This window comes from Myxococcales bacterium (assembly GCA_016720545.1).
Taxonomy (GTDB): domain Bacteria; phylum Myxococcota_A; class Polyangia; order Polyangiales; family Polyangiaceae; genus JAAFHV01.
Map to the genome: position 1 here is coordinate 57,672 of JADKKK010000008.1, position 57,671 is coordinate 115,342.

The window sequence follows — 57,671 nt, forward strand, 5'->3', positions numbered from 1 at the left end:
GCAGCGTCACGAGGCGCAGCTCGTTCAGAGGACGCTTCAGATGCGCGGCGGCGAGCTCGGCGACGTAGGCGTGCGATGTGCCGTGGAAGCCGAAGCGGCGGATGCCATGGCGCGCGGCGAGCTCCGGATCGATCGCGTAGGTGTGCGCACGCCGCGGCATCCGCGCGTGGAACGCGGTGTCGAACACTGCGACGTGCGGCAGCGCGGGGAGCGCGCGCCGCGCCGCCCGGATGCCTGCGAGGTTCGCGGGGTTGTGGAGCGGCGCGAGGGGCACGCACGCCTCGATCGTGCGCTCGACGGCGTCGTCGATGAGCGTGGCGCTCGTGAGGTCGAGGCCCCCGTGCACCACGCGGTGCGCGACGGCTGTGAGGGGTTTGTCCTTCGCGCGCTCGAGCGCCGCCGCCAGGACCGCGGCGACCGCCGACTCGTGCGTGGTGCCGCCCTCACCGACGCGCTCGATCTTCGCGTCGTGCAGGCTCTCCCCGGTGGAGGGGTCGAGGAGGCGCGCCTTGAGGGAGGAGGAGCCGGCGTTCAGGACCAGGATCGTCATGCCGATCTTGTACCCCGTCTCGCGGCCGAGTCGGCGCGCTTCGCGCACGCGAGGGCGCTCAGTCGATGGGGGAGTCGAGGGCCTCGAAGAGGGTGCCGAGCATGCGGTAGGTCATGCCCCAGAGCACCCGGTCGCGGGGGGCGAGGCGGAAGCAAGGCACCTCGTGCTCGCGGCCCTCCCACGTGAAGCGGAAGGTGCCCTTGCCGTGACCGCGCACGAACGCGTCGAGCGGCACCCAGAGCGTGTCGGCCACCTCGGCCGCGCTCGGCGTGAGCTCGGCGGCTTCGCGCAGCGCGAACACGAACGGCGTCACCACGAGGCTCGGCCTCGTGCGGCTCGTGCGAGGCGCGGGGACGTCGGGCAGCCGGGCGACGAGCTCCGCGCGCCCGAGCTCGAGCCCCAGCTCTTCGCGGGTCTCACGCACCACCGTCGCGAGCAAGGAGGCGTCGGTGGGGTCTCTGCGGCCGCCGGGGAACGCCACGTGCCCCGACCACGGATCGCGCGGGTGCTCGGCCCGCTCGATGAACAGCACCTCGGTCCCGGTCGGCTCCTGCCGAAGAATGGCCGCCACGGCGGCCCGCGGCGCGGGGTCCGCGGGGTCGACGTGATCGTGTCGCTCGAGGCGCGCGGCGAGCATCGCGACGATCGTCTCGAGGCTCTCCATCGTCAGCGCCGGGCCCCTGGTTCGTGCGCCTCGCGCTCGCGACCGGCCACGGCCGCGCGCTGCTCGAGGACCTCGAGGATGCCCATCCTCTTCATGATGCTCGACGCGAGCGAGGGCGCGAGCTCGCGGAACGCGAGGAGCGGCCGGATGGGGCCCGGCGTGACGAGCTCTTCGCTCGACCCGCGCAGCACCGCCACGAGTCCGGCGGCGACCTGCTCGGGCGACACCTCACGCAGCATCGCGGGCGCCCGCACGCCGGTGCTGGCCCACATGCCCGAACCCGAGATGAAGCTCGGGCACACCACGCCCGCGTGCACGCCCGTACCCTCGAGCTCCATCGTGAGCGATGACGTGAAGCCGTTCAGCCCGAACTTGGTGGCCGCGTAAATGGAGTTGTAGGGCGTGGCCGACTTCCCCGACATCGAGGAGATCATCGCGATCGCCCCGCGACCTCGCGCGAGCATGCCCGGCAGCACCCGGCGGGTCAGCTCGATGGGGGCGACGAGGTTCGTCTCGATCTGGCCGCGCACGTCGTCGTCGGTCTGGTCCGTGACCCGCACGGTGACCTCGACGCCGGCGTTGTTGACGAGCGCGTCGACCTCGCCGGCGCGCTCGAGCAGGCGCGCGCGGTCGGTCGCCGACTGCACGTCGCACGCCACCACGACGACCCGCGCGCCGAGCGCCTCGCACTCGGCCCGGACCCCCTCGAGCTTCGCCTCGTCGCGGGCGGAGAGCACGAGGTGCATCCCCTCGGTCGCGAGCCGCTTCGCCAGGGTGACGCCAATGCCACGGGACGCGCCGGTGATGAGCGCCGTTCGGCCCCTGAGATCGTCGAGCATGCCGCAGCGTACCCCAGCCTCGCCCGGGGCGCGCGCTCCCGAAGTGTTCGTGCCCGCCGGCGCCCGCGTAGTAGAACCCGCATCAAGCGATGGCCTCCTCGACCCCGCCCTCGGATCCGCCGCGTCCGCCGCGCTCGCCGCGCCGAGACACGCCCAGCCGGACACGCGCCGGGACGCGCGCGGGCGCCCCGAGCGTTGGGGACGAGGTGAAGCTGAAGAGAGCCCTCAAGGCGAACGAGGGCGCGTCACGGGGACGACGGAGACGAGGCCGGCGAGCGGGGCGGGCAACGCCTAAAGGGCCCGGCGAGGGCTACGGCGGCGCCGCGCGGCTCGATCGGGGCGTTCGTGTGGCGCTGGACCCGCCGCGCGCTCGTGGGCCTGGCCGCGCTGGCCGTCGCTGGGGTCGTGGCGATCTTCCTCGTGGTGCGCCACTACGAGCGCGACCTCCCGAGCGTGATCGATCTGCGGTCGAGCTACCGCCCTCCGCAGACGACCCGCGTCCTGGCGCGTGACGGCACGCTGCTCGCCGAGCTGTTCACCGAGCGGCGCACCGTCATCGCCTTCAAAGACGTGCCCGTCCACATGCGGCTCGCCGTGCTAGCCGCCGAGGACGCCGGCTTCTACCAGCACAAGGGCGTGAACTGGCTCGGCATCGCCCGCGCGGTGATCGTGAACCTGCGATCGGGCCGGGTGCGCCAGGGCGGCTCCACCATCACCCAACAGGTCTGCAAGAACGTGCTGCTCGACGCCGAGCACAGCTACCGCCGCAAGGTCCGAGAGGCGATCCTCGCCGGCCGGCTCGAAGAGCAGCTCACCAAAGACGAGATCCTGGAGCTGTATTTAAATCATATCTATTTCGGGAACGGTCGCTTTGGCATCGAGGAGGCCGCGCGCGGCACGTTCGGCAAGCCCGCGCGAGACCTCACCATCGGCGAGGCCGCGCTGCTCGCCGGCACCATCGCCGGCCCCGAGCTCTTCTCGCCGCGCCGCGACCTGAAGCGGGCGCTCGGCCGCAAGAAGTTCGTGCTCGACCAGATGCGCGACAAGCACTTCATCGACGAGGCCCAGCACGAGCGCGCCATGGCCGAGCCCGTGCGCCTCACCCCGCTCGTCGAGCCGCAGAGCGAGCTCGCCCCCGAGGTGGTCGCGATCGCGCGCAGGACGCTGCTCGAGCTCGAGCCCGAGCGCGCGCAGCGCGGCGGCTTCACGGTGACCACCACCCTCGACCCGAAGCTCCAGGCGGCCGCGCGCAAGGCAGTGCGGGAGAACCTGCTCGCGTACGACAAGCGCCATGGGCTGACGGGAGGCCTCAAGCCGCCGGCGGCGCCCGTCATCGACAAGAAGACCAAGAAGCCTGTCGTCAACCGCAAAGAGCCCGCGGCGTACACCGGCACGCCGAGCTTCGAGTCTCACCGCGTGTACACGGGGGTCGTGAGCGGCACCGACGACGCGGCGGGGCTGGTGGAGGTGCAAGTGGGCACCGTGAGTGGGTTCTTCAAGCTCGGCGAGTACGAGCGCTACAACCCCCAGCACGCCTCGCCCAGCGCGTTCGCCCCCGTCGGCGCGAAGGTGCGCGTGAGCCTCCTCGCGCCTGCGCCGGCGCCCTCGGCCGACGACGAGAAGGCGGCCGCCAAGAGCCGCGTGCCGCTCCGGCTCGAGCTCGGCCCGGAGGCCTCGATGGTCGCGCTCGACGTGCGCTCGCGCGACGTGCTCGCGCTCGTGGGCAGCTACGAGGGTCAGGCAGGCGCGCTCGATCGGGCGACGCAGTCACGGAGGCAGCCGGGCTCCACGTTCAAGCCGCTCGTCTACTCCTACGCGCTCCACTCGCGCCGCTTCACGGCCGCGTCGCTCATCGACGTGAACCCGCAGGCATTTGGCGGGTTCGGACCCTACAAGCCCACGAACTACGAGGGGTGGACAGGCAAGGACCCGCTCCGCCTGCGGGAGGCGCTGGCGGGGTCGGTGAACATCGTCGCCGTGCGCGTGCTCGAGAGCGTGGGGCCGGCGAACGTGGTCGACTGGGCCAAGGCGTTCGGCATTCGCTCGACGATGAAGCCCGATCTCTCCCTCGCGCTCGGCAGCTACGAGCTGGAGGCGATCGAGCTCGTGGGCGCCTACACGACGCTCGCGGCGGGCGGCGTGTACGAGGAGCCCCGCGTGGTCACGAAGATCGTGGGCCCCGATGGCAAGGAGCTCGAGCTCCGGCCACGCCCGCCGGCGCGCCGCGTGCTCGAGCCGGACGTGGCGTACCTGACCACGCACCTCATGACGAGCGTGATCGACCACGGCACCGCGCAGCGCGCCAAGGTGCTGGGCCGCCCGCTGGCGGGCAAGACGGGCACGACCAACGACTCGAAGGACACCTGGTTCGCGGGGTTCTCCACCGACATCGCGGCGGTCACGTGGGTGGGCTACGATGACGGCAAGCCGCTCGGGGGCGCAGAGGCCGGCGGCACGACGGCGCTCCCCGCGTGGATCGCGTTCATGAAGGCCGCCCACGAGGGGCGCCCGAAGAGCGAGTTCCCACGGCCCGGCGGGCTCGTCGACGTGAAGATAGACAAACACACGGGAAAGCTCGCGAATCCTGGAGACGAAGACGCCATGACCGAGCTGTTCCTCGCGGGCACCGAGCCCACGGAGGTCGCCGAGGCCGCGGACGGCGGGGCCGACGCGAGCGCGCCCACGCCCGCGCCTTCGGCGCTCGCGTCAGCCCCGCTCGGCGCGCCCGAGGTGCCCGCGTTCCCCGGCCTGCCTTCCGCGCCGCCAGCGCTGCCAGCGCTGCCAGCGCTGCCAGGGCTCCCGGCGCCCGCGAAGGTCGAGTGAGGCCGCTCGCGCCGAGGCTCGCGGCGCTGGCGGCGCTCGCCCTCGTCGGGCTCGCGCCCCTGCGGTCGCCCGCGGATCCCCGCCCGCTCGCGCCGCAGCCGACGGCCCCGAAGCCCTCGGCGGCGCCGACGGCCCCAAGCGCGGCGCCCGCGGCCAGCGCGAAGGCGCCCGTGTCCGCGCTCGTCGCGGTCGCCGACGCGCTCGCCGCGCAGCTCGCGCGCTCCGGCGGGCTGCCTACGTCGGGCGCGCTCGTCGTGGCGCAGGCGCCAAAGAGCGACGCGACCCTGGTGCGCCCCGAAGAGCTCGGGCTCCGTGTCGCGCAGGTGATCGCGGGGCGCCTGAGCGCTCGCGCCCACGACAAGACCGCCTCCCTCGCGACGGCGCGTGGCATCGCGGGGCGCGCGACTGGCCTCGTGTTCGCTCAGATCGAGCTGGAACGGGGCGCCCTCCGTGTGACGGCGGACCTGTACCCTGCGGTCACCAACCGCTGGGAAAGACTTAGAAATCCGCTTCCAGGTCCGCGCGCCCACGGCTTCGCCACGACGCCCATCGACGCCGAGGTCCGCGTGTTCCTGCCGCCCATCTTGCTCGAGCGCGCCAAGACCTCACGCTCGCCACACGCGGAGGGCGAGCTCCTGGCGGTCACGTGCGGCGATCTCGACGGCGACGGGAGCCTCGAGCTCGTGCTGCTCTCACGCGCACGCGCGGCGGTCGGGCGAATGGGCCCTTCGGGCTTCGTCGCGGAGAAGACCGTCCTGCTCAGCGACCTGACCGCTCGCGCGGCGGTGCCGTTTCGTGAGCCGCTCGGCGCAGCCTTCCTCGCCGGTCCGGCGGGGCACGCGGGCGCGCTCGTGCTCGGCACGACCGATCGCGGGGGCGTCGCGCTCACCGCCGATCTCGCTTCGCACCACCGCCTCGCGGGCCTGCCGGTGGGCGCAGGCGGCCTTTGCGCGACGCTCGCGCCCGACCACGGGAGCTTCGACGGCCTCGCCCCTTGTGCTGGACTTGCCCTGGGCGCAGACGCGCGCGGCGGCGCTCCCCCGGAGAGCACCACGTCGGCGCTGCCGGCGCGCTTCGACGCGATCAGCGCGCTGCGCTACGCCGACGCCGCGGGCCACCCGCACGACGCGGTCGCGGCGCGCGAGCCGGGCGGGCGACTTCGCGTGCGAGTCGACGGCGCGGAGGTGCTCACCCAAGAGGGCGCCGGCGCGCAGGTCCTCCTCGCGGACCTCGACCTCGACGGCGTCCCCGAGCTCGTCACCACCGCGGACACGGGCGACGACCGCATCGTGGTCTCGAGCCTCGGGGCCGGAGCGCGCGCGCGGCTCCGGCTGGAGGCCAAGGAGGGCGTCCGCGCGCTGGGCGTCTGCCCCGCCGAGCTCGGCGGCGCGCCGGCGTTGGTCGCGGCGGTCGGCGAGGAGGTGTGGCTTGTCCGCTAGGTCGCGGGGGAGCGCGGGTGGGGCGCGCCACTCACCGCTCCTCTCCCGACGCGCGTTGCTCGTCGGGCTCGGCCTCGGCGTCGGATTCGACCCGGGTGCGGAACGGAGCGCTGCAGCGCGCGGTCGCGTGGCGCAGGGCGGGCGCGCCTCGCTGCGGGTGCCGTGGCCGCTCGCCTCGCTCGACCCTCACGACGGCGCGAGCTTCGCGGCCGCGCTCTTCGCCGACGCCGTCTTCGACACGCTCTATGCCCGCGACGCCCGGGGCGCCTTCGGGCCGAGCCTCGCGGAGGCCGAGCCCGCGGTGGTGGGCGACGAGGCGCGGGTCGTGATCCGGGGCGGCCTCCGCTCGGCGCGGGGGCGCACCCTGGGCGCCCGCGAGTGCGCCGCCTCGATCGCGCGGGCGCGCGCAGGCCACTCCCGCGGCTGGCTGTCCAGCGTGCCTGCTCCGAGGGTCTCGGGCGACACCCTCCGCTTCGTGTTCGCCCCAGGCGCGCCGCTGCTGCGCGACCCCGCGGCCCTCGTGCGCGTCCTCGCCTCACCGCTCGTCGCGATCGTGCCGCCCGGGTTCTCCCCCGACTCGCCCGACGGCACCGGCCCGTTCCGCGCCACCCTGCGGGGCGACGGGCTCACCCTCACCCGGAACCCGAGCGCGGCGCGCGGCCCGGCCTTCCTCGACGAGCTCGTGGTGCGGCGCGCGGCCGACCTGAAAGACTCGCTGCGCGCCTTCGAGAGCGGCGCCGACGAGCTCGGCTGGCTCGGCATGGGGCTCTACGACTCGCGGCCCGGCGCGCGCCCGTTCGACCTCGGCCCCATCGCGTACGCCGCGCTCTTCGTGGGGCGCGACGCGGGCTCGTGGGACGCGCCCGGCCTCCCGCAGCGCATCTGCGACTCCATCCCGCCCTCGCGCCTGGCGCCGTTCGCGCTGGGGCCCGCGTGGCCGGTCGAGCCGAGCGACGGCTGGGGTGGGCCGAGCGGGCCGCTGCTCGTCCGCGACGACTCTCCCTATCTCCTCGAGCTCGCGACCACGGTCGCGGGCGTGCTCTCGCGCCCGGGCCACGAGCTCACAGTGCGGGGCGTCTCGGCCGAGGAGCTCGCGCAGCGTCGGACCTCGCGCCTCTTTACGCTCGCGCTCGACCTCGTGCGACCCGCGGGCCATGGCGCGTTCGGGGCGCTCGTCGGGCTCACGCAGGCGGTCGATCCCACGCGGACCGCCGCGCTCGTCACCCACCCGCCCCGCCTCGCCGACCTGCCCGCCCGGACGCTCACGCGCACCCTCCGCTGCGGCGTGCTGGGCGAGATCCGCGCCCAGGGCGGCCGCGTCCCCGACCTCTCTCCCGCCGCGGGCACGCTAGGCGTCGACTGGGGCGAGACCTCGCGCGCGCGCCGATAAAAGCGTGCTCGGAAACGCAGCTAACTACGCCCTCACCCGGCTTGCTTCGGCCCACCACCAGTGCGCCGCTCACGGTCCCGGGGGGGGCCTGTCCCACGCCGGCGCCGCAGTTCTGGAAGTGTACGCGCGCGAAGGTCTGACACGTCTGGGCTCCATCTCGAGCGTTCGGGCAGGTGATATCCGCCCAGAAGCCGTTCGGCGAGAGGCCAGTGAACCGATGGCCGTCGTGGTAGGTAGCCGTGCAGTCGTCCTGCGCGTATCGCACGTAGGGCCCTTCCGAAGAGACGACCATCGCCACGGTCTGCGCCTGCCGCGAGCGAACGAAGTGCCCCTCGATCGACAAGCTTCCCCTGCGACCGGAGCGCGTCTGGGCCTCCACGTAATACCCATCGCCTTCAGGCACTACACGGCAATGGACGCTCACGTCGTCACCGGAGCTCGCGAAGTATGGCGGTTCCTCCGCGGTCCCAAACTTCCCCAGGTAGCCGACCTGCGCAAACCGGCACGCGGGTGACCCGTTCGTCCCTTGAGAGATCGAGGCCTCTACGATGGCCTCTTGCTCCTGCGTTGTGATGAATTCGTAGCTCATGCACGCGCTCGGGGTTCCAAGCATCCACGCGTACGTCCCCACGCGGGCCGCGCGGCCCCACGAGGTGGTGCGAGGGCTTGGACGCCTGCTTGCCGGACTCGAAGTGGGGAGAGGAGACATGGTGAGCAAATGGCAAATGGCGTACCAAGGGCTCCCCAGCAACGCCTCGCGTTGGGCTGTGAATGTGTGCACACCTCTGTACAAGCACGCGCACGCCCACTCGCTCGCACGCGTCGTGGAGGCGGGCCGGGCGAGACTCCGCGCCCGCGTGCGCCAGGGCAGACGCATCCCCGACCGCTCGCTCGCCGGGGGCACGCTGTGGGTCGATCGGCGCGGGACCTCACGGGCACGCCGATAGACGATACCGACGGCGTGGGCGCCCGTTTTCAGGAGCGCGCGCGCACGAGCCTGCACGCCTTGGCCCGCGTGTGCAGGACGTTGCGCTCGCCCCGCGCAACTCCGCGCCGTTCTTCGCGCTGCGGACGATATCCCCGCGGCCGAGTCGAAAGTGCAGCGCTGGCATTGGCTGTGCAAAGCGCAGCGGCATGACCCATCAAGTCGCCACGACCGACCGCTCACTGACCGCTGCCGCCGCCCTCCGACGGCCGGTCTTCCTCGCGCTCCTCGGCGCCCTCGTCGCGCTTGGGGCTCCCGCGTCGGGCTGCAGCGGGGCCGAGTCGATGGCCGACGACGAGAGCTCCGCGCTCATCGCGTTCCTGTCGGGCAAGGGTCCCGAAGTGCTCGAGGGTGACCTCCCGGCGCGCTATGGGGAGCTGCTCGCGCGTCACGCGGTCCGCGCGAGCGGCTATGCGCGCGCCGGCGTCTCGGCGCCAGGCGCGGACGGCTGGAGCCCGATCGTCGTCGAGGGCGCCGGCGGCCCGCAGCCCGTGGACGTCGCGCCGTGGCTCTCCGCGGGTGACATCGACGCGACGGGGCACTTCACGCCGTGCACGAAGCCCTGCCCGACCATCGGTCGGTTGGTTACCCCGCCGAGCGAGGCCGAGCTCGCGAGCGTCGATGAGCGTGTCGCGCGCGCAGCCGGCGCCGTGACGAGGCTCGTCGGTCGCCATGTCGAGATCACGTGGGCACCCGCCTCCGAGCGCGCGATCCTGCTCACCGCGGACGGGCGGGCAGAGGTGAATCCGAGACTTCTCCAGCTCGTGATCCCCGCCGCTCCGACGCCCGCCACGCCCACCTCGGTGCGCGCGCCCGCGCCCGCGGAGGAGCGCCGCGATCCCACGGTCGCCACCGCACGGGACGAGATCCCGGAAGCTCCACCCCCTGCCAGCTTCGTCAAGAGCGAGCCGAGTGGCCCCCAAGAATGGGGGGACGGCATGGGGAACTGGAGGTCCCCGTGCGACGACAAGGACCCCTGCAAGTGCAGCTACAGCCCGCGAGGCCCAAGCGACGACGGGCCGGCTGGGCTTTGGTGCACCGTCGCGGTGCTCGCCCTGGTCGTCGCGCGAAGCCGAACCTCGGCCCGTCAGCACGGCTCGCGCAAGGCGTCATGACGGCCGGGCTCACGCAGCTGATCGCGGTCGTGGGGCGCTCCCCCGTGCCGGTGTGGCCGTTCCTCCAGTGCGCGGCGATGGTGGGGGCAGGCGCGTGGTTCTGGCGCCGCTCGCGCGCCCCGGAGCTCCGCCGCCTGCGCGCTCCGCTCGTCGCGGGGTTCGTCGGCGCGGGGGTCGGCGCGCGTGTGCTCACGACCGCGCTCGAGTTGCCATCGCGCGTCCACGCCGGTCACGGCCTCCACGCGCTGACCGAGGGTGGTCAGATGGCCTACGGCGCGCTCCTTGGCCTCGTCCTCGTGTATCTGCTCGTAGCGCGACGGCGAGGCTTCACGACCGGCGCCTCGCTCGACGTGCTCGCGCCGACGGTCGGCATCCTGGTCGGCCTCGCGCGGCTCGGCTGCCTCTTCGGCGGGTGCGACTTCGGCCGCGTCACCTCGAGGTTCGCGGGCGTGCGGTATCCCGCAGGGAGCCCGGCGTTCCAGCAGCACCTCGCCGCGAGCCTCGTGCTCGCCAGCGATCGGACCTCGCTCGCCGTCCACCCGACGCAGCTCTACGAGGCCCTCCTCGGCGCGCTGATGGCGGGGGCAGCGCTCATGGCGGAACGTCGCGCGCGCCGAGACGGGGGCGGCTTTGCCGCGGCCTCGGCGACCTACGCCGCCGGCAGATTCGGGATCGAGCTGCTGCGCGGCGATGACTCGCGCGGCTTCTTGTGGAGCCTGTCGACCTCGCAGTGGCTGAGCGTGGGGGTACTGGCCGCGGTCGTCGCGTGGGCGCTCTGCGAGACGCAAAGCGGCGTGATCGCACGCAGTTGAAGCGGCGAAGTCCACGTCAACCTGGCCCGCCGTGCTGCGATCGAGCCACAAATTCATAGGCCGGCGCGCGCGGAGAATACTAAAGAGTCGGCTCACCACCATGTCGGGAGCGGTTCACGGTCACGGTCCCAGTTCCTCCAAGGATCTCGCGAAGATATCCCTCGCGGCCCTCGGGGTCGTCTACGGCGACATCGGCACCTCGCCGCTCTACACGATGCAGGAGTGCTTCGCCCACAGCGTGAAGCCCACCGCCGACAACGTGCTCGGCGTGCTGTCGCTCATCTACTACGCGATCTTGCTCGTGGTGGTCGTGAAGTACCTCACGTTCATCATGCTCGCCGACAACAAGGGCGAGGGCGGCATCTTGGCCCTGCTCTCGCTGCTCGGCCGCAAACCCACCGCCTCTGTGCTCGTGCTCTTCGGTCTCTTCGGCGCGGCGCTCCTCTACGGCGACGGGGTCATCACGCCGGCGATCTCGGTGCTCTCGGCCATCGAGGGCTTGGACGACGACAGCCACCGCTTGAAGGCGTTCATCGTCCCGCTGACCGTCCTCGTGCTCGTGGGCCTCTTCTTCATGCAGCGCCGCGGCACGGCCGGCATCGGCGCCGTGTTCGGCCCCACGATGCTCGTCTGGTTCACGATGATAGGCGTGCTTGGCGCGCCGTGGATCGCGCGCCACCCCGAGGTGCTGCGCGCGCTGAACCCGGTCTACGCGGCGCGCTTCTTCGCCACCAACAAGTTCCACGGGTTCATGGTGCTCGGCTCGGTGGTGCTGTGCATCACGGGCGGCGAGGCCCTCTACGCCGACATGGGCCACTTCGGCCGCAAGCCCATCGTGTACGCCTGGTACGGCGTGGTGCTCCCGGCGCTGCTCCTCAGCTACACCGGGCAGGCCGCGTTCCTGCTCGAGCGCGGCACCATCGACGAGTCCCACAGCGTGTTCTACCGCCTCGTGGTCGACCCCGAGAGCCCGTTCTTCAAGCTCGCGGGCCCCGCGGCGCGCTACCCCGTGGTCGTCGTGGCGACCGTGGCGACCGTCGTCGCGTCGCAGGCCCTCATCTCGGGCGCGTACTCGCTCACGCGGCAGGCCGTGCAGCTCGGGTTCTCGCCGCGCGTCACCATCGTGCACACCTCCGGAGAAGCAGAAGGTCAGATCTATATCCCTGAGGTCAACTGGGCGCTCATGGTCGCCTGCATCGGACTCGTGCTGGCGTTCCGGGCCTCCACCGCGCTCGCCGCGGCGTACGGCATCGCGGTGACGGGGACCATGGGCATCACCTCGGTGCTCTTTTACGTGGTGTCGAAGGAGAAGCTCGGCATGGCGCCGTGGAAGGCCGCTGGGCTGCTCGCGCTGTTCCTCTCCGTCGACCTCGCGTTCTTCGGCGCCAACCTCCTCAAGTTCACCGACGGTGGCTGGCTGCCCATCGCGTGCGCCATCGCGATCTTCACGCTCATGACCACGTGGAAGAAGGGGCGCGCGGCGCTCGCCGCGTCGATGTTCGAGGCCACGCTCCCGCTCTCGGCGTTCCTCGCCGACCTCGAGGAGCTGAAGCCCCACCGCGTGCGCGGCACGGCGGTGTTCATGACCTCGAACCTCGACGGCGCGCCGCCGGTGCTGCTTCACCACTTCAAGCACAACAAGGTGCTCCACGAGCGCATCGTCCTCCTCGCGGTGAGCACGACCGACGCGCCCGAGGTGCCGGCGAGCGAGCGCTGCGAGGTGAGCGAGGCGGGCGGCGGGTTCTTCCGCGTGAAGCTACGCTTCGGCTTCATGCAGACCCCCAACGTCCCGGCGGCGCTCGCCGCGGCGCAGGCGAGCGGCCAGCTCACAGTGGACCTCGGCGACGTGAGCTATTTCCTTGGCCGCGAGACGCTCCTCGTCACCGGCAAGTCGACCATGCCGCGGTGGCGCAAGCGCGTGTTCGCGATCATGTCGCGCAACGCCCTGCCGGCGACCATGTTCTTCGGTATCCCCGCGAACCGCGTCGTCGAGCTCGGCACGCAGGTCGAGCTGTAAATCAGCACGGTCATGGTCTTCCTTAGCCGACCCCGGACTGAGTCCGGGGGAGAACCTTGCCGAACCTTGCTCCGCGGGTCCGAGGGCCTCCCCCGGAAGCGCGGGGCGGTCGCGCGCGTTGTAGAGTCACCGCGTGCGCCTCGCCCCTCGCCTCGTCCTCGCCTTTGGCTTCGTCGCCGTCCTCTCGACGACGGGCCTCGGCGTGCTCGTGCGCGAAGACCGCGTGAACGCCGAGACCACGCGCTTCGACGCGGAGGTGCAGCGCGCGTGCGACAGCGTGCGCGCGGAGGTGGTGCGTCAAGCCGAGCGTGATCGCCGGCTCGTGGGCGGCGCGTGCCAATCGGGCGAGCTCGTCGATCGCGCGCTCGTGGCCCTCGAGCACGGTGACTTCGCGGAGCGGCGCCTCGCGTTCTCTTCGCTCGTGCCGGCCGAGCGGGTGGCGTTCGACTTCGACGAGCTCTTGCTCGCGGTCGACGACGGCGATCTCGTGGGGGCCGATCCGAAGTCGCTCCTGTCGCAGTCGCGGCGCGACGTCGCCGCGGCGATGGGCAAGGGCCCCGCGAGCTACTCGTTCCGACGCGGCGATCACGCGCTCTCGCTCGTGTCGCGCTGCGCGAAGGCCGGGCGCGGCCACGTCGCCGGGCTCGTGGGCGCCCGTCACCTCGAGCCGCTCCTCGCGCGGCAAGGCGCCGCGCTCGGCGTCACAGTCGCGGTCGGCCGCGCGGTCCCCGCGGCCGACGTGACGGTAGCCTCGTGCGGCCTCGCCGACGAGCGCGGCGCCGAGATCCCGCTCACCGTGTCGAAGCCGCGCGCGGAGCTCACCCTCGCCCTCGCGAGCATCGATCAGCGCATCTTGCTCGCCGCCGCCGTCTCGCTCGGCGTCGCGCTCGTGTTCGCCGTGCTCCTCGCGAGGAGCCTCGGTCGCCCGCTGGCGGAGCTCGCCCGGGAGGCCAGCCGCGTGAAGACCGACGAGGCCCGCCCGCTCACCGTGCGCGGCTCCGGCGAGGTGCGCGATCTGGTCGTCGCGTTCGACAAGATGATCGAAGACCTCGCGGTCACGCGGCGAAGGCTCGCGGCGACCACGCGCGTGGCGGCGTGGCGCGAGGTCGCGCGGCGCGTCGCGCACGAGGTCAAGAACCCGCTCGCGCCCATCCGCGCCGCCGTCGAGACGCTGCGGCGCCTCCGCGCGCGCGACGATCCGGCCTTCGACGAGTACTTCGACGAGGCGACGCGCACCGTGCTCTCCGAGGTGCACCGCATCTCCACCATCGTGACCGAGTTCACCCGCTTCGCGCGGCTCCCGCAGCCCCGCCCCGAGGACCTCGATCCCGTGGAGGTGGCGCGGAAGGTCGTCTCGTCGCACGAGCCGCTCGCGGAGAGCACCGTCCTCGAGCTCGTCGAGCCCGTCGCGCCGAAGGCCGCGGCGAGCCCGCGCCGCCCGCGCACGCTCCGCGCCGATCGCGACCAGCTCGTGCAGGTGCTCACGAACCTCGTGCAGAACGCCCTCGACGCCGTGCGCGGCCGCCCGGACGCGCGAGTCACGCTCTCGGTGGTGTGGGAGCCCGACGGGCGCTGCTCCCTGACGGTCGAGGACAACGGGCCCGGCCTCGCGAAGGAGATCGCGCCTCGCCTCTTCGAGCCCTACGCGACCACCAAAGCGCAAGGGACCGGCCTCGGGCTCGCCATCGCCCAGCGCATCGCCATCGAACACGACGGCGAGCTCGCCTACATCGGCCGCAGCGCCGCGGGCGGGGCGGCGTTTCGGCTCTCGCTCGTGCCCGAGGGCCCGCCGCCTGAGCCTCGCGGACCGGCGAGCGGGTGATCGTGGTCTGTCGTCTGCACGCCGCGATGGCGCATGGGGTGGAGCGCCATCGAGGGCCAAACAACCAAGCTCCCCGAGCACGCTCAGCCTTCGGGCGACCTCCGCGGAGCCATCGTCCCTGCCACCAAACCCCGCCCCGGATCACCGGAGACGGGTGCACGCGCCACCCATACGCGACAGCGTTCGTACGCCGGGACCGTCGCTCGGTCCCATTCAATCGCGATAACCTGCGCGTTCACCTCGCCATTCGCGGCGGCGCCTGCGCCTGAGCGCGCGCGCCGTGCGATGTGCGCCGCCGCCGAACGCTCGTATTTATGAACAATATTCAATATATCACACGCGCCACGGGAAGCTCGCGGGCGTCGACGCCGGTCGCGCTTCGCTACGTTTTGCGTTTGTTTTCGGGAGAAGGGCCTTGTCTTCTCTCTCCTCAACCTGTAGTGAAGCTGCATGGCGAAGCCCGGCCCCGCGAAGCCCCAGAACAAGCGTGGCAGCCCGGAAGCGGTGGAGAAGCGGCGGGTGGCCCGGCTCTTCAACGACGTGCTCGGAGGCGTCTCCGGTTCGCCCCAGCGCGACGGCCGCACCGAGAAGCGAAGGCAGCGCCTGCTGAAAGAGCTGGAGGAGGGCCTGGCCCGCGGCAAGCGGGAGCTCAAGCCGATCGACGTGCTCTTGCGGGTGAACGAGCTCTTGCAGCTGGGTGAGCCCGTCGCCCAACTCCGCAAGGTGGTGAAGGTGCGGCCCATCGAGCCGTCGCTCGACGCCGACGCCCTCGCCGACGTCGTCGGTCGCCTCCACGATGCGTACGGCTTCCTCCCCGAGGCGTACCGCTTCGTCGGCATCAGCGACGAGCTCCTCGCGCGGGCAGGCGTCGGCGGCCAGGGCAAGCGCAAGGTGAAGTCCACGCGCTGAGCGGCCGTCCTTGACCGCGACCGGGCACCCCGCCTACCAAGGTCAGCGTGCCGCCTCGTCTCTCTCCCGCTCGCCTCGCTCGCCGCGTCGCCGCGCTCGCCCTCGGCCTGTGCGTCGTGGCGCCAAGCGCAGGGGCGACGGGCGTCGAAGACGCGGAGCGCGCGCGAACGGCGGCCATCGTCGTGCGCGTAGGCCGACACTCGCTGACCGTCGGCGAGCTCGAGGCGCGGCTCGCGCTGGTGCCCCGCTTCCAGCTCACCGAGTTCGGGAAGACCCCGGCGGAGATTCGCCAAGGGTTCCTCGACCGCGTCGTCTTGCCCGAGCTGCTCCTCGCCGAGGGCGCCGAGGCCGAGGGCATCGCGAAGAAGCTCCCGTGGTCGCACCAGGTCGCGCGCGCCCGCAGCACCGCGACCCTGCGCGCCATCCGGGCCACCGTGCCCTCGGCCTCGCAGATCACCGCCGACGAGGTGGCCGCGTACTACCAGGCGAACCGCAGCTTCTACGACTCGCCCGAGCGCGTGCACGTGTTCCGCATCCTCGTGGCTACGCAGGCCGATGCGGAGGCCCTGCTCGTCACCCTCAAGAAGGACCTCACGCTCAAGGCCTTCACCGACCTCGCGCGCGACAAGAGCCTCGACAAGGCCACGAACCTGCGCGCCGGAAACCTGGGGTTCCTCGGGCCCGACGGCTCGTCGAACGAGGCCGGGCTGAAGGCCGAGCCGGCGCTCGTCGCCGCCGCGGCGACCGTGAAGGACGGCGAGCTCGTGCCGAGGCCCGTCGCCGAGGGGCCGAGCTTCGCGGTGGTGTGGCGAAGAGGCACGGTCGCGGCCACGAAGCGCACGCTCGAGGAGGCGACCCCTCAAATCCGCGACACCCTCGCGCGGCGCAAGCTCGACACCGCGACCTCGAGCGCGCTCGAGGCGCTCACGAAGGCGCACGTCACCGAGCGCAACGACGCGCCGCTGTCGCTCTTCAACGTGCACATCGACGACGGCCCGCTCGGCACGCAGGCCGGCGCAAGAGACGGCGGCCCGAAGCGCTGACCGTCAGGCGCGCCGGGTTCGTCGATCGGCGCCAAAGTGCTCCACCACCCACGGGTGGTCGTGGTGGTCCAGCAGACCAGGCTCGGGGATGAATCCGGGATCGAGGAGAGCGCGGAGCTCGGCGAGCGACGCGAAGTCGCGCTGGCTCACGACCGGCACGCCCGCGCCGAGGAGCATCGCGGTCGCCACGCCCACGCCCTTCTGGAAGCGCCGGTTCGCGTCGAGCCGGCACCCTAGCGAGATCACCTGGCTGCCGCAGGCCGCGCTCATGTCGGTGAGGAGCGCGAGCTCGACGCTGTGGAGGCGCGCGTGGGCGACCATGGCGCGCGCTCCGACGAGCATGGGCTCCGTGAGGTCGGTCCCATGCTCGTCTTTCACTCGCGCGTTGCCCTCGAGCACGGCGAAGCCGTCTCCCCCGTGCAGATCGGGCATCGTGCGCGGCGTGCCCATCCCGTGATCCTCCGGACAGAACGGGAAGGCCTTCACGGTGGAGAGCGACAGCAAGTGCTCGCAAGTGTTACCCATTCCGTAGTCGGTGCCGTCGACGCCGCACCCCAGGCCGGCCAGGCAGCCGCTCACGAGCACGCGGAGCGGGTCCGCCTCGCTGGGACGGCGAAGCGTGGCGAGAGCCTGGCGGTGATGGGCGATTCGCATGCGCCGATGCTGGGCGTCTCGAAGCACCAAGTCAACCGACGCGGGGAAACTGCCCCATCGGCGCCGGCCGGCCCTCACGCGTGGAGGGCGACCTCGAGCACCTCGGCGAGGCGCACCCGGCCGGGGCCGCGCCCCACGACGTGGGCGGCCGCGCGGAGGGCGCCTTGCGCGAAGAGCTCGCGGCCCGTCGCGCGGTGCGTGAGCTCGAGGCGCTCGCCCGCACCGAAGAGGTGCACGGTGTGGTCGCCGATCACGTCGCCGCCGCGCACCGCGTGCAGGCCCACCTCGCCGGGCGTCCGCTTGGCGGCGCGGCCCTCGCGACCGTGCACGAGCTTCGAGTCGGCGCCAAGCTCGGCGCGCGCGCTCGAGGCCACCTCGGCGAGGCGCAGCGCGGTGCCGCTCGGCGCGTCGGCCTTGCGGTGGTGGTGCGTCTCCACGATCTCGACCTCGACCTCGGGCCCAAGCAGCGCGATCGCGCGGCGCACGAGCGCGGCCAGCACGGCGACGCCCACGCTCATGTTGGGCTCCCACAGCACGGGCACGTGCGCGGCGGCTTGGTCGAGCGCGCGCTCGCCTTCGCCGTCGAGCCCGGTCGTCCCGCTCACGAGGGCGGCCCCGCTCGACACGCAGATCGCGCACAAGGGCGGCAGCGCCGACGCGTGAGAGAAATCGACCACCACGCGCGCGCCGCTGGCCGCGATGGCCGAGAGCTCGGGCGCGATCACGACGCCGAGCTTGCCCACGCCCGCGAGCTCGCCCACGTCGGCGCCCGCGTGGTGACTCGCGACCGCGCACACGACGCGGAAGCCCGCCGCCTCGGCGCCACGCACCACCGCGAGGCCCATGCGACCGCTCGCGCCGACCACGGCGAGCGGCACGAGCGAGACGAGCGAGACGGGCGAGACGAGCGAGACGGGCGAGACGAGCGAGACGGGCTCGCTCATGAGGCGCGCGGGTCGGCGCCCGCCCTCGCCGTGAACGCGGCCACCGCCTCGAGCACGCGCGCCCGCGCGGCCTCGGAGATCGGCGCGAGGGGCGCACGCACCGCCTCAGCGAGGAGCCCCGCGCGCGCCATCGCGGCCTTCACGGGGCCTGGGTTCGCTTCGACGAACATCGCGTCGTGCACGGGCAGCAAGGCGAAATGCGCCGCGCGCGCCCCCGCCACGTCGCCCGCGCCGGCGAAGGCCTCGAGCGCGAGGCGCGTGGCCCGCGACACGTGCCCGGGCAAGAGGTTCGAGGTGACGCTGATGACACCCTGCGCGCCGAGCGCAGCCATCGGGAAGGTGAGGCCGTCGTCCCCGGAGAGCACGGTCAGGCGCCCCTCGCTCCGCCGCACGAGCTCCTGCGCGCGCAGCACGTTCCCGGTGGCCTCTTTGGTCGCGGTGACGTTCGGCGCCACTTCCATGATGCGGAGCAGCGTGTCGGCCGCGAGGTCGATCCCGGTGCGGCCGGGGATGTTGTAGACGACCACGGGGCAGGAGACGGCGCGCGCGACGGCCACGAAGTGTTGGAAGAGCCCCTCCTGCGTGGGCTTGCTGTAGTACGGCACCACCACCATCACCGCGTCGGCGCCGGCGCGCTCCGCGGCGACCGAGGCGTCGATGGTCTTCTTCGTCGAGAACGACCCCGTGCCCGCGACGACGCGCACTCCGCCCCGCGTCGGCTTGGCGGCGGCCACGCAGCGGGTCACGAGCTCGAGCTGCTCGGCCTCGGTGAGCGTGGGGCTCTCCCCCGTGGTGCCGCAGGGCACGAGGCCGCTCACGCCGCCAGCGACCTGCGCCTCGAGCACGCGCTCGAAGGCCGCGTGGTCCACGGCGTGGTCGCTCGTGAAGGGGGTGACGAGCGCCGTGAAGGTTCCGCGAAGGGTGACGTCGACCATGCCCCCTTTTTCTACGGCTCGCGCGTAGGCGCAAGCGGGAAGCGGAGCGCGAGGAGCGGCGCAATGGGGAAGCGTTGCGCGAGGAGCGGAGCCGATCGGGGCACACCGGGCGAGGCAAATGCGTCCTCCTTTCAAGCAGTTGCGAATCGTCATCCGCATGAAGACGGACGGGACGGGCTTCGAGGACGTGAACCTCCTGTCGACCAACGTGGGAGGGGTCGCGGCCACGACCGACGGCGGCGCGTACTGGTCCTACTCTCCCGCCACGACGACGCTATTCTACGGGACGACCACCGCGCCGGTGCCCACCTTTTACGACACGGCGGGCGGCAACCAGGGATCGCGACCTCCGACGGGACGAGCCTGTACTACTTCGCCTTCGAGCTCGTCGTCTCTGACCCCAAAGCCGATTCGGACGCCGTGGCCCGCCGAGCTCCTCTCGGTCGCGGGCTCGACCATCGCCGGCGGCAGCCAAACGGCGGCGGTCCGGGCGAACACGGACGGCGGCGGCTTCGAAGAGGTGAGCGGGCAGGCGGCTCGAATCGGCGGAGTCGCGGCGACGGCAGACGGCGTCTTCTGGACGCAGGCCGCGGAGACGACCACGTCGCTGGTCGGGTCTGTGCCGGCGGCTCAGACCGTGTACGACAGCGTGGTCGGGGCTGACGCGCACTTTTCGCACCCAACGCGGACCACGGCGCCCGATACACCGGGGCGCGAGGCCATCGCGCCCAGCTCGACGCTGCACACAACGCGGATCCGCGAGCGAAATGGGCAGGTCGGCGCGCGCCGGGTGGGCACCGGCCTCGCGGCGCACTAATCTCTGGCGCGCATGCCTTACCTCTCGAAAGCGACGCGGCTGCTGCTCGTCGACGACGACGTGGAGCTCTGCGCGCTCCTGGAGCTCCAGCTCTCCGCGAAGGGGCACCGCGACGTCGCGCTGGCGCACGACGTACGGAGCGCGGTGGATCTCCTCGGGCGCTCGACGATCGACGCCATTTTGCTCGATCTGCGCCTCGGCCGAGAGGACGGCTTCGACGTGCTCCGCGAGGCCCGGCAGCGCTGCCCGGAGGTCGCCGTGCTCGTGCTCACCGCCGACGGCTCGGTCGAGAGCGCGGTCTCGGCGATGCGAGCCGGCGCGTTCGGCTACCTGCTGAAGCCCCTCGCCGAGCACGAGCTCCTCCAGAACGTGGCGCACGCGGTCGAGGCCACCCGCCTCCGTCGCGAGGTGCGAGGGCTGCGACGCATCGTGGGCGACGACGCCGGACAGGGCACGATGGTCGGCGCGAGCCCGGCCATCCGCGAGGTGCGGGACGTGTTGGCGCGCCTCGCCCCCACCGACGCCACCGTGCTCATCCTCGGCGAGTCGGGCACCGGGAAGGAGCTCGCGGCGCGCACCCTCCACTCGCTCTCGCCGCGACAGGCCGGCCCGTTCGTGACCATCAACTGCGCCGCGCTCGCCCCCACCCTCCTCGAGAGCACCCTCTTCGGGCACCTGAAGGGCGCGTTCACCGGCGCGGGGGAGTCGCGCGAGGGCCTCTTCGCGGCGGCGCGCGGGGGCACGCTGTTCCTCGACGAGGTGGGCGAGGCGAGCCTGGAGGTGCAGGCGAAGCTCCTGCGCGTCCTCGAGACCCGCAAGTTCTGCCGCGTGGGCTCCACGCGCGAAGAGGAGACCGACGCGCGCATCGTCACGGCCACGAACCGCGACCTGCGCCTCGAGGTCTCCGAGAAGCGCTTCCGAGAAGATCTGTTCTATCGGCTCTTCGTGGTGCCCGTGTCGCTCCCTCCGCTGCGGGACCGCGCGGGCGACGTGCCGCTGCTCGCGGAGCTCTTCCTCGAACGCGCGGCGGCGCGTCACAAGCGCGCCGCGCCTGCACTTGGCCCCGAGGCCCTCGCCGCGCTGTCGGGGCACACGTGGCCGGGCAACGTGCGCGAGCTGGCGAACGCCATGGAGGCCGCCGTGCTCCTCGCGCGGGGCGGCGAGGTGGAGCTCGATCGCCTGCCGGGCATCGGCGTCGCGAGCGCGCCCTCGCGCGCCGTGGTCGACCTCGACGCGGCGCTCGCCGGCGCGTTCGAGCGCTTCGAGTCCGAGGCCGGCGACGAGCCGCCGCCGCTGAAAGACGCGCGCGATGCGCTCGAGCGCGCCTACCTGACCGCAGTGCTCCGCCGGGCGGCGGGGAACGTGAGCGTCGCGGCGCGCCTGGCCGGCCGGAACCGCACCGACTTCTACGATCTCCTCCGACGGCACGCGCTAAAGCCTGCAGAATACAAGCACTAGCTAGCAGCCTGTTGATAAACGGACCGAGCCCGCGCGTCGTCCGCGCGGCATCGGGCAAGGCGCGATCCGAGGAGCCCGCGGAGCCTGCTTTTGCAGGTGAGCAGGCACCGGAGGATCGCAACGCAGCCCGTGCCGATGCGGCGGCGCGCGGGCGACGGGAGTTTATCAACGGGCTGCTACTAGTCCCCTGGAAGCGTGATCCCTTCCAGAAGTCGCGCGGCTCGGCCTTTCGCCACAAGGGAGCGAGGGGGTGTCCCGTTTTCGGCGGCGGTGGGAGGATACTCATGTTCGAGGGTCGGCGTTCTCGCGCGGTCACACCCGAAACCACTGCCCCCTGAGCGCAAAGCGCCGCCTCCACCGCGCGGAACGACGACCGAGTTGAGGACGGGCCCGCCGCCGCCGAAAACGGGGCACCCCCTCGCTCCTCGGCATGACACCGAAGACCGGACTTCTGATACGAACCACGACTCCAGGGGACTAGCCCGCACGAGGCCGGCGCGGAGTCAGAACACCGAGCGGAGCTGGCTCGACGTCAGCGGCGCGAGCAGGTTGTCGCGGGTGGCCACGTCGGCGATGAAGGCGACGTCGTCGGCGTCTAGTTGGGCCTTGTCGAGCAGGTACGCGAGGTGGCGCAGCCGGTGCGTGTGCGCGCGGAGGCGGGCCTCGGCGTAGCCGATCGAGGTGGCGGTGCGCAGGATGAAGTTCCAGTCGCTCGACTGGAGCAGCAGGAGCTCGCGGATGAGCTGATCGAGCGCCTGCCCCCGTACGCCGTCCACCTCGCGGTGCTGCACGACCAGGTCCTTCACCCAGCGGGTCGCGTGGTGCACGTGGCGCCAGGTCCACGCCGCCTCGGGCCCCACCCACACCTCGCCGTACCCGCCCGCGCCCCACGATGAGGCGCACGGAGTGGCCTCGGCGCACGTGGGCTCGCGCGCCAAGTAGTGGCCGAGGGTGGTGGCCTCGAGCACGCCGGGGCAGGCGCGCTCTTCCTCGGCGAGCCTGCGGAACATCGCCTCGAGGAACCACGGCCCCTCGAACCACCAGTGCCCGAACAGCTCGGCGTCGTAGGGCGCCACGACCACAGGCGTCCCGGCCGTCGCGCCCGACTCGCACAGCCGCTCGACCTGCGCCCTGCGACCGCGCACGAAGTCGCCGGCGTGCTCCCACGCGCGCGCGCGGGCCTCGCCGGGCATGTAGGGCTCCTTGTGATCGGTGTCGCCCGTGATTCGGTAGTACTTGAGCCCGGTCATGACGCGGGCCCCGAACGGCCCCACCTCGCCGGCCAGCTCGGACTCGTCCAAGTCGAAGCCGATATCGCGATAGAAATCGCGGTAGTAGACGTCGCCGGGGTAGCCCTCGCTGCGCGACCACACCACCCGGCTCGACTCGGGATCGCGCCCGAAGAACGCCGTCCCACCGGGCGAGAGGATGGGCGCGTGCACACCGAACGGCGGGCGCGGCTCCGCGTTCTCGAGGCCGTGGCTGTCGAGGATCGTGTATTTTACACCCGCTTGCGAGAGCGCGTCGTCGAGGTCGGGATGGTACGCGCACTCGGCGAGCCAGGCGCCGGCGGGGCGGCGGCCGGTGAGCGCCTCGAACCCGCGCATGCCGAGCTCGAGCTGCGGGCGAATGCCCTCCGGCGCGGGCAGCATGCCGGGGAGATAGGCGTGGGTCGCCGAGCACGCGAGCAGCTCGAGGCCGCCGGAGTCCCAGTGGCTCACCAGCGCGTCGATGACCCGCCCGCCGTGCCGCTCCCACACGACGCGCGCGCCCGCGAGCTGCGCGCGATAGAACGCCACGATCGGCGCGAAGCGGGGGTCGTCCCCCACGCGTGTGGCCTCCTGCTCGGCCAGGTCCTCGAGGCGCTTCAGGTGGGCGCCGAAGCGCCCACGCAACAGCTCGTCGCCGAGCATCGCCGCCAGCGGCGGCGTGAGGCTCATCGTAAGCGCGTAAGGCACGCCCCCGTCGCGGAGGCGATCGAGCGCCTCGACGATGGGCAGGTAGCACTCCAAGAGCGCCTCGTAGAGCCAGCGCTCCTCGAGGTGGCGCTCGTGCTCCGGGTGGCGCACGAACGGCAGGTGCGCGTGGAGGACGAGCGCGAGGTAGCCCTTCGCCATGGGGAGAGTATGGACGAAAAGGCGCGCGGGGTGGTGACCTGCGTGCCTGCCACGCTCGCCACGTGCGCGCGACGTGCGCGACATGCGCGCGACATGCGCGCGACGAGCGAGATGAAGGGCCGAGGCACCCCGCAAGGCGCGAGCGCGAGCGGCGCCCTACTTGCCCTTGAACACGTCGCCCTGCGTGCCGCCGTGGCACGCGGGTTGGTTGCAGGCGCCGCTCGCGAGCGGCCCGCCCATGTCGGAGAAATTGCTCTGAGAGTCGCGCACCGACACCTTCGCGCCCGAAATGGAATCGCCGCTCTCGATGTAGAAGTAGCCCTCCTGCGTGGCGCGGGTGGTCACGACCTTGCCGCCGCCCACCGTGAGCTTCACGCCGACCTCCGCGTTCGGCTTGGTGACGCCAGCGATGAGAAAGATCGCGCCCGCCGCCGTCCCGCCCATGCGGTGGCAGCTCGTGCAGTCGGTGGTCTTGGCCATCGCGATGGTGGTGGGGCCGTTCGTGCCGTTCGGGTGCTTCGACGCGATGGTGGCCGTGTCGGGCGCGCCCGGCGCCGCGTACGGCTTGTCGAAGACCACGCTCGTGCCACCGCCGCCGTCGCGGCCCCCGTCGCCGCCGCCGCCGCCGCCGTCACCGGGCGGTGGAGTCGTGGCGGTGCCGGTGGGCAGCACGACCGGGCCCGCCGTGCGCCGGGGCACGATCTCGTAGGCCCCCGGATCCTGGCTGCTGCACGCCACGCTCGCCCCGGCGCCGAGCGCGACGGCGAGCGCGATGGGAAGGAACGCGGACAGTCGCGGGGCGGGCATGCGGGGCACCATGGCAGGGGGCTCTCGAGGACGGGTGAGCGAGGGGTGGCCCCGTCCACCAGGGAGGAGCACGCAGTATGACAAACTCCCGCGGGCTTTTCACCCCGCGCCCGCGCCGACCACTCCGCCCGGCCTCGCCTCACCGGCGGCCGCGCCCGCCCTCCCTTTGCTCTTTACAAGAGCCGCCCCGTACGTATACTCCCGCGTCCCGCATCTGGAAGTCGCTTCTTGATGCGGAAAACCCCGCCGCCGCGGTCGGAGAACGCCTCCGCATCGGTCGGCCCAAGAAGAGGGACACCCCATGTACGCGGTTATCAGAACGGGCGGAAAGCAATATCGGGTCTCGCAGGGCGACACGCTCCGCGTCGAGAAGCTCGCGGGCAGCGTGGGCGACGTCGTCACCCTCAGTGAGGTCCTGCTCGTCGGCGGCGACTCGATGAAGATCGGCCAGCCCATGGTGGCCGGCGCCTCGGTCGAGGCCAAGATCACCGGGCAGGGCCGCGGCGAGAAGATCATCGTCTTCAAGTTCCGCCGCCGGAAGAACTACCGCCGCAAGGCCGGCCACCGCCAGCCCATCACCACCCTCCAAATCACCAGCATCAAGGGCTGAGGAGAACGCCATGGCTCACAAAAAAGGCGCGGGCAGCACCAGGAACGGCCGCGATTCGAACTCCCAGCGCCGCGGCGTGAAGGTGTACGGCGGCGAGAAGGTCACCGCAGGTAGCATCCTCGTCCGCCAGGTCGGCTCCACGTTCGCCGCCGGCAAGAACGCCGGCCTCGGGAAAGACTTCACGATCTTCTCGCTCATCGACGGCGTCGTCAAATACGAGTGGCGCACGAAGACCCAGAAGAAGGTCTCCGTCTACCCCGCAGCGCCCTGATCAGGGACTGCAGCGGGGGTAGCCGGGGGATCGATCGCCGGGGGGATGGCGAGGGATGACAAGAGGAATGGCAGCGTCGGGGGACAGATGGCGACGCGCGACGGCCAAGGGCTACAAGCTCTTGGCCGTCGATCTTGACGGCACGCTGTTGAACCACAACGGCGAGCCTCACGAGCGCGACGTGCGCGCCATGCAGGCGCTCATGCGCAGCGGCGTGGCGGTGAGCATCATCACGGGTCGGCTGTACTCGGGCACCCGCACGAGCGCCGAGATCGTGGGCATCAAGGGGCCCGTCGCCTGCGCCGACGGGAGCCACGTGGTGCGCGTCTCGAACGACGAGACCCTCGTCCACCACGGCATCCGTGGCGCGAGCGCAAAGAAGCTCCGCGAGGCCGTCGTCCGCAACAACCTCGCCACCTTCCTGTTCGCGGGCGACGCCATCGTCTACGACCGGGACGGCGAGAGCTACCTGCCCTACCTCCGCACCTGGTCGGCCGACATGCAGCGCGCGACCCTCGTGTCGGAGCACGGGCTCTGGAAGGCGCAGGCCGGCCTCACCGCCGTCGTGGGGCTCGGGCCCGAGGCGGCGATCACCTCCGCGGTCGACGACATCCAGCGCGACTGCAAGCGGCGCGCGCAGGTGGCGGCGTTCCCGGTGAAGCGCGTGCCCGGCAACTGGGGGCTCATCGCGCGCGCCTCGGGCGGGACCAAGGGCACCGCCCTCGAGTGGCTCGCGGAGCACCACGGTTGCAGCTTGGCCGAGACCGTCTGCGTGGGCGACTGGCTGAACGACGTGCCCATGTTCAACGTGAGCGGCCGCGCGTTCGCGATGGGGCAGGCGCCCGAGGCGGTGAAGCAGGTGGCCACCGACGTGTGCGCCGAGACCAGCGAGGAAGGCGGCGGCATCGCCCGCGCCGTGCGCGAGTGCTTCGGAGTGCGCATCCACTGACCCGCGGTCACCCGCGCGCGCCCGCCCGCCGTCTCGATCGCCATCCTGATCGCGCGGGCGGGTTTCGTACTAAGAGAGAGCGCGTGCCACCGCCCTCGTCGCCCCCGTCGCTAGCTCGCAGCGCGCCGGCGCGTACGCTCGACTCGCTCGCGAACGGCGCCTCTGGGCGTGTCGTCGAGGTGCGCCTCGATCCGGGCGACGCGGCATGGCTCTCGGCCGTGGGCATCGGCGTCGGCGAGACGCTGACCGTGCTTCGACGCGCGCTGCTCGGCGGACCGCTCCACATCGCGACCGAAGCCGGCGGCGAGTTCGCGCTCGGCGCGCCGCTGGCCAAGGGAATCGTGGTCGCCGACGACCCATGACGGCCGACTGCCACCAGGACGCGGTCACCCGCGACGCGGCGCCGGCGCTTCACCGCGTGGCCCTGGTCGGGCGCCCGAACTCGGGCAAGAGCTCGCTCTACAACGTCCTCACCGGCGGGCACGCGAACGTCGGAAATTTCCCTGGGATCACCGTCGACGTGCTCGAAGCCAATGTCGCGCTGAGCGGCGGGGGCGAGGCGACGCTCTACGACTTGCCGGGGCTCTACTCCCTCGAGTCCGCGCACGATCCCGAAACCGACGAGGGGGTCGCGCGCGCGTTCATCGAGCGAGAGAGCGCGCGGCCCGGCTTCGCCCTCGTGCAGGTGCTCGACGGCTCGCAGCTCGCGCTCGGGCTCCGGCTCACCCGAGAGCTGGCGGCGGCGCAGTGGCCGCTCTATCTCGTCGTGACCCAGATCGACGTCCTCGAAGGCGACGGTCGACACCTCGACGAACGGCGCCTCGAGGACGAGCTCGGGGTGCCGGTGCTGGGCGTGAGCGCGAGGCGCGCCGACTGCCGCGAGCGCGTCCTCGCCTTGCTCGCGACCCGGGCGCCGGCCTCGCCGCGAGCGGACTTCGACCCCGCGGCCCTCGCGCTCGAGGTCGCGCCGGCCCGCGAGACGCAGGGTGCAGGGTTCACCCAGCGCGCCGACCGCACCCTCATGCACCCGGTGCTGGGGCCCCTCATTTTCCTCGCGATCATGAGCGCGCTCTTCTCGATCGTGTTCCTCGTGGCCGACCCTGCCAGCGCCGCGATGGACGCCGCGCTCGGGTTCGCGCGCACGCGGCTCGGGGCGCGCCTCGGGCAGAACCTCGTCTCGTCCTTCCTCGTCGACGGCGTGCTCAGTGGCGCCGGCACCGTGCTCGCGTTCATGCCGCAGATCGTGCTGCTCAGCGTCGCGCTCGATCTCCTCGAGGCGAGCGGCTACCTGTCGCGCGGCGCGTTCTTGGTCGACCGCGTGCTGCGTCTCCTCGGTCTCAGCGGCCGCGCCTTCCTGCCGCTCCTCATGGGGCACGCGTGCGCGGTGCCGGCCATCTCCTCCACGCGCATCGTCCGCGATCCGCGCGAGCGCCTCACCACGATCCTCGTGCTGCCGCTCATGACCTGTTCGGCGCGCATCCCCACGTACGCGCTGCTGATTTCGACGTTCTTCGCCGCGCGTGGGCCGGTGTTCCGCGCCGGCGTGTTCCTCGGGCTCTACGCGGCGGGCGTGCTCGCGGGCCTCCTCGCGTCGCAGGCCCTGCGCCGCACCGCCACGAAGGGGCGCTCGCTGCCGCTCGTGCTCGAGCTGCCCCGCTACCGCCTCCCGGAGTGGCGGGTGGTGCTCGGCAAGGCCCAGCGCGCCTCTCGACGTTTCCTCCGCGACGTCGGCACCACCATCGTGGTCGCGTCGACGGTGCTCTGGGTGCTGCTCAAGGTGCCGGCGCCCACCGTGCTCCAGCGACCCGACGCGACCACCGCGATCGAGCGCTCGGTCGCGGCCACCGTGGGGCACGCGCTCGAGCCCGTGACGCGCCCGGCGGGCTTCGACTGGCGCATCAACGTCGGCCTCATCGGCTCGTTCGGCGCGCGCGAGCTCATGGTGGGCACCCTCGGCGTCATCTTCGGCCTCGAGGACCTCGACGAGGACGATCCGTCGCCGCTCTCGGCCCAGCTTCGCGACGCGAAAAAGCCAGACGGGACGCCACGTTATGGCACGGCCAACGCCCTCGCGCTGCTCGCCTTCTTCGTCGTCGCGTGCCAGTGCGTGAGCACGGTGGCCGCGATCCGACGCGAGACGAAGACCCTGCGCTGGCCCGTGTTCGTGCTCGCCTACACCTACGCGGTCGCCTACGTGCTCGCGGTGATCGTGTTCCAAGCGGCGCGCGCGTTCACGTAGCCAAGGCGCCCGCGGCGCGCTCGGCCAGCGCGAGGGCGCGAAAGGCTGTAGCGTCTCTGGAGAGTGACACCCGCCAAGGGCCCCGGCCTCCGCCTCCAGATCGTGCTCTCGCTGGCCGGGGTGCTGCTCCTCTCCTACGTGCCGCTCTTCTTCGCGATCGCGAGCGTCACCAGCGCGACGCTGCTCGCCTCGCGCGAGCGCGCCGCCCACTCGATCGGCCGCGCCGTCGCCTCGCACGTGGCCCACGCGACCGAGACGGGCCAGCTCGCCGATCTCGACGCGGTGCTGACGGCCGACGTGGGCAGCGGCGGCGCCCGCGCGATCGCCGTGTTCGACCTCTCCGGCCAGCGCGTCGTGGAGGCCGGTGAGCTCGCCGAGCTCGCGCGGCTCGAGGCGCCGCCGCGCCCCTACCGCGAGTCCGCGCGGCCCGCCCACGGCGCGCGCGGGCGTGCCCTCGACGTCGTCCTCCCCGCCAAAGCCGCCGCGGTCGTCGTGCGCGTGGCCACCGACGAGGAGTCCGTGAACGCGGCGCCGCTCGTGAAGGTCGTTGCACTCTACATGCTCGTGTTCGCGATCGCGCTGCTCGCGTTCGCCTACTTCGTGCTCACGCGCGTGCTCGTGCGCCCGATCGAAGAGCTCTCGGGCGCCGCCGAGCGCGTGGCCCGAGGTGCGCGCGTGCTCGAGGTGCCGCGGCGTGGCGCTCGCGAGGTCATCGAGCTCGGCCGCGCGGTCGACGCGATGGCCTCGAAGCTGCTCGACGACGAGCAGGCGCTCCGCGCGAAGGTCGAAGAGCTCACGCGCATGACGACGACGCTCACGGAGGCGCGCGCGCAGCTCGCACGGAGCGAGCAGCTCGCCAGCGTCGGGCGGCTCTCCGCGGGGCTCGCGCACGAGATCGGCAACCCGCTCACCGCCGTGCTCGCGATGCTCGACCTCGTGGCCGACCCCGAGCTGCCCGTGGAGGAGCGCCAGGACTTCATCGCGCGCATGAAGCGCGAGACCGAGCGCATTCACGGCATCTTGCGGGATCTGCTCGACTTCGCGCGGCCCGAAGCGAGCGCCGCGGCCAGCGAGCGCGGGGCGAGCGCGCGGCTCGAGGACGTACTCGCGGATCTCGAGGCGCTCGCGCTCCCGCAGCGTCCGTTCCGGGACGCGGCGCTCGTCGTGCGCGTCGAGGAGGGCACGCCACGCGTAGGTATGTCCGCGTCACGCCTGCTGCAGGTGCTGCTGAACCTCGTGATGAACGCCGCCGACGCGGTGGCCTCGGCCGAGGGACCCCGCGAAATCCGGGTGCTCGCGCGGAGCGCGGGCGAGCGCGTCGAGGTGCGTGTAGAGGACACGGGCCCGGGCGTGCCGACGTCGCTGGCCTCGCGGGTGTTCGAGCCCTTCGTCACCACGAAAGACGTTGGCCAAGGCACGGGCCTCGGCCTCGCGGTGTGTCGTGGGCTCGTGGAGTCGGCCGGCGGCACCATCACGCTCGATCCGGCCTACGAGGGGGGCGCGCGCTTCGTCGTCACGCTCCCGGCCGAGAGCGAATAGCGGCGATCACGCGTCCCGGAGGAACACCTCGAGCGGCACGACCGGCATGCGCTCCGCCTCGAGTCGGTCGAGCAGCGAGGGCAGCGCGCGCACTCCGGCGGGCTCGCGATCGCCCTGCTCCGCCGCGTCGTGGAGGAGCACGATCGCGCCGTCCTCTGCGCCGGGGAGCACGCGGCGCAGCACGTCCGCCGGGGTGGTGCTCGCGAGCCCGTCGCGCGCGCGCACGCTCCACCCAACGACCGTGAGGTCGAGCTCGTCGACGACCCGCGCGATGATCGGGCTCGTGTGCCCGATCGGCGGCCGAAAGAGCCGCGGGCGCTCCCCCGTCATGGCCTCCAGCGCCGCGATGCCCTGCGTCAGATCGCGCCGCACCGCGCTCGCCGACCGCAGCGAGAAGAGGCGGTCGTGCGCGTACGAGTGCAGCCCCACCACGTGCCCGCGCGCCACGATCTCGCGCACGAGCTCGGGGTGCTGCTCGGCCTTTCGCGCGATGACGAAGAATGTACCCTGCACGGACTTCGCGTCGAGCGCGTCGAGCACCGCGCGGGTGTGGACCGGGTGCGGGCCGTCGTCGAACGTGAGCACAAGGCCGCGGGCGCCGCGCGGCCCACGGATCACCGCGTCCACGTACATCTGGAGACCGAGGAAGAGCACACCGAGCGTGGTGAGCGCACCGTACGTGAGGAGCAACCCGAGCAGCAGGCCGAGCGGGAGCGGCGCGCGCGCGAGGCTCCACACCGGCACGGCGAAGAGCCCTACGGTCGCGGCGAAGTAGGCCACCCGCGCCGGCGCCATGGGCTAGCGCCGCTTCTTCGCCTGGGCGGGCTCGTCCTCGACCTCTTCCTCGGCGTCAACGTCGTCCGACGACGCCGCGACGCGCACCTTGGCGCCGTCCTTCGCCTCGCCCTCCTTGGCCTCGTCGCCGGAGTTGTCGAGCTCGAAGAACCCGCCGAGCAGGCCGGCGATGAGCGGCAGGTACGCCGCGGGGAGATCGCCCAGGCTGCCCGAGCCCGCGCGGAGCGAGGTGAGATCGAGGCCGACGTGCACCCAGGTGCGCAAGACGAACATCATGCCGAGCGCGAGCAGCATCCCGAAGAACGCCTTGAGGCCCGCCTCGATGCGGCCCTCCGCCGCCCAGATGGGCTTGCCCGCGACCAGGCCGGTGAGCACGCCGGTGCCCGCGGCGGCGAGGTACGCCACGAAGGCGCCCGCGCCCGTGGTGACCGCCATGCCGAGCCCCTGCACGAGGATCGCGGCCACGATCGCGCCGGCGATTCCGCCTATGATCAGCCCAACGATGAGGCGCTTCAGGAACATGGTTTTCTTGGCGCGCACGCGCGGAGAGGGCTCTCGTGGCGGGCAGCCCGTCCAGTGTACCGAATCCCTCCAAAAGGTCTCGCTCTACCGCCGGGCTTCCTGCACGAGGCGCCGCCCGAGGCCCGCGCGGCGCTCCTCCCTCCACCGCTCGGGGGAGAGGGCGAGCCCGAGTGCGCGCGGCTCGGCGACCAGCACCACGAGGCGCCGACCCCGCGTGACCGCCGTGTACACGAGGTTCTTGGCCAACATCACGAAGTGCGACGACGAGAGCGGCACGACCACCGCGGGGTACTCGCTGCCCTGCGATTTATGTATTGTACACGCATAGGCGAGCGTGAGATCGTCGAGGTGCGACAGCTCGTACTCCACCTCGCGGTCCGGGTAGGTCACCACGAGGCCCGCGCCCTCGGGCAGGAGGCGATCGACGACCCCCATGTCGCCGTTGAACACGGCCTTGTCGTAGTCGTTCCGCAGCTGCATGACCTTGTCGCCCGCGCGGAAGGTGCGCCCGCGGCGCTCGAGCCCCGCCGAGCCCGCCGCGGGGGGCGGGTTCAGCGCGGCCTGGAGCACCTGGTTGAGCGCGAGCGCACCGAGCGGGCCGCGGTTCATGGGCGTGAGCACCTGGACGTCGCGCGTGGGGTCGAGGCCGAACTTCGCGGGGATGCGCCGCAGGACCAGCTCGCGCACGAGCTCCAGCGTGGTCTTCGCGTCCCGCGAGGCTATGACGAAGAAGTCGGACTCCTCGCCGCGCTTGGCGGACTCCGGCGCCTCGCCCTGGTTGATGGCGTGCGCCGCCAGCACGATCTTGCTCGTCGCGCTCTGACGAAAGATCTGGGTGAGGCGCACCACGGGCACGACGCCCGACGCGATGACGTCGTAGAGCACGGCGCCGGGCCCTACGCTGGGGAGCTGATCCACGTCCCCGAGCAGCACGAGCCGGCGCCCGTCGGGCACCGCGCGGAGGAGCGCGTCGGCGAGGCGCACGTCCACCATGCTGGTCTCGTCGACGACGAAGGCGTCGCCCTCGAGCGGCGCGCGCTCGTCGCGCTTGAACTGGCCGGTCTTCGGGTCGACCTCGAGCAGCCTGTGCAGCGTGGTCGCCTCGCCGCCGGACGACTCGGCCATGCGCTTCGCCGCGCGCCCGGTCGGGGCCGCGAGCCGCACGGTGAGGCGCGCCTCGCGGTACACCGCGAGGATGGCCCGGAGCAGCGTGGTCTTCCCCACCCCCGGACCGCCCGTGACGACGAGCACAGGTGAGCGCGCCGCGGCGGCGAGCGCCTCGCGCTGCTCCTCCGACAGGGGAACCCCCGCGCTCTTCTCGACGCGCGCGACCGCCTCGTCGGTGAGCACGAGCGGCCGCGCCGGCGCGCTGCGAGCGAGCGCCACGAAGCGCCGCGCGAGGCGGGCCTCGGCCTCGAACAGATCAATCAAGTATACGTTCTTGCTGTCATTTTCGCCGCGATCGACGACCACGTAGCCGGCCACCACGAGGGCGTGGAGCGCGCGCTCGAGCGCGTCGTCGTCGGTGCCGTCGAGGGCGCGGCGGCCGAGGTGCTCGCGGGCCGCCTCGAAGAGCGCGTCACTCACGGTGAACGTGTGACCGCGATCGGTCTCCTGCCGGAGCGTGTGTACGAGGCCGGCTTGGTGGCGGAGCGGTGCGTCGCGCGCGACCCCCACGGACGCGGCGATACGGTCGGCCGTCAGGAAGCCGATGCCGGCGACCTCGAGGGCGAGGCGATACGGCTCGTCGGCGACGATCTGCGCGGCGCGCGGCCCGTATCTCCGCACGATGCGCGCGGCGAGCGCGGGCGTCGCGCCGTGGGTCTGGAGGAACACCATCACGTCGTGGAGGGCGCGGTTGTCACGCCACGCGTGGGCGATCGCCTCGACGCGGCGCTTGCCCAGCCCCGAGACCTCGTGGAGCCGCTCGGGGCTCTCGTCGAGCACGCGCAGAGTGGACGTGCCGAAGGCCTCGACGATGCGCTTCGCGTACGAGGGGCCGATGCCCTGCACGATCCCCGAGCCGAGGTACCGCTCGAGCCCGTCGAGGGTCTTCGGCTCGAGCACCGTGAGGCCGTCCGCGCGGAGCTGCTCGCCGTGGGTAGGGTCACGCTCGAACGAGCCGGTGACGCGCACGTCGGCGCCCGAATACACGCGCGGGAACACGCCGACCACCGTGACCGGCTCGGGTCGCTCCGCGACCGCGACGCGCACCACGCGAAAGCCTGTGGTCTCGCTCTCGAAGGTGACGCGAAGGACCTGGCCTTCGAGCGTGGCGGGCATGGGCGCACTGTGCACGACCGCGCGCGGCGAGGCCCGAAAAACGCGGCGCAGGCGGGACCGGCGGGGCGCGGCGCGGATATCGCTCGGCCGGGGGAGCGCGCTAGGGCAGACTCGGCGCATGACCGACGAGCCGCTCGGCGCGCTCCACCAGCGCATCGCGGAGCTCGAGGCGTCGCTCTCCGAGGCTCGTCGGCGCGCGCACGACGGGCCCCGCGTTCTGGCGGCGACGCGCGGCCGCGTGAAGAAGCTGCAGAAGGAGGCGAGCGAGCTCGAGCGAGCGGTCACGCGCCGGCGACGCGCGGCCCACGCGCCGGTGCGCGTCCAGAACGGCGCCGCGCTCCTGCTCGCGCTCCTCGGCATCGCGGCCTTCGGCGTCGGGCTCGCGCTCCAGGTGCGCGTCGTGCGCGCGCCGCTCACCTGGGTCGAGACCACCTGCCGCGTGGTCGACGACGAGACCACCCTCGCCTACCCGGCGGCGCGCCCAAGCAGCTCGTTCCGCACCTCCGGGCCGCCCACCGATCGCCCGGTGCCCTGCTGGATCCCTCACGATCCCGTGGGGGACGGCCTGGGCAGGCTCCGCCGCCCGGCCTCGACGAGGCTGTCGCTCGCCGACAAGCTCCGCGGGCTGTTCTCGACCATGATGCTCCTCGGCCTCGGCAGCGCGGGCGGCGTCGGCTGGCTGTCGATTCGTAAGCCCGCGGAGGGCTCCGATTGACCTACCGTGACGAAGAGCGGGCCGCGGAAGAGCGCGTCGAGCGGCTGGAGGCCGAGCTCGCCGAGGTGCGCGCCAGCACCGAGGGCGAGGACGAGGCGGCTCGCCTGGCCGAGGAGGTGCGCGCGCTCGAGGTGCGCGTGAGTGAGCTCCGCGCCGAGCTCAAGGAGCTCTCCGAGGCCCTCGGCGAGGGCGAGCACCCCATGCCTAGGCACGCCGTGGCAGGCGCCGTTCTCTCGGCGTTCTCGGCGTTCCTCGCGCTGTTCCTGCTCGCCGATCCGCGGGCGGTGTTCGTGGGCGTCCCGATCGGCGTGGTCGGCGTGCTGCTGGTCGCGCACGGGCTCTTCCAGACGTGGCGCGCCGGCGTCCGGGCGCGCGCGTGACGTACGTGCTTGCGTCGCGATAGCGGGCGCGCGCGCGCGCGGTACAGTGGCGCCATGCGGATCGTCCTGCTCTACCCGCCCCCGTGGAAGCACCCCGCGGAGGGCGAGGCGGCCGTCACGCCGGTAGAGGGCGGCCCGCCAGCCGAGTACCGCCCCGGCGATCTCGACGCCGATTTCTACCAGATCCCCTACGGCCTGCTGGCGCTCGGCGCGGGCGCGACGCGCGCGGGGCATCAGGTAAAAACCCTCAACCTCTCGTCTTTTCCATGGAGCAACGTCGAGGCGCTGGTGACCGAGCTCGAGGCGGACGTGTGGGGCATGAGCTGCTGGACCGCGAACCGGCGCGGCGTGAAGCTCGTCGCCGAGGCGATCAAGCGCGCCCACCCGCGCGCCCACGTGGTCGTGGGCGGCCCCCACGCGACGCCGCTCGGGCCCGAGCTGCTCTCGAGCTACGGCGCGGTCGACACCGTGTGCGTGGGCGAGAGCGACGTCACGTTCCTCGAGCTCGTCGACGCCCTCGCGCGTGGCGAGGACCCGCGCGGCCTCGCGGGCACCGTGTACCGCGACCCCGAGGGCCGAGTGCACACGGCGCCCGAGCGGCGCAACGTGCAGCACATCGACGAGCTCGCGTGCCCGCAGCGCGCGTACGCCACGCACATCTTGATGACCTCGCGAGGGTGCCCGTGGAGCTGCACCTTCTGCGGCGCCGAGTCGTCGTGGGGCCGCGGCTTCCGCGCCAACTCGCTCGACTACGTGGTGTCGGCGATGCAGGCGGCCGCAGAGAAACTGCCGGTGAAGATGCTCCAGATCAAGGACGACACCTTCACCACGAACGAGAAGCGCGTGCTCGCCCTGTGCCGCGCCATGCGCGAGCGCGAGGTGTCGCTGTTGTGGAGCTGCGACACGCGGGTCGACGTACTCTCGGACGAGCTGCTCCGCGAGATGCGCCTCGCCGGGTGCGAGCGCATCTCGCTCGGCGTGGAGAGCGGCTCGCAAGCCATCCTCGACGGCATCGACAAGAAGATCACGGTCGAGGAGATCCTCGCGTCGACCCGGCTCGCGAAGAGCTACGGCCTCAAGGTGCGGTACTTCATGATGCTCGGCAACCGCGGCGAGACCCGCGCGACCTTCGCCGAGACCCTGCGTTTCCTGAAGCGCGCCTCGCCCCACGAGTACATCTTCGCGTGCCTCTCCATCTACCCCGGCACGCGCGACTTCCACGACGCCGAGCGCGCCGGGTGGCTCGACAGAAACGTGTACTTCACAGACACGTTTCAAGAGTACAAGGCGCCGTTCGACGCCGACGCCGAGACCCTGGAGACGCTGAACGCGTGGTTCGCGGAGCACAGCGGGCTTCAGGTGGGGCACCGCGACGGCGTGGCCGAGTACGAGGCCATCCTCGCGCGCCTCGGCGACCACCACGCCGCGCACATGGACCTCGGCGCGGCCTACTACGAGGCCGGCGAGCTCGACCTCGCCGAGCGCCACGTCCGCCGGGCGCTCGAGCTCGGCTACCCGTGCCCTGGCCTCGCGTACAACCACCTCGCGTGCTTCGCGAAGGCGCGCGGCGACTTGGACGCGATGATGGACCTGTTCTCGCGTGCGGCGAAGGAGGACCCGCAGCACTGGGTGCTCATCCAGAACGTGAACGCGGCCCGCGCGTGGTTCAAGGCACGAGGGCCCGAGCGCGGGCTCCCGCTCAGCCTCTCGGTGCGCCACGACTTCCAGCTCCTCGAGCGCACGGTGCAGCCGATGCTCCCAGGGCCGCTCCCCGAAGGCGTCACGCGGTGGGACGCGACCTCCCCCGAAGCGACCGAGGCGGCCCGGTACGTGAAGACGCCCGAGATGGAGGGCAGCCGCAAGCTCCTCGACGGCCGGCGGCTCAAGGTGCTCGACGGCTGACCACGCGCTCGACCACCGCGCGGCCCCGGCGAGGCCGGCGGGTTGCCTTTCCCGGCCAGGAAAGCTAGCTTCCCCGCGTTCTCCGGCGTCGTCTAATGGCAGGACAGCGGATTTTGATTCCGCTTATCGTGGTTCGAATCCACGCGCTGGAACTGAGAAGGGTTACGGGGGGTTGGGGGTGGTTTCGGCGGCGGGCTCACGCTGCGCCCGGCGAGCCGACGAAGGAAGGCGGGGAGCATGCCACCGACCGCGGCGAGGGTGGCAGGAGGGTGGCAGGCGGGGAACGGACGATCCAGCCGAACTGAGCCCTTGGCCGCTGCGCGCGCCCTATAGTGCGAGCAACGTGGGCCACTGCTGGGCCCTCACGGGGCACTACCAGCGCAACGGCGGCGAGGTGGCGCACGTCGACCTCTCGTCGAAGATTCCCTCGAGCGGCGACGCGACCGGCACGGTCGACGGACGCATCCCGCTCACCGAAGGCGGAGATCTCGCGGTGTGGTTCGAGGTCACGAGCCTCGGCGGGTGCCAGGCGTACGCCTCGCAGTACTCCCAGAACTACCACGTGAAGGTCTCGGGCCCGCACCCGGGCAGCGACGCCACCCTGGTGTTTCGCGCGAACGGCGAGGTCGAGGCGAAGGGCGAGCTCCACGCCGGCGGAAAGGTGTCCGTGCGCGCTGAGGACGCGCGCCTGCCGAAGTGCAGGGACTCGCGCGCCGGCGCTCAGGCCTGGGCGGTGCGAGGAAGCGCGCAGCTGAACGGCGGCGCGATCCAGACCTTCGACACCGGCCGCGCGGTCGACGCGAAAGGGACACGCGAAGCGGTCGACGCCATCGACGTCTTCGGCTGCAGCGAGTACGATTCGCAGGGCGCGAAGAACTACCGCTTCCGCGTCGGGAACTAGAGCGCCGAACCGCTTGATGACCGAGGATTTTCGCCGAGTCCGAGTTGCGAGCCGTGCGAGGCGCGACGACGAGTCCTACTGCTGCTAGCTAGTCTCCTGGAAGCGTGATCCCTTCCAGAAGTCGCGCGGCTCGGCCTTTCGCCACAAGGGAGCGAGGGGGTGTCCCGTTTTCGGCGGCGGTGGGAGGATACTCATGTTCGAGGGTCGGCGTTCTCGCGCGGTCGCCCCCGAAACCACAGTCCCCTGAGCGCAAAGCGCCGCCTCCACCGCGCGGAACGACGTCCGAGTTGAGGACGGGCCCGCCGCCGCCGAAAACGGGGCACCCCATCGCTCCTCGGCATGACACCGAAGACCGGACTTCTGATACGAACCACGACTCCAGGGGACTCGCCTTCCCTGCCCTGTAGCAAGCGCTACACCTACGCCGCCCTTGCGGCTAGGCTGACCGCTATGCGCTTTCGCCTCCTCCGCGTGCCCGCGTGGCTCGGCCTCGTCGCCTCGCTCTCGATCGCCGCGTGCAGCGGCGAAGACGTCGTCACCACGGAGGCCGACGCGACCGCCGCGCGCGACGCCGGGCCGCGCGATGCCGCTCCGGCCGATCCCGACGGCGCCCCCGCCACCGACGCGGCCCCCGCGCCGGACGGCGCGCCCCCGCGCCCCGACTCCGGCCCCGACGCCGGGGTGACGTACGCGGGCCTCGGCGCGCTGAGCGGCGCCTGCGGGCTCGTGCGGGGCGAGGTGGGCAAGGCCACCCCGTCGTTCCTGAGCAACACCATCTCCTTTGCGGCGGGCCAGGTCTTCGACAAGGCGTTCCTCTCCGACGGGGGCGACACCGTCTTCGACGACCCGAACGCAGGGGGTAGCTCGAAGGAGTCCGAGGTGATGAGCTTCGAGATCCTCCACCACTGCGACGGCGCGAAGCTGCTCAAGACCGAGACGCAGATCGTGTACGGCCCGCCCCCCGACGGCGGCCAGGCGAGCATCACGGATCTGCTCGTCGAGATCGGCGGCAAGAAGGTGGGGGTCAACCCGCTGCGCGTCTACAAGCCGTCGAACCAGCCGCAGCCCACCGAAGCCGAGATCAAGACGTCGCTCGAGAGGAAGCTCGAGAACATCAAGGCCTCGACCGCGCGGGTCACGCCAGCCGACAAGTGGGTCAAGCAGGTCATGCACGTGATGACCGCCACGCAGGCGAACGCGGACGCGGTGGCGCGCATCGTGCCCACCATCGGGGCCGACACCCGCGCCGACACCATCATCCTGCTCACGCGCTCGGTCGGCGGCGGCTTCCTCTACTGCGGCGTCGCGCGCGCCCCGCTCGGCCAAGAGTGCCCGTGAGGCTCCGGTGGGCGGGCTGACGAGCACCGTCCTCTCCGGCGTCACGGTTGTCGCCACGACAGGGCCCTACGCCTGGCGCGACCAGCTGATTGGCAGCGGCGTCGTGGAGCACTGGGATCCCGCCCCGCCCCCCGCGTCCTCGGGGCTCGTATCCCCAACACCACGCTGATACGCACCAACGGAGCCAACCCGACGAGAGGTCTGCAACCGTGACGCCGACTGCGCGTTCCCGAGGAGCTGCGTGGCGTTCGCGACGAACAACCGCGACCTCGGGTAAGGTGCACCCCGCCGGAGGTTGGGTCGGCGTTGGCAAGGACGTGGTGTACGCGGTCTGCTCGCGCGGCGACGGCGCGGATGATCCAGCCATCGCCGCGAGGCATCGCCTCCCCATTCAATGCATACTACACTCGTCTGTTCGGGGTGGCCCTCCAGAGCGGATTGAGGTCGGCGCGAACCCGATGTAGTTTTCGTGAGATGGGAAATGTTTGGTCGTGGCGCCTCCCACTCGTCCTCGCCCTCGCGACGTCGCTCGCTTGCTCCGCGCAGGTGGTCGACGAGCCGGCAGGGGCCGAGGCCGAGAGCGGCGAGGAGGCCATCAACGGCGGCAAGGTCGAGCGCAACTATCCGGCGGTCGGGATGTTGCGCTTCCCTTCGAAGAACTTTGGCTCCGGTGTGCTCATCGCCCCGAACGTGGTGCTCACCGCGGCCCACGTCGCGCTCGGCAAGCCGGACACCTTCTTCTTCGGCACCGTCCGCGCCGGAGTGAGCCCAGCGGCGGCTGCGCTCCGATCGGTCGCGGTGAAGGAGCACGTGATCCACCCTTGCTACGCCGCTCCCCTGCCCGAGGGCTGCCCCGGGAGGCTCGACGTGGCGGTCGTTCACCTCGCGACGCCGATTACGGACGTCGTCCCCGTAGCGCGCTACGTCGGGGATCTGAGGCTCCTCTGGGGCCTCTACAACCCGCTCGTGGGAGACATCTGCGTCGCCGTCGGCTTCGGCGCGCACCTCGAGCCAGACGGGAAGCCAGGCGCGTGGACGGCCGGGAGCCGCCGTTCGGCGCGGAGCTGGATCGAGTCGGTCGACGACACCGAGGTCGTCGCGCGATGGGTGACGGGCATCGCGACGAGCGGAGACTCGGGCGGTCCGCTCATTTGCGAGGGGAAGATCGTCGGCACGGTTCGCGGGAGCGCGGATCCCTCGAACAAGGGGGTGGAGCGCACAAGAGAGGGGTACATGCGCATCGACCGCTCCACCGAGTTCGTGGACAAGTACTTGGCCGCCTGGCGCTGAGCAGGACGACCGCGAGGGTCCCCGGTCCGGGCGCGGCCGTGCGCCGAAGAGACCGGGGCGTGACCGGGGGACGCTTCGCTGCAGGCGTCCTCTCGCCTCGCGGACCCGAGCATGGGCCCCGCAGACGGGCCGTGGCGCGCTCGGTCGGAGCGCCTCCCAACGCCAGCGGCGGTGATACGCTCGGGCGAAGAGAAGAGGGAGAGCGAATGAAGAAGAGGACGATCGTGCGCTGGATGGGAGTCGTCGCGGTTCCTTCGTTCGCTTTTGTCGCGTGCGGCGGGAGGCCGGCGACGCCCATGAAAGCGGTCGCGACGGCCGCGCCAAGCGTGAAGCCTCCGGTCGAGGTCCGGGAGGTCATCGTGCCACGGACGTGCGCGGCGCGGATGAAGCTCGCCAAGCTCCTCGGGCACGTCGATGCGCCCGCGGTCGTGACCACGCCCGAAGATGTGGGAGAGGCGCCCCCCCCGACGAGCCTCGCGGCCAGCACCCGCCTCGCCAGCAACCAGGCCTATCGCGTCGTGGCCCCGTCGACCGCGCTCGTGAGCGCAGGGCGGGGCTTCGGCACCGGAGTCGTGATCGACCCGAGCGGGTACGTGCTTACGAATTACCACGTCGTCGCGGACGGACGAAAGAAGGACTTCATCGTCGAGGTCGACGTGACGTTTGGTGACCTCACCCCGACCGGTCGTATGAATCGGCAGGCGAAGAGCTACGAGGCCGTGGTCGTGAAGGTCGACCCGGTGCGCGACCTCGCGATCGTCAAGCTGAAGGGCACGCCTCCCAAGCTCGTGGCCGCGAAGCTCGCGAAGAGCGCACCTCAAATCGCCGAGAAGGTGATGTCGATTGGCCACGCCGGGATCGGCTTTTTGTGGGCCGCCAAGACTTGCAACGTGGCGAGCATCGGCGAGCGCCAAGAAGACTCGAGCATCATCGCCGGGGTCGACTGCTCGCACCCCGATCCAGCCGCCAGCGCGGAACAAGCGACGAAGCAGAAGAAGAGCTGTGAAGAGCAGAAAAGACAGATGAAGGACGCGCTGGCGTCGAAGACCCAGGGCTTGGCCGTTCAGACCGACTGCGCCATCACTCACGGCGACAGCGGCGGTCCGCTGGTGAACATGGCGGGCGAGCTCGTCGGGCTGAATCAGAGCATCTCCGCCGATCTCGCGACCGCTTCGTTCCACGTCCACCTCGAAGAGGTGCGTGATTTCGCCGCCAAGTTCGGCGACTCCGGCGTGCCCATTCTCCCCGATCCTTTCTGCGATGGCGGGTTCGATCCGACCTTCGAGGACCTCGACCTCGATGGGACGAACGAGTCGCTCGTGGCGAAGGGCGGCGGAGGGGGCATGTTCGGGGGCTCCGATCGCATGTCGCTCCTCATCGATCTCGACCAGTCCCACTTCAAGGGAAATGGCCCGCCGAGCCAGACGTTCGACGCCGAGGTCGCGATGATGACTCTCCGTGACACCACCTACATTTGGTACGACACGGACAACGACGGTCGCTTGGACGTCCTCCTCGTCGACAAGGACGACGACGGCGTACCGGAGTCGGCGTATCAAATCGCCGCCGACGGACGCCTCAAGGAGGACAAAGAGATCCTCCCCAAACACGACCTCAGTGGGAGGCTCATCAAGGACCCGACCCTGCACGCGCGCCTCGGCAAGATCGCGACCGCGATCGGCGGAACGAAGTACGTCTCCGCCCGAGTTCTGGCGCTCGGGGAGGGAGCAGGCTCGGTGCCCGATCCGCTGTCCTCGGGTGGCTCCACCGGTCGCGCGGTCGACACGGACGACAACGGGAAGCCGGATCTCGCGGCGGTGCGCGGCGCCTTCAGTCGCGGGGTCTTGATCGACGCCGACGAGGACACCCTCGGCCGGCTCAAGCCCGGCGACTCCGTCGACGACCTCGTGAAGGCGAAGAAGATCGACGCCGAAATCGCCGTCATCGCGCAAGGCTCGTCCGTCTGGGCCATGTACGACACCGACAACGACTCCAAGTTCGACCTCGCGCTCAACTCGAAGGGGGGCGACTCCACCGGGATGATCACGACGGCCGCTTGGTCGATCGGCGGCTCGGGAGCCCCAAGGCCCGCGCCCGACCACGTGGGCCGAAAGGTCTTCCGCCCCGGCCTCATCGGGTTCCCGCGCGCCACGCAGGCCCTGCGCAGCGTGAGCTCCGACGTGGCCGACGACGAAGCGCTCGGCTCTCTGCCGGCGACGATCCCGCCGCGCGCGCGGTTCCACACGAAGGAGGTCAAGGGGCTGCCGGAAGGCATGATGATCGAGAGCTCGTCCTTCCCGTGGATCGTGGAGCTGTTCGACGTCGACAGGAGCTCGAAGATCGGACCCAAGACCGATGTGCAGAAGGTCGTCGCCGACGGGAAGTTCGATGCGGAGGTCGCCTTCGTGCGCCACCTCTCGCCGACGGGCGCGCTGACGTGGGTGTACTACGACACCGACAACGACGGCCGATACGACCTCGTCCTGTTCTTGCCCAAATCCGACCAGGAGCCGACGCAGGCATTTCGCGTCGTCAAGCGGGAGAGCGCCCCGGGCGGCCTCGCCCTCGAGGCCGACGCCGCGGCGCTCAAGGGTCGCCCGATCCGACACAAGGCCATCTTCAAGGACCCCACCCTAGGCCAGAAGTGGAAGGGGCTCGCGAGCAAGGTGTTCAAGCCGGATTTCGTCGAGCCCTAAACGAGACAGCCTATCAACGAGCGGACCGGCGTGCGCGAGCCGGTCCGCGACCCGACTCTCAAAGCCGCTCGGCGCGACGCCCCGGCAAACCGGCGGCCCCGCCAGCGGACCCGCCGGGACCCACTTCGAACTGCACAGATGCAGTTTGCACATTTCCGGAGAGCACCCAGAGCCCTACGCTGGGACCGCCGCTCCCCGATCCCCCGCGACCGCCCGAGCCGCCCGATGCGCCGGCCTCACCCTTGGCGCCGCGCCCGATCTCCGGCGCGCCCTGGGTGGCGCCTGCTCCAGCGGCACCGCCTTCACCGCCAGCCTCCCCCGCCCCGCCTTGGCCGCCCGCTCCGCCACGCTCGGTCGCCAGCTTCGCGCCGTCGACCACGACGGTGGCCTTCAGCACCAGCAGCGCGACGCTTGGTCCACCGCTCCCGCCTCCTGCGCCGCCGAGACCGCCGCATCCTCCGGCGCCGCCGCCGCCACCCCCACCCCCGGCGCCGTCGTTGCAGAACGTCCCCGACTGACCCGAGCCGCCGCCACCGCCGCCGCCACCCTGCCCGGGCTGACCTGGTGTCCCGGGCTGCGCGGCCGGAGGGACATAGCGAAACGCCGCCTCGTCCCACTCGCCGAGATCTCCAGCCCCAGCTCCCGCGGCCCCTGCACCGCCGGGCGCCGCCTTGGCCACGGCCGAGGTCCCGTCGCGGGCGGTGCACCCGTTCGCGTCGGCGCCCTTGCCGCCCGCGACACCGCCGGCGGACGGCCGCCCATCGAGGCCCCGAAAGCCGCTGTAGTTGTGTCCGCCCGAGCCGCCCGAGCCGCCGTTGGCCTCGGGGCACGAAGGGTTTCGGCCGCCGCTCCCTCCCGTGCCGGGATCGATCTCGCCGTCGACGCTTCCTGGGCGGCCGTCACCGCCGCGAGCGCCATCGAGAGCCCCTGGAGAGCGAGCGTCGGCCCCGGGCGCACCATCGCCGCCTGCGCCGGCGTAGAGCGCGCTGCCATCCTCGACGCGAAACGCCTTGCCCTCCGGCAGATCGCTCACCCACAGCGCCACCGAGGGCTGGTCGGGCGACGCGGCGCCCTTGGCCCGAATAACCACGTGCGCGAGCGTCCCGCCCTGCGTGAGGCGGGTGGCGACCACCGCGAGGGTGGCCCCGCTGAGCTCGGAGGTCCCCTCGCCGCGCGCCCACGTGGACCGCGAGAAGCCCCCCACGACGGTCACGCCGTCGACCCACACGAGCGGGGCGCTCTCGGTGTATTTTCCTTCGGCGAGCACGACGCGCGGTCGCTTGGCGAAGCCCGCCAACCGCATCGCCGCTCGAACCGTGGCGACCGGCGCGTCTTTCGTGCCCGGGTTGGTGTCGACCCCATCGGGCGCGACGAACACGGTGTCTCTGTCGCCTCCACCGCCTCCACCGCCGCCGGGCGGAGGGGGATCCGACGACGAGCAGCCGAGCCCGAGGAGGCAAAGGCTCACGGCTGTGGCATGGGCCCTTCGCATGCTGGAGAGAGTAGACGACCCGCCGCGGAGTTTCGAGGGAGCGATGCGAGCGACCTGCTCCCTCTCACTCCGGTGCTACGCTGAGCAGCGATGCGAGCGCCGATCCCCTCCCGCGGACGGGTCCTTCCCCTCCTCCTGGCCGGCACGTTGTCGGCGCTGACCGCCTGCGGCTCGGACGCCGGCGGGGGCACGGAGGACCCGATCGATCCCCTCACCGGGCTGCCGACGGGGGCTCCCGACCCGACACAGCTCGACGCCGCCGCTCCACGCGACGGAGGCCCCGCCCTGCCGCCGGTCCCTCCCAAGTCGAACATCGAGCACGTCGTGATCATCATGCAGGAGAACCACACGTTCGACACGTACTTCGGGCGCTACTGCAAGGCGGCGCCGGGGTCGAACCCGACGTGTACGACCGGGCCGGCGTGCTGCGAGGCCGCCCCCGAGAAGGAACCCTCGGGCGCCACGCCTCGGGTCCTGGATGACGCGGCGAACGCGGACTACGATCCGGATCACTCGTACGCGTGCGAGGCCGCCGAGATGAACGGCGGAAAGATGGACCGCTTCGTCACCGGCGCGAACTGCTCGAGCCGAAAGAACTTCGCCATCGCCCCGGACTCGGTGATCGCGCCGTACCACGCGCTCGCGCAGAGCTACGCGATGGGGGACCGCTACTTTCAGTCGATCATCGGTCAGACGTCGTCGAACAACATGTACTTCGCGGTCGCGCGAAAGGTGTTCATCGACAACGATCTCTTCCCCGACGCCATCGGGCAAGGGTGCCGACCGCTCGTCACCAAGCGGCAGTTCTCCGGGCAAACCACGATCGCCGACCTGGTCCTCGACGAAGGGCATCGCGTGAGCTTCTACGCGGAGGGGTACAAGCTCATGCGGGACGCGACCCCGTGCCCCAAGGACCCGCCCGACTGCAAGAGCCTGAACCCGCTCTACGCCATCTACCCGTGCGCCTACGATCCCTCGGACGTCCCGTTCAACTACTACCGGCAGTTCACCGACAACCCCGCGTTCCTCCACGACTGGGAGGACTTCACCATCGATCTCGAAGCGGGAGACCTCCCCGAAGTCTCTTACGTGAAGTCGATTGGGTACCACACCGAGCACCCGGGATACGGCACGAAAATCACGCTCGGCGTGGGCTGGACCGACGCGGTCATCAAGCGCATTCTCGCTTCACCGTATGGCAAGAACACGCTCATCTTGCTCACGTGGGACGAGGGAGGAGGGTACTTCGACCACGTCGCACCGCCTGGAGGCCCGAGCGCGGCCGACAACGAGCCGCTCGGCACGCGCGTCCCGATCCTCGCGATTGGGCCGTTCGCCCGCAAGAACTACGTGTCGCACGTGGTGATGGACCACTCGTCGATCGTGAAGTTTCTCGAGTGGCGCTTCACCGGCAAGACGGGGCAGCTCGCGGCCCGCGACGCGCTCGTGAACAACATCGGCAGCCTCCTCGATCCCGCGACGACCGGCATCCCGGTGCCGGAGAACTGAACCCCGATGCGCTCGCTGGCTCTCGTCGTCGCGGGGCTCCTGGTCGCGAGCTGCCAAAGGGCCAGCGCTCCAGGGCCCCCCACCAAGAGCGAGGGTGCGGTCGCCCCCGCCGCGCCGTCCGTCCGCGGCCCGAGCGTGGCCGAGGAGCCGTCCGCGCCGCCGGCCGCCCCGAGCCCCTCGAGCCCGCCTGGCCCCGTGAGCAGCCCGCGCCCGTTGGTCGCGCCGAGCGCCTCGAGCGCCTCGAGCGAGCCGAGCCCGCCGAGCGCGCCGGGCGTGAGCACGGTCTATTTGGGCCCGGTCGGTCGCCACGCCGTGGATGTGCGGAGAGCGACGGCGTTGGTGCTCCACGACACGTGGAATGGCCTCGGCCTGAGCCACGCCGCCGTCATCGCGCTCCAGCGCTCGGGCACCGGCTTCACGTACGTGGCGAAGGTGTCCACGCTCTCCTCGGGTATCGGCGCCCCGGCCCGCGATCCCTACGTCGTCCTCACGGAAGACATGCCGTCTTGCACATGCCGCGTCCAGCAGACCTGCGCTTGCGAGCACGACCGCAAGGCGACGCGACGGCAAGGGCGCATCGACGCCGCGACGGTGGACGAGTTTCTGGCCGCGCTCGCCGCGCGCCCCCTCGACACGACGCAGAGCTACGTCGACGGACACGTGTGGACGGACGACTACCCCTTTGCCCACGTGAGCGTCTCGATTCCGTCAGCGCCCGCGGTGCACTTCTCCGCGCTCGACCAGCAGCGACATTGGCGCCGCGACGGGAAGTTCCTGGCCCAGGACCGGGAGGAGCTTGGCGCGCGGATCGGGGTAGGGGCCCACCGCAAGCTGAACATGGCGTTCCAGAAGCTCCTCGGCACGCTAGGCGTGTCCGGGTGGGTGAGGGAGCTCTACAAGGGCGGCCCCGCCGGGGGAGATGGTCTGTAGGGTAGTCTCGCGCGCGCCGAGCGCGTGGCCCTGGGAGGGTCGCCGCGTGCAGTCCGCGTCCCATACCGTGCAGATCTACTACGAGGACACCGATCTTGGCGGTTGTCGCTCATTGGCGCCGTCGACACGAACGTGCCGGAGTCGGTGAGCGTCTTCGGGCGGCGCGAGCTACAGACTGCGCGCGGCTGTGACCACGTGGTCGGCGGTCATTCCGAGCTGCTTCATGACGACCGCGCCCGGCGCCGACATGCCGAACCTGTCGATGCCGAGGCACACGCCGTCGAGGCCGACGTACTTGGCCCACGTGCTCGAGACGGTCGCCTCGATGGCCACCCGGCGGCGGCACGACCGCGGGAGCACTTCGTCCTTGTAGGTTTGCGGCTGCCTGTCGAAGCGCGAGAAACAGGGCATGCTCACGACCCGGGTCCCCGCGCCGAGCGTCTCCGCGGCCTTCATCGCGTGCTGAAGCTCGCTGCCGGCGGAGAGCAGAATGAGGTCGAGCGGCGCCGTCTCCCTCTTCGCGATGTATCCGCCCTTCAGCACGCCTTCCCGCCGCGTCTGCACGGGGATCTCGGTGAGAAGCGGCACCGCCTGCCGGGAGAGCGCGAGGAGCGTGGGCCCTTCGACGCGCGAGAGCGCGGCCACGAACGCGCCTGCCGTCTCTTCGGGATCGGCGGGGCGCACCACGTCGAAGTTCGGAATGAGGCGGAGGCCGGGGATCGTCTCGACAGGCTCGTGCGTCGGACCGTCTTCTCCGACGGCGACGCTGTCGTGCGTGAAGACGTAGATCGGCGCCAAGTGGCTGAGGGCGGCGATGCGAAGCGCGGGCCGGCAGTAGTCGGCGAACACGAGGAACGTGGCGCCGCTCGGGCGGAAGATCCCGTGCGCGGCGATCCCGTTCATGATCGAGCACATGGCGTGTTCGCGGATCCCGAAGCGAATGTTGCGACCCGCGCGACGCTCGGGCGTGAAGTCGTCGCCGGCGGTCTTCAGATCACCGATGTAGTTGAGCGTGGAGCCGTAGAGGTCGGCGCTGCCGCCGATCAACAGCGGGTGCGTCTTTGCGAGCGGCTGGAGCACGTCTTGGCCCGCCTTGCGGGTGGCGATCTTGCTGTCGAGCGGGAACTCGGGGACGCTCGCGAGAAGCGCCGCGGTGTCGGCGTCCTTCGGCGCGCCCATCGAGGTGAAGGCGCGCGACGTGGCGAGCAGATCCGCGAGCTCCGGGTTCTTCGCGCGCCACGCGGCGAAGGTCTCGTTCCAGGCGCCGTACGCGGCCTCGCACGCCGCGAGCTGCGTCGCGAAGTAGGCTGTCACCTCGGGCGAGACGAAGAAGTGCTCGGCCGGGAGCCCGAGGTTCTTGCGCGCGGCCTCGCCGAACTTCGCGCCGCCCTCGCCGTGGGCCTTCTGGGTCCCGGCGACCTCGGGGATGCCTTTGCCGATCGTCGTCGTCGCGATGATGAGCTGCGGCTTGCCTTCGGCCTTCTTCGCGACGAGCAGCGCCTCGTTCAGGGCCGCCATGTCGTGGCCGTCGACCGCTTGGACGTCGTAGCCGAGCGCCTCGGCGCGCAGCTTGGGGTCGAGGCTCTGCGTCGCGTCGGCCATCGCGTCGAGCGTCACGGCGTTGGCGTCGTAAATCAGGATGAAGTTGTCGAGCTTCTGGTGGCCCGCGAACTCCATCGCTTCGAGCGCGACCCCCTCCTGCATGCAGCCGTCGCCGGCGAGGCAGATCACGTGATGATCGAAGATGCGGTGCTCCGGCGTGTTGAAGCGCGCGGCCGCCATCTTCTCGGAGAGCGCCATCCCGACGGCGTTCGCGATCCCCTGCCCGAGCGGCCCCGTGGTGGTCTCCACCCCGTCTGGCTTGTGCATGAGCTCGGGATGCCCGGGCGTCTTCGAGTCGAGCTGGCGGAAGCGCTTCACCTCGTCGAGGGTCATCTCCGGGTAGCCGGAGAGGTGGAGCCACGCGTAGAGGAACATCGAGCCGTGGCCGGCCGAGAGCACGAAGCGGTCGCGATTGAGCCACTCCGGGTGAGTGGGGCAATGCTGGAGCGCGTGCCCGTAGAGCACGGCGCCGATCTCGGCGCAGCCGAGGGGCAGGCCGAGGTGCCCGCTCTGGCTCGCGTGCACGGCGTCGATGGCGAGGCCTCGGGCGATGTTGGCGGCGCTCTGGAGGGTGTCTTTGCTCAGCGTGCTCATGGGCCCGGGAGGCTACCATGAACGTCGCCACCGCTCGACGCGGAAGCGCTCGGCCGTAAGCGCCGGGGACCGCACGGAAATGTCCGTTCCAGCGCGCCGGCGCGCTCCCTCCGAGTGACAGCGGCTGAGTCGCGCGACCTGGCAGCCGGACCTGGCAGGCGGACCTGGCGGACGTGCCAGTGGACCTGGCCGTGGACCTGGCAGTGGACCTGGCAGTGGACCCCGCGCGGGCTGTCACGCGCAGCTCGCGGAGCACGGCCCTTCGCTTGCGTGCTCCGAGGCGAGCGCATGCTCGGGCGTGTCGACACGGGTCGGGCGCGGCATTTCGTGGTCACGTCGATGGGGAGCCCGCCGAAGGCGAGGTCTCGCCATGGACACACAACTTGGCTGACAGAACCCTCGCGGGTTCTTACCTCCACACTTCCACTCGAGACGCTCACCGTGCTCCGTCACACGCCGCTTCCCGGTTGCCCGGGCGCCGCGCTCGGCCTAGGAGAGGTGCATGCGAAAGCGCCCAGCTACACCACAACTCCCCTCGAACGAGCTTCGCGCCACGCTCGGGCGTCGCGAGCTCTTCTTTGGGGCGCTGGTGCTCGCGCTCCCGCTCGCCGCGTGCAGCGGCACGGTCGGCGAGCCCGCGAAGCGCCCCTTCGCCCACGGCGTCGCGAGCGGCGATCCGCTCCCCGACGCGGTGATCCTGTGGACGCGCGTGAAGGGTGAAGGCGACTCCGCAGTCGAGGTAAAGTGGGAAGTCGCGGAGGACGCCGGGTTCCAGCGGCTCGCCGCCTCAGGCACGTTCACGACGAACCAGGAGCGCGACTTCACGGTGAAGGTCGACGCGAAGGGCCTCGCGCCGGGGCGCACGTACTACTACCGCTTCAGCGCGCTCGGCGCGTCGTCGCCCGTAGGCCGAACGCGCACCGCGCCGCAGGGGTCTACGGAGCGCCTCCGTTTCGCCGTCGTCTCGTGCGCGAGCCTCGCGCACGGCTTTTTCCACGGCTACCGCGAGATCGCGAAGCAGGCCGACCTCGACTGCGTGATCCACCTCGGCGACTACATCTACGAATACGCGACAGGCGACTACGGGGACGTGCGCACCTACGAGCCGGCGAACGAGATCGTGAGTCTCTCGGACTACAGGACGCGGCACGCTCAGTACAAGCGCGACCCGAACCTCCAAGAGGCGCACCGCCAGCACCCGTTCATCACGATCTGGGACGACCACGAGATCGCGAACGACGGCTACAAGGACGGCGCCCAGAACCACACGCCGGGCAGCGAGGGCGCCTGGGCCGATCGCAAGGCCGCCGCGCAGCGAGCGTACATGGAGTGGATGCCCATTCGGGAGCAGGAGGGCGGCCGCATCTTCCGCAAGCTCGCGTACGGCGATCTCGTCGACCTCGTGATGCTCGACACGCGCTACCACGGCCGCACCCTGCAACCTGGGGGCGCCATCGCCGCACCCCCCGCTCCTGATCCGAAGCGCACGTTGCTCGGCGAAGATCAGGCGGCGTGGATGGAGAGCTCCCTCAAGGACTCGAAGGCGCGCTGGAAGCTCCTCTGCCAGCAGGTGATGGTGGGCAATCTGGTCCTCAACCCCGGCAAGGAGATCGCCAATCTCGACCAGTGGCACGGCTACCCCGAGTCGCGCAACCGCCTCCTGAGCTTCTTCCGCGACTCGGGCGTGAAGAACATGGTGGTGCTCACCGGCGACATCCACAGCTCGTGGGCCAATGAGATCACCTTCGATCCTGCCGACAAGGCCGCCTACGACCCCGTCACGGGGCGCGGTTCACTGGGCGTGGAGCTCGTGACGCCAGGCATCACTTCACCCGGCATCCCAGACCTGTTCCTCAGCATTCTCGACGACGCGCGCCCAAAGAACCTCCACGTGAAGTGGGTCGACGGTAGCAAGCGAGGATTCATCATCCTCGACGTGACGAACGAGCGCGTGCAGGGCGCGTGGTACCACTTTCAAGACATCACGGTCGAGGCACCGCAGACCCCCGCCTTCGCGAAGGCGTGGTCGGTGCGCGACGGGGAGACTCGCCTCGTCGCCGACGAGGCCGCCCCCTCGCGCCAAGGCGCCCCCGCGCTCGCCCCGGCCTGAGCGCCCCGGCGGCGAGCCACGTGCATTCTGCACGCGTCTCTCCCTGTCGACGGCACGCCGTCGGGCGGCGGTTCGGCGTCGCGGCGACGGCCGCTGGACGGCGGCCCGCTGGGTCGCGTAGCTTCGGCGCGTGCCGACGAGCCACGAGGACCGATGAGCCCCGCGACCGAGAACTTCGACGCGGCCCCGAACGTGAGTGTGGACCAAGCGGAGCGCCTCGCGGCGACTCACTTCGGGGTTCGAGGGACCGCGTCTCCGCTCGAGGGTGAGCGGGATCGCAATTTTCACCTTCGTACGGGCGACGGGGCCGGGTTCGTCTTCAAGGTCCACCCCCCAAGCGAAGATCCGGCGGTGGTCGACTTTCAGATCGGCGCGCTCGCTCACCTCGCAGCGGTCGACCCGTCGCTGATGGTGCCGCGGGTCATGCCCTCGGTCGGCGGCGAGTCGTCCGTCTTGCTGGAGCTCGGCGCGGGGCGGCCGCAGATCGCGCGACTCTTGACGTACGTGCCTGGCGTGCCCCTTGGCCACCCGCTCAATACGACACGACTGAGAGGCCTCGGGCACCTGCTCGCGCGCCTCGATCGTGGCCTCCGGGGGTACTTCCATTCCGCGGGCCGAGCGCCGCTGCTCTGGGACGTCCAGCGGGCGGACCAGGTGACTCCGCTCCTCGCGCACATCGAAGACCGCTCGCTCCGGGACGCCGCATCGGAGGGCCTCGAGCGCTTCGCGCGCGTGGTCAAGCCCGCGCTGCCGGCGCTGCGCGCCCAGGTCATTCACAACGACGCTCACCACGAGAACGTGCTCGCCGACCCCGCCGACCGCGATCGTGTCGTCGGCGCCCTCGACTTCGGCGACCTCGTGCACGCCCCCCTGATTCAGGAGCTCGGGGTCGCCGCGTCGTACCACCTCGGCGCGGACGACGTGCTGGGCCCGACGGCCGTGCTCGTGGGCGCCTACTCCGAGGTCCACCCACTCGAGGCCGACGAGATCGAGGTCCTGGCCGACCTCATGCTCGCGCGTCGAGCGATGGCGGCCGCGATCGGGGCTTGGATGTCTCGCGAGGCCCCCGAGCCGTTCCGCCTCGAGGCTCCGACGCGGCGTGACGCCCTCCGTCGCCTGCTCTCCCTTTCCCGCGCCGAGGCCACGGCCCGTCTTCGCCGCGCCGCCGGAGTTTGAGATGCGAGAAGCCATGGGAAACGCGTTTGTACCGGGCGCAGTGGCGCTCGATCCGGCGGAGGCCGCGATGATCGAACGCCGAGGTCGCGTGCTCGGTCCCGCGTATCGCCTGCAATACGAGCGCCCGCTCCACATCGTGCGTGGGGAGGGCGTGCACCTGACCGACGCGAACGGCGTGCGCTACCTCGATGCGTACAACAACGTGCCGTCCGTAGGGCACGCGCACCCGCGTGTCGTCGAGGCGCTCACGCGGCAAGCGGCGACGCTGAACACGCACACGCGATATCTTCACGAGAACATCCTCGCCTACGCCGAGCGCCTCCTCGCGACGATGCCGGACGCCCTCGCTCACGTGATGTTCACGTGCACCGGCTCCGAGGCCAACGACCTCGCGGGGCGCATCGCGCAGGCGCACACGGGCGGTACAGGCTTCATCGTCACCCGGTACGCGTATCACGGCGTGACCGAGGTGGTCTCGAGGCTGTCCCCGTGCCTCGGTGAGGGCGTCCAACAGGGTCCGCACGTTCGCCTCGTCGCTCCGCCCGAGTCGGGTGTCGCCGACGTGGGCGCCAGGTTCGCCGAGGGCGTGCGGCGCGCGATCGCCGACCTCGAGGCCCACGGGATCCGGCCCGCGGCGCTCCTGGTAGATACCGTGTTCACGAGCGACGGGAACTACGTCGATCCGGCCGGCTTCCTCGGGCCCGCCGTCGAGGCCATTCGCGAGGCGGGCGGCCTGTTCATCGCGGACGAGGTGCAGCCGGGCTTTGGTCGAACCGGCGCGCACTTCTGGGGCTTCGGTCGGCACGGCATCGTCCCCGACATGATCACGATGGGCAAGCCGATGGGGAATGGACACCCCATGGGGGCGGTCGCGGGGAGGCGTGAGCCGATCGCCTCCTTCGCGAACCAGGTTCGCTATTTCAACACGTTTGGAGGGAACCCAGTCTCGTGCGCCGTCGGCCTCGCGGTGCTCGACGTGATCACCGACGAGGGCCTGATGGCCAACGCCGCCGATGTGGGCGCGCACCTCCACGCGGGACTCGACGCGCTCTCCGGGCGCTGCCCCACGCTCGGCGAGCGGAGGGTCGCGGGGCTCGCCTGCGCGGTCGATGTGGTGGACGCCGAGGGTCGCCCTGATCCGGTCGCCGCGACGCGGATCGTGAACGGGCTCCGCGATCGCCAGGTGCTCATCAGCATTTCCGGCATTGAACACGCGACTCTGAAGATTCGCCCTCCGCTCGTCTTCCAGAGGGCCCACGCGGACCAGCTGCTCGAGGCGCTCGAGGGGGTGCTTCGGTCGTAGTCGGGTCTCCGTTGCCTGGGGAGCAAGCGCCCCGCGTGGTGGCAAGTCTCGCGGCCGGTCCGGCACTCACTATCGTGGTTCGGTAGAAGAGTATTCCACGATCACGCAAATCGAACCAGGAACGCGCGCGCCGATCGGGGCGGACGCTCGACGGCCGGGATCGTTCGCCGTGCGTCGCTCGCCGCGGCGATGCAGGCGCTCGCGTTCGTGCTCCGCCGTCGCGCGCGGCGGATCGAGGGGCGAGCGCCGCGGGCCAGGCACGGAGCCCGGCGCGCGGCGCGGCGGTCGCGCGGGCGACTCAGTATCCGGGAGGGAACACGGTCGCCACGAGGCCGTAGCCGTCGGCGACCTTCGTGTCGAGGTACGCCATGTCGAGGTCGTAGTAGCCCGAGGGCGGCGTCTGGTCGACGCCGGGCAGGCCGGTGCCGCCCCACGAGTTCTTCACGCGAAGGAACTCGATCTTCGTGTCCGGCGCGAGCGCCCGCTGCAACAGCGCACGATCGCTCACGTCCTCGCCCGCCTTCAGGAGCGTGCCGTCGGCGAGCTTGGCCTGGTAGTCGAAGCCGAGCGTCATGTGCCCGCCCGTGCGGCCCTTGCCGCGGGTGTCGAGCTGCTCCTTCGTGAACCTGGAGCCGCTCAACGCGTTGAAGTCGACGTTCCACCAGGTGAGCACCGGCGCGTGGTCGTGGAGCGCCTTCTGCACGCGGATTTGGTAGGTGCGGCGCGCGGTGGGGTCCTCGGGGTACTTGACCTCGTTCCAAATCGACGGGCCGCTCGGGGCGACCGCGTCGGAGAGCTTCCCGCGCGCGTCAACGCCCTGGGCACGCGCGTTCGGCCACGCGATGAGGATGTCGGTCGGGCCGAGCACGCCCGCCGCCTTGCGCTTCGTCAGGCCCGCGCCGGTGGCAGAGCCCGCGCCGGTCTGGCCAAAGACGTCGTCAAGTTTCTTTACGACCTCGGGGCTGAGACCGAAGGCCTTGTCGAGCTCTGCGCGGACGAGCTTTCGGTCGCGGCGGGCCTCGACGGTCTTCAATGCGCCCTCCTTCAGCGACAGGGTGATGGCGCGGATGGCCGTGCTCTGGCGCGAGGAGCGGGCGTCGTTCGCCTCCTCGGGGATGAAGTCGGACTCGAGCATCGCGCCGTAACGGGCGACCTCCCAACGGAAGAGCGACCAGGTGCCGCCCGCCGAGAACTCGCTCTTGTCGTTCAGCGCGGTGTCCGGCCAGCTCGTGATCTTGGTGAACCAGTCCCAGTACGTGGCGTAGCTCTCGGAGAGGTTCAGCTCGGTGTTCGTCGCGCGCTTGTTCAGCGACTCGACCCAGCCGATGTGCGCGTAGACCCAGCAATTGCCGATGCTCTGGTTCTTGACCGACGAGTGGACGACGCTCGTGATGTTGTCGGTCGAGATGTCCTCCTCGGGCTGCTCCTCGGAGGGGTCGACGGCCGCGCTGCAGCCCGCGGCGAAGGTGGACGCCGCCGCGAGCATGGCGAGGAGCGCGAAGCGGAAGGGACGGGCGAGTTCGGTCATGGGCGCCTCCAATGCGAGAACCGTGCTAGCTTGCCTACATGGGTACACATGGGGCCCACTGGCGTGATCACCGCTGATTGTCGCCGAAGGCCGCGGCGATAGCGACCCGAAAGGTCACCGTGCGTGGATCACGGGGGTCTCACGGTGGGGACCGTCGGCCTCAGGGTCTCGTGCGACGGGCGGGCGCGCTCCTCGGCAGGGAGCCGCGCGAACGGGCTCGACGCCGCGGTAACGAAGCGGAGCAGCTCGACCACGGCGCCCGTCGCCTGCGCGAGGTCGGGCTCGCGGAGCTGGTCGGGCGTGTCGCGCTGGGTGTGGTGGATGTCGAAGTAGGTGCTCATGTCCTGCCGCGCGTCGAGGACCGGCACCCCGGCGGCGCGGAGCGGGATGAGGTCCGCGCCGCCCTCCGCGGGCTCGCGCGAGCTCACCACGCCCGGCACGGTCGGCAGGGTGACGGGCCCGCCAGCGCGCGCGCGGAGCTCGACGACGCGGCCGGTCCCCGCGTCGAGCTCGAGCGCCGCCACGTGGCGGTCGAGCTCGCCGGCGTGCGTGGCCGCGTAGGCCTTGGCGCCCGCGAGGCTGTTCTCCTCGGCCGCGAAGAGCACCACCCGCAGCGTGCGCTCCGGCGGAGCGCGGAGAAAGGCGCGCGCGGCCGCGACCACGATGCCCACGCCCGCGCCGTCGTCGACCGCGCCGCGACCGAGGTCCCACGAGTCGAGGTGCGCGCCGACCACCACGATCTCGTCGGGCGCGCGCGTCCCGCGGATCTCGGCGACCACGTTGGCCGAGATCGCGTCGGGGCCGGTCGCCGTGACGACCGACAAGGTCACTCGGGTGGGCCCCGCGAGCAGGGCGGCGTGGAGGCGGTCGGCCGCCACCGCCGAGAGCGCCGCGCCCGGGATTCTGGCGCCGTTCTGGCGCATCGAGCCCGTGTGGGGCGCGTCCGTGGCGTCGGTGCCGACCGAGCGCACGAGCGCGGCGACCGCCCCGCGCGCCTCCGCCTCGCGCGGACACCCCGCCCGAACTCCGACCGCGCGCCCGTAGCCCGCGCCGTCGACCGCGCGGTCGGTGTGAACGTTGCAAAATACAATCTTTCCGCGGAGGCTCCCTTCGGGGAGGGACGCGATGTCCGCGTGCGCGCCGACCTCGACGACGTCGGCTGACACGTCGCCCGAGACGCTCCACCCAAGCGCCGTGATCGTGAGCGGCGACGTGACGCCCCCGGTGGTGAGCGTGGCGTTCTCCTTCACGCGGCGCCACACCGGGACCGCGACGGGCTCCGCGCGCACCGACGCGAACCCGAGCTCGGCGAGGGTGCGGGTCGCCCATGCGACGGCGCGTGCGTCGTTCGCCGAGCCGGCGAGGCGCGGGCCCACCTCGGTCGAGAGTGAGCGCGCGAGAGTGTACGCCAGCGTGGGCGGCGCGGCGGGCGCCGGCGAAAGGCTCGGCGGCGAGGGCGGCGGGACCGCCGGGGCGGCGCACGCGGCGAGCCACAGCGCGGCTACGGGGACAGCGCGCATGGGCGAGGACGAGGGCGTACGGCGTGTCACGGCCGCAGGCTCACAGCCAGGACAGGCAGCGTCAAGCTCCGCGCCTCACCCCTCACTGCGCCTCATTACGCCTCATTACGCCTCACTACGCTCGCGGCCGCTCTCCGCGCCGCGAGCCTCGAACGCGGCGAGCGCGTCGCCCAGGTCGAGGGCGACGAGCGCGGCCCGGAGATCCGCGGCGACCGGTGCGCGCACACGGACTGCGCGAGGCTCATCCTCGCCGCACGCGGGGTGCGGAAACGTGATCTCGAACGCGTGCAGCGCGAGGCGAGCGAGCCCGGTGCGCGCGCGAATGTGCCGGTTGAACCAGCCCGTTCCGTAGTTCGAGTCGAGCGCGATCGGGTGGCGCAAGTGGGCGAGATGGCGCCGAATCTGGTGGTACCTGCCGGTCTTAGGGTGCGCCGCGACGAGCGAGCAGTGGTCGCCTGTGCCCACACGCTCGATCTCCGTGATCGCGGCTACGCGCACGGGCGAGTCCTCCGCCTTGGGGATCGCGTAGTCGACCGTGCCCCGCTCCGGCGCGTGGCCACGAGCGAGCGCGAGGTAGGTCTTCGCCACGCGCCCCTCGTCGAAGGCGACGCGGAGGCGCGCGGCGATCGCGGGCGAGAGGGCGAAGACGAGCGCGCCGCTGGTCCCCCGGTCGAGCCGATGCACGGGGTACACGTACGCGCCGAGCGCGTCCCGGACGCGGGTCATGACCACGTCGCGATCCGGCGCGAGCTCGGTCCGGTGGCAGACGAGGCCCGCCGGCTTGTCGACGACGACGAGCGACTCGTCTCGAAAGAGGAACACCACGGGGGGGACGGCCACGAGGCCACCGTACACGCCTCCCCGTCGGACGGCGGTTCTCACCCCGCGCGACCCCGATGTCAGGGGCCCCCTGGGCCGCGCCCGGGGCGCGGCGCATTCGCCACGCGGCGCGCGCGTTTGCACGTATCCTCCGGAGAGTGGCTCGGGAGTTGCTTCGATCTCCCTCGTCTTCCGTCTCTCTGACTCGTGTTGCCTCGGGCGCCGACTCGCCCGACTCCACTCGCTCCCATCGCACGCACTGCCCCTTCCGTTGGGGCGCGCGTCGAACGCAAATATGGCTCCGCCGGAGGTGCTCCATGACTGGTAGAATCGTAAGTGGTCTCGCCGCGGGTGCGCTCGGCCTCGCCCTGGTCCTCGCCCCCAAGCCCGCGCTCGCGGGCATCGAGGCGTGCGGCAACATCGACGTCAAGGCCGACGCAAAGTGCAAGGTCGAGGTGAAGGGCGGGTGCACGGCGCAGTGCGAGCCCGTCCGCTTCGAGGCGGCGTGCGCCGCCAAG

Annotated in this window: 45 protein-coding genes, 1 tRNA gene and 1 pseudogene (2 of these 47 cut by a window edge); 31 read left to right on the forward strand and 16 right to left on the reverse strand. The window is 71.6% G+C overall.

Going from position 1 to position 57,671, the window contains the following annotated elements:
- The 3 genes in view from IPQ09_17200 to IPQ09_17210 are tightly spaced (at most 58 nt apart) and all read right to left on the reverse strand, a layout consistent with a single transcriptional unit that may run on beyond the window.
- A protein-coding gene (locus IPQ09_17200) for an acetate/propionate family kinase (protein MBL0195924.1) crosses the window boundary here: on the reverse strand, nt 1–550 show its 5' portion. 1,235 nt of this gene lie to the left of the window's left edge; 550 of the gene's 1,785 nt are visible here — the first part of the coding sequence; it begins with the start codon at nt 548–550; the stop codon falls past the left edge of the window.
- 58 nt (nt 551–608) lie between these two features.
- Nucleotides 609–1,214, reverse strand: a complete 606-nt coding sequence (locus IPQ09_17205; protein ID MBL0195925.1) for a CoA pyrophosphatase — start codon at nt 1,212–1,214, stop codon at nt 609–611.
- A 2-nt stretch (nt 1,215–1,216) separates the two neighbouring features.
- Entirely contained in the window at nt 1,217–2,053 is an 837-nt protein-coding gene (locus IPQ09_17210; GenBank protein ID MBL0195926.1) for an SDR family NAD(P)-dependent oxidoreductase, read from the reverse strand.
- 333 nt (nt 2,054–2,386) lie between these two features.
- On the opposite strand from IPQ09_17210, the gene IPQ09_17215 reads away from it, so the two are divergent.
- From IPQ09_17215 to IPQ09_17255, 9 genes are all read left to right on the forward strand, one after another.
- Nucleotides 2,387–4,876 carry a PBP1A family penicillin-binding protein gene (locus IPQ09_17215; GenBank protein MBL0195927.1) on the forward strand — a complete coding sequence of 830 codons (2,490 nt, stop codon included), beginning with the start codon at nt 2,387–2,389 and terminating at the stop codon, nt 4,874–4,876.
- Nucleotides 4,873–6,315, forward strand: coding sequence for a hypothetical protein (locus IPQ09_17220; protein ID MBL0195928.1), 1,443 nt, complete (start codon nt 4,873–4,875; stop codon nt 6,313–6,315). Before IPQ09_17215 ends, IPQ09_17220 begins: the two co-directional genes overlap by 4 nt.
- Nucleotides 6,316–6,472: 157 nt before the next feature.
- Entirely contained in the window at nt 6,473–7,705 is a 1,233-nt protein-coding gene (locus IPQ09_17225) for a hypothetical protein (GenBank protein MBL0195929.1), read from the forward strand.
- A gap of 1,134 nt (nt 7,706–8,839) precedes the next feature.
- Nucleotides 8,840–9,805 carry a hypothetical protein gene (locus IPQ09_17230; protein MBL0195930.1) on the forward strand — a complete coding sequence of 322 codons (966 nt, stop codon included), beginning with the start codon at nt 8,840–8,842 and terminating at the stop codon, nt 9,803–9,805.
- Entirely contained in the window at nt 9,802–10,617 is an 816-nt protein-coding gene (locus IPQ09_17235; protein MBL0195931.1) for a prolipoprotein diacylglyceryl transferase, read from the forward strand. The genes IPQ09_17230 and IPQ09_17235 overlap by 4 nt, the downstream gene beginning before the upstream one ends.
- Nucleotides 10,618–10,717: 100 nt before the next feature.
- Nucleotides 10,718–12,634 (forward strand): potassium transporter Kup, encoded by a 1,917-nt coding sequence (locus IPQ09_17240; protein ID MBL0195932.1) that lies wholly within the window; start codon nt 10,718–10,720, stop codon nt 12,632–12,634.
- Nucleotides 12,635–12,767: 133 nt separating this feature from the next.
- A complete protein-coding gene (locus IPQ09_17245; GenBank protein MBL0195933.1) occupies nt 12,768–14,456 on the forward strand; it encodes a HAMP domain-containing protein in 1,689 nt (562 codons plus the stop codon).
- Nucleotides 14,457–14,906: 450 nt separating this feature from the next.
- Nucleotides 14,907–15,365 (forward strand): hypothetical protein, encoded by a 459-nt coding sequence (locus tag IPQ09_17250; protein MBL0195934.1) that lies wholly within the window; start codon nt 14,907–14,909, stop codon nt 15,363–15,365.
- Between the two features lie 47 nt (nt 15,366–15,412).
- Nucleotides 15,413–16,408: a peptidyl-prolyl cis-trans isomerase gene (locus IPQ09_17255; protein MBL0195935.1), complete on the forward strand. Its 996-nt coding sequence runs from the start codon at nt 15,413–15,415 to the stop codon at nt 16,406–16,408.
- 3 nt (nt 16,409–16,411) lie between these two features.
- Here IPQ09_17255 and IPQ09_17260 read toward each other — a convergent pair whose 3' ends face one another.
- The 3 genes from IPQ09_17260 to IPQ09_17270 form a co-directional block, all read right to left on the reverse strand.
- On the reverse strand, nt 16,412–17,062 hold the full coding sequence (locus tag IPQ09_17260) for a DUF523 domain-containing protein (GenBank protein MBL0195936.1): 651 nt from the start codon (nt 17,060–17,062) through the stop codon (nt 16,412–16,414).
- 74 nt (nt 17,063–17,136) lie between these two features.
- Complete coding sequence (locus IPQ09_17265; GenBank protein MBL0195937.1) at nt 17,137–18,006, reverse strand: 4-hydroxy-tetrahydrodipicolinate reductase; 870 nt, start codon at nt 18,004–18,006, stop codon at nt 17,137–17,139.
- On the reverse strand, nt 18,003–18,941 hold the full coding sequence (locus IPQ09_17270) for a 4-hydroxy-tetrahydrodipicolinate synthase (protein ID MBL0195938.1): 939 nt from the start codon (nt 18,939–18,941) through the stop codon (nt 18,003–18,005). The genes IPQ09_17265 and IPQ09_17270 overlap by 4 nt, the downstream gene beginning before the upstream one ends.
- A gap of 157 nt (nt 18,942–19,098) precedes the next feature.
- Here IPQ09_17270 and IPQ09_17275 point away from each other — a divergent pair, with 157 nt between their 5' ends.
- Both IPQ09_17275 and IPQ09_17280 read left to right on the forward strand, forming a co-directional pair.
- A complete protein-coding gene (locus IPQ09_17275; GenBank protein MBL0195939.1) occupies nt 19,099–19,758 on the forward strand; it encodes a hypothetical protein in 660 nt (219 codons plus the stop codon).
- A gap of 12 nt (nt 19,759–19,770) precedes the next feature.
- Entirely contained in the window at nt 19,771–21,216 is a 1,446-nt protein-coding gene (locus tag IPQ09_17280; GenBank protein MBL0195940.1) for a sigma-54-dependent Fis family transcriptional regulator, read from the forward strand.
- A gap of 503 nt (nt 21,217–21,719) precedes the next feature.
- On the opposite strand, the gene IPQ09_17285 is transcribed toward IPQ09_17280, so the two are convergent.
- Together IPQ09_17285 and IPQ09_17290 are read right to left on the reverse strand one after the other, a co-directional pair.
- A complete protein-coding gene (locus IPQ09_17285; protein MBL0195941.1) occupies nt 21,720–23,333 on the reverse strand; it encodes a DUF1957 domain-containing protein in 1,614 nt (537 codons plus the stop codon).
- A gap of 156 nt (nt 23,334–23,489) precedes the next feature.
- Nucleotides 23,490–24,140 carry a hypothetical protein gene (locus tag IPQ09_17290; protein MBL0195942.1) on the reverse strand — a complete coding sequence of 217 codons (651 nt, stop codon included), beginning with the start codon at nt 24,138–24,140 and terminating at the stop codon, nt 23,490–23,492.
- 301 nt (nt 24,141–24,441) lie between these two features.
- On the opposite strand from IPQ09_17290, the gene rplU reads away from it, so the two are divergent.
- The 6 genes from rplU to IPQ09_17320 all read left to right on the forward strand — a co-directional run bounded on the left by rplU (nt 24,442) and on the right by IPQ09_17320 (nt 29,748).
- Nucleotides 24,442–24,750, forward strand: a complete 309-nt coding sequence (gene rplU, locus IPQ09_17295) for a 50S ribosomal protein L21 (protein MBL0195943.1) — start codon at nt 24,442–24,444, stop codon at nt 24,748–24,750.
- 10 nt (nt 24,751–24,760) lie between these two features.
- Nucleotides 24,761–25,021: a 50S ribosomal protein L27 gene (rpmA, locus tag IPQ09_17300; protein MBL0195944.1), complete on the forward strand. Its 261-nt coding sequence runs from the start codon at nt 24,761–24,763 to the stop codon at nt 25,019–25,021.
- A 67-nt stretch (nt 25,022–25,088) separates the two neighbouring features.
- Complete coding sequence (locus IPQ09_17305; protein ID MBL0195945.1) at nt 25,089–25,970, forward strand: HAD hydrolase family protein; 882 nt, start codon at nt 25,089–25,091, stop codon at nt 25,968–25,970.
- 83 nt (nt 25,971–26,053) lie between these two features.
- The gene (locus IPQ09_17310) at nt 26,054–26,332 is read left to right on the forward strand and encodes a ferrous iron transport protein A (protein ID MBL0195946.1); all 279 of its coding nucleotides are present in this window, start codon (nt 26,054–26,056) and stop codon (nt 26,330–26,332) included.
- Nucleotides 26,329–28,209, forward strand: a complete 1,881-nt coding sequence (locus IPQ09_17315) for a ferrous iron transporter B (protein MBL0195947.1) — start codon at nt 26,329–26,331, stop codon at nt 28,207–28,209. Before IPQ09_17310 ends, IPQ09_17315 begins: the two co-directional genes overlap by 4 nt.
- A gap of 63 nt (nt 28,210–28,272) precedes the next feature.
- On the forward strand, nt 28,273–29,748 hold the full coding sequence (locus IPQ09_17320) for a HAMP domain-containing histidine kinase (GenBank protein ID MBL0195948.1): 1,476 nt from the start codon (nt 28,273–28,275) through the stop codon (nt 29,746–29,748).
- A 6-nt stretch (nt 29,749–29,754) separates the two neighbouring features.
- Here IPQ09_17320 and IPQ09_17325 read toward each other — a convergent pair whose 3' ends face one another.
- The 3 genes from IPQ09_17325 to IPQ09_17335 all read right to left on the reverse strand — a co-directional run bounded on the left by IPQ09_17325 (nt 29,755) and on the right by IPQ09_17335 (nt 33,504).
- The gene (locus tag IPQ09_17325) at nt 29,755–30,543 is read right to left on the reverse strand and encodes a polysaccharide deacetylase family protein (protein MBL0195949.1); all 789 of its coding nucleotides are present in this window, start codon (nt 30,541–30,543) and stop codon (nt 29,755–29,757) included.
- A 3-nt stretch (nt 30,544–30,546) separates the two neighbouring features.
- Nucleotides 30,547–31,065: a hypothetical protein gene (locus IPQ09_17330; GenBank protein ID MBL0195950.1), complete on the reverse strand. Its 519-nt coding sequence runs from the start codon at nt 31,063–31,065 to the stop codon at nt 30,547–30,549.
- A gap of 84 nt (nt 31,066–31,149) precedes the next feature.
- A complete protein-coding gene (locus IPQ09_17335) occupies nt 31,150–33,504 on the reverse strand; it encodes an ATP-dependent RecD-like DNA helicase (protein MBL0195951.1) in 2,355 nt (784 codons plus the stop codon).
- Here IPQ09_17335 and IPQ09_17340 point away from each other — a divergent pair.
- The 8 genes from IPQ09_17340 to IPQ09_17375 all read left to right on the forward strand — a co-directional run bounded on the left by IPQ09_17340 (nt 33,467) and on the right by IPQ09_17375 (nt 42,570).
- A complete protein-coding gene (locus IPQ09_17340; protein MBL0195952.1) occupies nt 33,467–34,063 on the forward strand; it encodes a hypothetical protein in 597 nt (198 codons plus the stop codon). The genes IPQ09_17335 and IPQ09_17340 overlap by 38 nt on opposite strands.
- Nucleotides 34,060–34,443, forward strand: a complete 384-nt coding sequence (locus tag IPQ09_17345) for a hypothetical protein (protein ID MBL0195953.1) — start codon at nt 34,060–34,062, stop codon at nt 34,441–34,443. The genes IPQ09_17340 and IPQ09_17345 overlap by 4 nt, the downstream gene beginning before the upstream one ends.
- 54 nt (nt 34,444–34,497) lie before the next feature.
- Nucleotides 34,498–36,345 carry a radical SAM protein gene (locus IPQ09_17350; protein MBL0195954.1) on the forward strand — a complete coding sequence of 616 codons (1,848 nt, stop codon included), beginning with the start codon at nt 34,498–34,500 and terminating at the stop codon, nt 36,343–36,345.
- A gap of 81 nt (nt 36,346–36,426) precedes the next feature.
- Nucleotides 36,427–36,497: transfer RNA gene (locus IPQ09_17355), tRNA-Gln, on the forward strand.
- Nucleotides 36,498–36,688: 191 nt separating this feature from the next.
- Complete coding sequence (locus tag IPQ09_17360; GenBank protein ID MBL0195955.1) at nt 36,689–37,246, forward strand: hypothetical protein; 558 nt, start codon at nt 36,689–36,691, stop codon at nt 37,244–37,246.
- A 450-nt stretch (nt 37,247–37,696) separates the two neighbouring features.
- Entirely contained in the window at nt 37,697–38,584 is an 888-nt protein-coding gene (locus tag IPQ09_17365; protein ID MBL0195956.1) for a hypothetical protein, read from the forward strand.
- 474 nt (nt 38,585–39,058) lie between these two features.
- Nucleotides 39,059–39,874 (forward strand): trypsin-like serine protease, encoded by an 816-nt coding sequence (locus tag IPQ09_17370; GenBank protein ID MBL0195957.1) that lies wholly within the window; start codon nt 39,059–39,061, stop codon nt 39,872–39,874.
- A gap of 206 nt (nt 39,875–40,080) precedes the next feature.
- The gene (locus IPQ09_17375) at nt 40,081–42,570 is read left to right on the forward strand and encodes a trypsin-like peptidase domain-containing protein (GenBank protein MBL0195958.1); all 2,490 of its coding nucleotides are present in this window, start codon (nt 40,081–40,083) and stop codon (nt 42,568–42,570) included.
- Nucleotides 42,571–42,850: 280 nt separating this feature from the next.
- Here the strand turns inward: IPQ09_17375 and IPQ09_17380 are convergent.
- Nucleotides 42,851–43,039: pseudogene (locus IPQ09_17380) on the reverse strand (PGRS family protein).
- 1,113 nt (nt 43,040–44,152) lie between these two features.
- Here IPQ09_17380 and IPQ09_17385 point away from each other — a divergent pair.
- Complete coding sequence (locus IPQ09_17385; GenBank protein MBL0195959.1) at nt 44,153–45,571, forward strand: hypothetical protein; 1,419 nt, start codon at nt 44,153–44,155, stop codon at nt 45,569–45,571.
- 6 nt (nt 45,572–45,577) lie between these two features.
- A complete protein-coding gene (locus tag IPQ09_17390) occupies nt 45,578–46,501 on the forward strand; it encodes a hypothetical protein (GenBank protein MBL0195960.1) in 924 nt (307 codons plus the stop codon).
- Between the two features lie 168 nt (nt 46,502–46,669).
- On the opposite strand, the gene tkt is transcribed toward IPQ09_17390, so the two are convergent.
- Nucleotides 46,670–48,697 carry a transketolase gene (gene tkt, locus IPQ09_17395; GenBank protein MBL0195961.1) on the reverse strand — a complete coding sequence of 676 codons (2,028 nt, stop codon included), beginning with the start codon at nt 48,695–48,697 and terminating at the stop codon, nt 46,670–46,672.
- A gap of 502 nt (nt 48,698–49,199) precedes the next feature.
- Here tkt and IPQ09_17400 point away from each other — a divergent pair.
- From IPQ09_17400 to IPQ09_17410, 3 genes are all read left to right on the forward strand, one after another.
- On the forward strand, nt 49,200–50,807 hold the full coding sequence (locus IPQ09_17400) for an alkaline phosphatase D family protein (GenBank protein ID MBL0195962.1): 1,608 nt from the start codon (nt 49,200–49,202) through the stop codon (nt 50,805–50,807).
- Nucleotides 50,808–50,960: 153 nt separating this feature from the next.
- Nucleotides 50,961–51,983 (forward strand): phosphotransferase, encoded by a 1,023-nt coding sequence (locus IPQ09_17405; protein MBL0195963.1) that lies wholly within the window; start codon nt 50,961–50,963, stop codon nt 51,981–51,983.
- Nucleotide 51,984: 1 nt separating this feature from the next.
- Nucleotides 51,985–53,286, forward strand: a complete 1,302-nt coding sequence (locus tag IPQ09_17410; protein MBL0195964.1) for an aminotransferase class III-fold pyridoxal phosphate-dependent enzyme — start codon at nt 51,985–51,987, stop codon at nt 53,284–53,286.
- 298 nt (nt 53,287–53,584) lie between these two features.
- Here IPQ09_17410 and IPQ09_17415 read toward each other — a convergent pair whose 3' ends face one another.
- The 3 genes from IPQ09_17415 to IPQ09_17425 form a co-directional block, all read right to left on the reverse strand.
- Nucleotides 53,585–54,814: a hypothetical protein gene (locus IPQ09_17415; protein MBL0195965.1), complete on the reverse strand. Its 1,230-nt coding sequence runs from the start codon at nt 54,812–54,814 to the stop codon at nt 53,585–53,587.
- 128 nt (nt 54,815–54,942) lie between these two features.
- A complete protein-coding gene (locus IPQ09_17420; GenBank protein MBL0195966.1) occupies nt 54,943–56,334 on the reverse strand; it encodes a M20/M25/M40 family metallo-hydrolase in 1,392 nt (463 codons plus the stop codon).
- A gap of 105 nt (nt 56,335–56,439) precedes the next feature.
- Nucleotides 56,440–57,174, reverse strand: coding sequence for a pseudouridylate synthase (locus tag IPQ09_17425; GenBank protein MBL0195967.1), 735 nt, complete (start codon nt 57,172–57,174; stop codon nt 56,440–56,442).
- A 296-nt stretch (nt 57,175–57,470) separates the two neighbouring features.
- Here IPQ09_17425 and IPQ09_17430 point away from each other — a divergent pair, with 296 nt between their 5' ends.
- On the forward strand, nt 57,471–57,671 hold the start of the coding sequence (locus IPQ09_17430) for a hypothetical protein (GenBank protein ID MBL0195968.1). The gene runs 672 nt beyond the window's last position; 201 of the gene's 873 nt are visible here — the first part of the coding sequence; its start codon is at nt 57,471–57,473; its stop codon lies off the right edge, out of view.

Bases quoted from the DNA above. Each gene is read 5' to 3' on its own strand.
- IPQ09_17390 (MBL0195960.1), top strand. From the start codon at position 45,578: ATGCGCTCGCTGGCTCTCGTCGTCGCGGGGCTCCTGGTCGCGAGCTGC.
- IPQ09_17290 (MBL0195942.1), bottom strand. From the start codon at position 24,140: ATGCCCGCCCCGCGACTGTCCGCGTTCCTTCCCATCGCGCTCGCCGTC.
- IPQ09_17415 (MBL0195965.1), bottom strand. From the start codon at position 54,814: ATGACCGAACTCGCCCGTCCCTTCCGCTTCGCGCTCCTCGCCATGCTC.
- IPQ09_17410 (MBL0195964.1), top strand. From the start codon at position 51,985: ATGCGAGAAGCCATGGGAAACGCGTTTGTACCGGGCGCAGTGGCGCTC.
- IPQ09_17375 (MBL0195958.1), top strand. From the start codon at position 40,081: ATGAAGAAGAGGACGATCGTGCGCTGGATGGGAGTCGTCGCGGTTCCT.
- IPQ09_17335 (MBL0195951.1), bottom strand. From the start codon at position 33,504: ATGCGCTGGTGGAGCGCGCCGAGCGGCTCGTCGGTCATGCGCCGAGTC.
- IPQ09_17305 (MBL0195945.1), top strand. From the start codon at position 25,089: ATGGCAGCGTCGGGGGACAGATGGCGACGCGCGACGGCCAAGGGCTAC.
- IPQ09_17210 (MBL0195926.1), bottom strand. From the start codon at position 2,053: ATGCTCGACGATCTCAGGGGCCGAACGGCGCTCATCACCGGCGCGTCC.
- IPQ09_17365 (MBL0195956.1), top strand. From the start codon at position 37,697: ATGCGCTTTCGCCTCCTCCGCGTGCCCGCGTGGCTCGGCCTCGTCGCC.
- IPQ09_17270 (MBL0195938.1), bottom strand. From the start codon at position 18,941: ATGGTCGACGTCACCCTTCGCGGAACCTTCACGGCGCTCGTCACCCCC.
- IPQ09_17350 (MBL0195954.1), top strand. From the start codon at position 34,498: ATGCGGATCGTCCTGCTCTACCCGCCCCCGTGGAAGCACCCCGCGGAG.
- rplU (MBL0195943.1), top strand. From the start codon at position 24,442: ATGTACGCGGTTATCAGAACGGGCGGAAAGCAATATCGGGTCTCGCAG.
- IPQ09_17280 (MBL0195940.1), top strand. From the start codon at position 19,771: ATGCCTTACCTCTCGAAAGCGACGCGGCTGCTGCTCGTCGACGACGAC.
- rpmA (MBL0195944.1), top strand. From the start codon at position 24,761: ATGGCTCACAAAAAAGGCGCGGGCAGCACCAGGAACGGCCGCGATTCG.
- IPQ09_17205 (MBL0195925.1), bottom strand. From the start codon at position 1,214: ATGGAGAGCCTCGAGACGATCGTCGCGATGCTCGCCGCGCGCCTCGAG.
- IPQ09_17285 (MBL0195941.1), bottom strand. From the start codon at position 23,333: ATGGCGAAGGGCTACCTCGCGCTCGTCCTCCACGCGCACCTGCCGTTC.
- IPQ09_17385 (MBL0195959.1), top strand. From the start codon at position 44,153: ATGCGAGCGCCGATCCCCTCCCGCGGACGGGTCCTTCCCCTCCTCCTG.
- tkt (MBL0195961.1), bottom strand. From the start codon at position 48,697: ATGAGCACGCTGAGCAAAGACACCCTCCAGAGCGCCGCCAACATCGCC.
- IPQ09_17370 (MBL0195957.1), top strand. From the start codon at position 39,059: ATGGGAAATGTTTGGTCGTGGCGCCTCCCACTCGTCCTCGCCCTCGCG.
- IPQ09_17265 (MBL0195937.1), bottom strand. From the start codon at position 18,006: ATGAGCGAGCCCGTCTCGCTCGTCTCGCCCGTCTCGCTCGTCTCGCCC.
- IPQ09_17315 (MBL0195947.1), top strand. From the start codon at position 26,329: ATGACGGCCGACTGCCACCAGGACGCGGTCACCCGCGACGCGGCGCCG.
- IPQ09_17325 (MBL0195949.1), bottom strand. From the start codon at position 30,543: ATGGCGCCGGCGCGGGTGGCCTACTTCGCCGCGACCGTAGGGCTCTTC.
- IPQ09_17250 (MBL0195934.1), top strand. From the start codon at position 14,907: ATGGCGAAGCCCGGCCCCGCGAAGCCCCAGAACAAGCGTGGCAGCCCG.
- IPQ09_17275 (MBL0195939.1), top strand. From the start codon at position 19,099: ATGAAGACGGACGGGACGGGCTTCGAGGACGTGAACCTCCTGTCGACC.
- IPQ09_17230 (MBL0195930.1), top strand. From the start codon at position 8,840: ATGACCCATCAAGTCGCCACGACCGACCGCTCACTGACCGCTGCCGCC.
- IPQ09_17405 (MBL0195963.1), top strand. From the start codon at position 50,961: ATGAGCCCCGCGACCGAGAACTTCGACGCGGCCCCGAACGTGAGTGTG.
- IPQ09_17235 (MBL0195931.1), top strand. From the start codon at position 9,802: ATGACGGCCGGGCTCACGCAGCTGATCGCGGTCGTGGGGCGCTCCCCC.
- IPQ09_17260 (MBL0195936.1), bottom strand. From the start codon at position 17,062: ATGCGAATCGCCCATCACCGCCAGGCTCTCGCCACGCTTCGCCGTCCC.
- IPQ09_17240 (MBL0195932.1), top strand. From the start codon at position 10,718: ATGTCGGGAGCGGTTCACGGTCACGGTCCCAGTTCCTCCAAGGATCTC.
- IPQ09_17420 (MBL0195966.1), bottom strand. From the start codon at position 56,334: ATGCGCGCTGTCCCCGTAGCCGCGCTGTGGCTCGCCGCGTGCGCCGCC.
- IPQ09_17340 (MBL0195952.1), top strand. From the start codon at position 33,467: ATGACCGACGAGCCGCTCGGCGCGCTCCACCAGCGCATCGCGGAGCTC.
- IPQ09_17400 (MBL0195962.1), top strand. From the start codon at position 49,200: ATGCGAAAGCGCCCAGCTACACCACAACTCCCCTCGAACGAGCTTCGC.
- IPQ09_17330 (MBL0195950.1), bottom strand. From the start codon at position 31,065: ATGTTCCTGAAGCGCCTCATCGTTGGGCTGATCATAGGCGGAATCGCC.